Origin of the sequence: Microbulbifer sp. ARAS458-1, from assembly GCF_045348205.1 — a bacterium.
Taxonomy (GTDB): Bacteria; Pseudomonadota; Gammaproteobacteria; order Pseudomonadales; family Cellvibrionaceae; genus Microbulbifer.
Genome location: NZ_CP155838.1, coordinates 1,355,080 through 1,404,927, shown reverse-complemented (window position 1 = coordinate 1,404,927; position 49,848 = coordinate 1,355,080). Strand labels below are relative to the sequence as shown.

The 49,848-nt window shown below is 58.4% G+C and carries 38 protein-coding genes and 4 tRNA genes; 16 read left to right on the top strand and 26 right to left on the bottom strand.

What is annotated here, in order from left to right; genetic code table 11:
- The 12 genes from AAFH99_RS05615 to AAFH99_RS05560 form a co-directional block, all read right to left on the bottom strand.
- Positions 1-380 (bottom strand): GTP-binding protein (locus tag AAFH99_RS05615; protein WP_406828918.1); only part of this gene is annotated, 380 nt, incomplete at its 3' end.
- A gap of 187 nt (positions 381-567) precedes the next feature.
- Positions 568-642 (bottom strand) — tRNA-Thr (locus AAFH99_RS05610).
- Positions 643-766: 124 nt separating this feature from the next.
- Positions 767-840: transfer RNA gene (locus AAFH99_RS05605), tRNA-Gly, on the bottom strand.
- 81 nt (positions 841-921) lie between these two features.
- Positions 922-1,005 (bottom strand) — tRNA-Tyr (locus AAFH99_RS05600).
- 111 nt (positions 1,006-1,116) lie between these two features.
- Positions 1,117-1,192, bottom strand: a tRNA-Thr gene (locus AAFH99_RS05595).
- 152 nt (positions 1,193-1,344) lie between these two features.
- Complete coding sequence (locus AAFH99_RS05590) at positions 1,345-2,064, bottom strand: SPOR domain-containing protein (RefSeq protein ID WP_231492106.1); 720 nt, start codon at positions 2,062-2,064, stop codon at positions 1,345-1,347.
- Positions 2,065-2,144: 80 nt separating this feature from the next.
- Positions 2,145-2,963, bottom strand: a complete 819-nt coding sequence (locus AAFH99_RS05585; RefSeq protein WP_406828917.1) for a type III pantothenate kinase — start codon at positions 2,961-2,963, stop codon at positions 2,145-2,147.
- A gap of 5 nt (positions 2,964-2,968) precedes the next feature.
- Positions 2,969-3,985 (bottom strand): bifunctional biotin--[acetyl-CoA-carboxylase] ligase/biotin operon repressor BirA, encoded by a 1,017-nt coding sequence (gene birA, locus AAFH99_RS05580; RefSeq protein WP_406828916.1) that lies wholly within the window; start codon positions 3,983-3,985, stop codon positions 2,969-2,971.
- 86 nt (positions 3,986-4,071) lie between these two features.
- On the bottom strand, positions 4,072-5,214 hold the full coding sequence (gene alr, locus AAFH99_RS05575; RefSeq protein WP_406828915.1) for an alanine racemase: 1,143 nt from the start codon (positions 5,212-5,214) through the stop codon (positions 4,072-4,074).
- A gap of 10 nt (positions 5,215-5,224) precedes the next feature.
- A complete protein-coding gene (locus AAFH99_RS05570; RefSeq protein ID WP_406828914.1) occupies positions 5,225-6,427 on the bottom strand; it encodes an ABC transporter permease in 1,203 nt (400 codons plus the stop codon).
- The gene (locus tag AAFH99_RS05565) at positions 6,424-7,173 is read right to left on the bottom strand and encodes an ATP-binding cassette domain-containing protein (protein WP_043320770.1); all 750 of its coding nucleotides are present in this window, start codon (positions 7,171-7,173) and stop codon (positions 6,424-6,426) included. The genes AAFH99_RS05570 and AAFH99_RS05565 overlap by 4 nt, the downstream gene beginning before the upstream one ends.
- Complete coding sequence (locus AAFH99_RS05560) at positions 7,170-8,651, bottom strand: alpha/beta hydrolase (protein ID WP_406828913.1); 1,482 nt, start codon at positions 8,649-8,651, stop codon at positions 7,170-7,172. The genes AAFH99_RS05565 and AAFH99_RS05560 overlap by 4 nt, the downstream gene beginning before the upstream one ends.
- On the opposite strand from AAFH99_RS05560, the gene AAFH99_RS05555 reads away from it, so the two are divergent.
- Positions 8,638-9,801: a hypothetical protein gene (locus AAFH99_RS05555; RefSeq protein ID WP_231492098.1), complete on the top strand. Its 1,164-nt coding sequence runs from the start codon at positions 8,638-8,640 to the stop codon at positions 9,799-9,801. The genes AAFH99_RS05560 and AAFH99_RS05555 overlap by 14 nt on opposite strands.
- Positions 9,802-10,193: 392 nt before the next feature.
- Here AAFH99_RS05555 and AAFH99_RS05550 read toward each other — a convergent pair whose 3' ends face one another.
- The 3 genes from AAFH99_RS05550 to AAFH99_RS05540 form a co-directional block, all read right to left on the bottom strand.
- Positions 10,194-11,108: an aldo/keto reductase family oxidoreductase gene (locus tag AAFH99_RS05550; RefSeq protein WP_051687403.1), complete on the bottom strand. Its 915-nt coding sequence runs from the start codon at positions 11,106-11,108 to the stop codon at positions 10,194-10,196.
- Positions 11,109-11,185: 77 nt separating this feature from the next.
- A complete protein-coding gene (locus AAFH99_RS05545; protein ID WP_406828912.1) occupies positions 11,186-12,979 on the bottom strand; it encodes a phytase in 1,794 nt (597 codons plus the stop codon).
- Positions 12,980-13,293: 314 nt separating this feature from the next.
- The gene (locus AAFH99_RS05540) at positions 13,294-15,450 is read right to left on the bottom strand and encodes a TonB-dependent receptor plug domain-containing protein (RefSeq protein WP_406828911.1); all 2,157 of its coding nucleotides are present in this window, start codon (positions 15,448-15,450) and stop codon (positions 13,294-13,296) included.
- Positions 15,451-15,725: 275 nt separating this feature from the next.
- Here AAFH99_RS05540 and AAFH99_RS05535 point away from each other — a divergent pair, with 275 nt between their 5' ends.
- Entirely contained in the window at positions 15,726-17,681 is a 1,956-nt protein-coding gene (locus AAFH99_RS05535; RefSeq protein ID WP_406828910.1) for a PhoX family protein, read from the top strand.
- A 45-nt stretch (positions 17,682-17,726) separates the two neighbouring features.
- Here AAFH99_RS05535 and pstS (AAFH99_RS05530) read toward each other — a convergent pair whose 3' ends face one another.
- Entirely contained in the window at positions 17,727-18,854 is a 1,128-nt protein-coding gene (gene pstS / locus AAFH99_RS05530) for a phosphate ABC transporter substrate-binding protein PstS (RefSeq protein WP_406828909.1), read from the bottom strand.
- Positions 18,855-19,163: 309 nt separating this feature from the next.
- On the opposite strand from pstS (AAFH99_RS05530), the gene pstS (AAFH99_RS05525) reads away from it, so the two are divergent.
- The 4 genes from pstS (AAFH99_RS05525) (at position 19,164) to pstB (ending at position 23,117) form a co-directional block, all read left to right on the top strand.
- Entirely contained in the window at positions 19,164-20,303 is a 1,140-nt protein-coding gene (gene pstS, locus AAFH99_RS05525) for a phosphate ABC transporter substrate-binding protein PstS (protein WP_406828908.1), read from the top strand.
- Positions 20,304-20,419: 116 nt separating this feature from the next.
- The gene (pstC, locus tag AAFH99_RS05520) at positions 20,420-21,394 is read left to right on the top strand and encodes a phosphate ABC transporter permease subunit PstC (RefSeq protein WP_043320765.1); all 975 of its coding nucleotides are present in this window, start codon (positions 20,420-20,422) and stop codon (positions 21,392-21,394) included.
- A complete protein-coding gene (gene pstA / locus AAFH99_RS05515) occupies positions 21,391-22,296 on the top strand; it encodes a phosphate ABC transporter permease PstA (RefSeq protein WP_197023892.1) in 906 nt (301 codons plus the stop codon). The genes pstC and pstA overlap by 4 nt, the downstream gene beginning before the upstream one ends.
- Before the next feature lie 8 nt (positions 22,297-22,304).
- Positions 22,305-23,117: a phosphate ABC transporter ATP-binding protein PstB gene (gene pstB / locus AAFH99_RS05510; RefSeq protein WP_043320764.1), complete on the top strand. Its 813-nt coding sequence runs from the start codon at positions 22,305-22,307 to the stop codon at positions 23,115-23,117.
- A 7-nt stretch (positions 23,118-23,124) separates the two neighbouring features.
- On the opposite strand, the gene msrQ is transcribed toward pstB, so the two are convergent.
- The 4 genes from msrQ to AAFH99_RS05490 form a co-directional block, all read right to left on the bottom strand.
- On the bottom strand, positions 23,125-23,736 hold the full coding sequence (msrQ, locus tag AAFH99_RS05505) for a protein-methionine-sulfoxide reductase heme-binding subunit MsrQ (protein ID WP_406828906.1): 612 nt from the start codon (positions 23,734-23,736) through the stop codon (positions 23,125-23,127).
- The gene (gene msrP, locus AAFH99_RS05500) at positions 23,736-24,737 is read right to left on the bottom strand and encodes a protein-methionine-sulfoxide reductase catalytic subunit MsrP (RefSeq protein ID WP_406828905.1); all 1,002 of its coding nucleotides are present in this window, start codon (positions 24,735-24,737) and stop codon (positions 23,736-23,738) included. Before msrP ends, msrQ begins: the two co-directional genes overlap by 1 nt.
- A 100-nt stretch (positions 24,738-24,837) precedes the next feature.
- Positions 24,838-26,565 carry a YbaL family putative K(+) efflux transporter gene (ybaL, locus tag AAFH99_RS05495; RefSeq protein ID WP_043320761.1) on the bottom strand — a complete coding sequence of 576 codons (1,728 nt, stop codon included), beginning with the start codon at positions 26,563-26,565 and terminating at the stop codon, positions 24,838-24,840.
- Between the two features lie 98 nt (positions 26,566-26,663).
- Positions 26,664-27,272 carry a MarC family protein gene (locus AAFH99_RS05490; RefSeq protein ID WP_043320760.1) on the bottom strand — a complete coding sequence of 203 codons (609 nt, stop codon included), beginning with the start codon at positions 27,270-27,272 and terminating at the stop codon, positions 26,664-26,666.
- Positions 27,273-27,339: 67 nt separating this feature from the next.
- Between AAFH99_RS05490 and aceK the strand changes: the two genes are divergently transcribed.
- Both aceK and AAFH99_RS05480 read left to right on the top strand, forming a co-directional pair.
- Entirely contained in the window at positions 27,340-29,097 is a 1,758-nt protein-coding gene (gene aceK / locus AAFH99_RS05485) for a bifunctional isocitrate dehydrogenase kinase/phosphatase (protein WP_043320759.1), read from the top strand.
- A gap of 91 nt (positions 29,098-29,188) precedes the next feature.
- On the top strand, positions 29,189-29,698 hold the full coding sequence (locus tag AAFH99_RS05480; RefSeq protein WP_406828904.1) for a hypothetical protein: 510 nt from the start codon (positions 29,189-29,191) through the stop codon (positions 29,696-29,698).
- 20 nt (positions 29,699-29,718) lie between these two features.
- Here the strand turns inward: AAFH99_RS05480 and ppk1 are convergent, their stop codons facing one another.
- Entirely contained in the window at positions 29,719-31,767 is a 2,049-nt protein-coding gene (gene ppk1, locus AAFH99_RS05475) for a polyphosphate kinase 1 (RefSeq protein WP_043320963.1), read from the bottom strand.
- Positions 31,768-31,942: 175 nt separating this feature from the next.
- Between ppk1 and AAFH99_RS05470 the strand changes: the two genes are divergently transcribed.
- The 3 genes from AAFH99_RS05470 (at position 31,943) to AAFH99_RS05460 (ending at position 35,497) form a co-directional block, all read left to right on the top strand.
- Positions 31,943-33,445 carry a Ppx/GppA family phosphatase gene (locus tag AAFH99_RS05470; protein ID WP_406828903.1) on the top strand — a complete coding sequence of 501 codons (1,503 nt, stop codon included), beginning with the start codon at positions 31,943-31,945 and terminating at the stop codon, positions 33,443-33,445.
- The gene (locus tag AAFH99_RS05465) at positions 33,442-34,920 is read left to right on the top strand and encodes a YdiU family protein (protein WP_231492096.1); all 1,479 of its coding nucleotides are present in this window, start codon (positions 33,442-33,444) and stop codon (positions 34,918-34,920) included. The genes AAFH99_RS05470 and AAFH99_RS05465 overlap by 4 nt, the downstream gene beginning before the upstream one ends.
- Positions 34,921-35,083: 163 nt before the next feature.
- Positions 35,084-35,497, top strand: coding sequence for a DUF2147 domain-containing protein (locus AAFH99_RS05460; RefSeq protein WP_406828902.1), 414 nt, complete (start codon positions 35,084-35,086; stop codon positions 35,495-35,497).
- Between the two features lie 36 nt (positions 35,498-35,533).
- Here AAFH99_RS05460 and AAFH99_RS05455 read toward each other — a convergent pair whose 3' ends face one another.
- From AAFH99_RS05455 to AAFH99_RS05435, 5 genes are all read right to left on the bottom strand, one after another.
- A complete protein-coding gene (locus tag AAFH99_RS05455) occupies positions 35,534-36,895 on the bottom strand; it encodes a DUF1566 domain-containing protein (RefSeq protein WP_156035425.1) in 1,362 nt (453 codons plus the stop codon).
- Positions 36,895-38,142, bottom strand: a complete 1,248-nt coding sequence (locus tag AAFH99_RS05450) for a DUF1552 domain-containing protein (RefSeq protein WP_197023890.1) — start codon at positions 38,140-38,142, stop codon at positions 36,895-36,897. Before AAFH99_RS05450 ends, AAFH99_RS05455 begins: the two co-directional genes overlap by 1 nt.
- 99 nt (positions 38,143-38,241) lie before the next feature.
- Positions 38,242-42,216, bottom strand: coding sequence for a cellulose binding domain-containing protein (locus AAFH99_RS05445; protein WP_406828901.1), 3,975 nt, complete (start codon positions 42,214-42,216; stop codon positions 38,242-38,244).
- Positions 42,217-42,833: 617 nt separating this feature from the next.
- Positions 42,834-45,083, bottom strand: a complete 2,250-nt coding sequence (gene parC / locus AAFH99_RS05440; protein WP_406828900.1) for a DNA topoisomerase IV subunit A — start codon at positions 45,081-45,083, stop codon at positions 42,834-42,836.
- Positions 45,084-45,203: 120 nt separating this feature from the next.
- The gene (locus AAFH99_RS05435; protein ID WP_406828899.1) at positions 45,204-46,076 is read right to left on the bottom strand and encodes a LysR family transcriptional regulator; all 873 of its coding nucleotides are present in this window, start codon (positions 46,074-46,076) and stop codon (positions 45,204-45,206) included.
- A 122-nt stretch (positions 46,077-46,198) separates the two neighbouring features.
- Between AAFH99_RS05435 and AAFH99_RS05430 the strand changes: the two genes are divergently transcribed.
- From AAFH99_RS05430 to AAFH99_RS05410, 5 genes are all read left to right on the top strand, one after another.
- On the top strand, positions 46,199-46,909 hold the full coding sequence (locus AAFH99_RS05430; protein ID WP_406828898.1) for an FMN-dependent NADH-azoreductase: 711 nt from the start codon (positions 46,199-46,201) through the stop codon (positions 46,907-46,909).
- A 70-nt stretch (positions 46,910-46,979) separates the two neighbouring features.
- A complete protein-coding gene (locus AAFH99_RS05425; protein WP_043320753.1) occupies positions 46,980-47,432 on the top strand; it encodes a DUF2214 family protein in 453 nt (150 codons plus the stop codon).
- A gap of 14 nt (positions 47,433-47,446) precedes the next feature.
- Complete coding sequence (locus AAFH99_RS05420; RefSeq protein ID WP_406828897.1) at positions 47,447-48,055, top strand: ATP-binding cassette domain-containing protein; 609 nt, start codon at positions 47,447-47,449, stop codon at positions 48,053-48,055.
- Positions 48,052-48,846 (top strand): ABC transporter permease, encoded by a 795-nt coding sequence (locus tag AAFH99_RS05415; RefSeq protein WP_406828896.1) that lies wholly within the window; start codon positions 48,052-48,054, stop codon positions 48,844-48,846. The genes AAFH99_RS05420 and AAFH99_RS05415 overlap by 4 nt, the downstream gene beginning before the upstream one ends.
- Positions 48,847-48,963: 117 nt before the next feature.
- Positions 48,964-49,800, top strand: a complete 837-nt coding sequence (locus AAFH99_RS05410; protein WP_406828895.1) for a cryptochrome/photolyase family protein — start codon at positions 48,964-48,966, stop codon at positions 49,798-49,800.
- Positions 49,801-49,848: the final 48 nt, after the last annotated feature.

Genomic DNA, 49,848 nt, shown 5'->3' with positions numbered 1-49,848 from the left:
CCTACCTGACGAGACAGCAGGATGTGCTCACGGGTCTGCGGCATAGGACCGTCAGTCGCGCCACATACCAGGATAGCACCGTCCATCTGAGCAGCACCGGTGATCATGTTCTTAACGTAGTCGGCGTGTCCCGGGCAGTCTACGTGCGCGTAGTGGCGGGTCGGGGACTCGTATTCAACGTGAGAGGTGGCGATGGTGATACCACGCTCACGCTCTTCCGGAGCGTTGTCGATACCGTCGAAGGCAACGGCAGCGCCGCCCCACACTTCGGAACATACGCGAGTCAGCGCAGCGGTCAGGGTGGTTTTACCATGGTCAACGTGACCGATGGTGCCCACGTTTACGTGGGGCTTGGAACGTTCAAACTTTTCTTTTCCCATTGCGGGCCTCCCAATATAAGCGTGAGCCGAACTAGCGACTATTACCAAGAACGGCTCCCACGCAACTACAAACAAGAGTCACCACAGACAAGAGTCCGCTCGGGAGCCTACGCACCCGGGCCGCCTGACGACAAAAAACCCGGATACAAATAGCCGCGGAGACACAGGTCACCGCGGCTACGAATAATGGAGCTCATGGGCGGATTTGAACCGCCGACCTCACCCTTACCAAGGGTGTGCTCTACCCCTGAGCTACATGAGCCTACTCCAAATGCCAGCACCTCTGCCGGCGCAGGCGGGGCCGCCTGCAGCACCAGACCAACAAGGCCAGGCGACTTAAGAACCAAGCTTATTCAAGCTTGCCAACCAGGCTCCGCACAATGAAATGGAGCGGGCAGCGGGAATCGAACCCGCATCATCAGCTTGGAAGGCTGAGGTTCTACCATTGAACTATGCCCGCGCTATCGCGTGCGATAACCTCCAGGCAGAAGACAAAACAACCTCTTCTACCTTCGATGCCAGCACACAGGCATCTAAATAATGGTGCAGGGGGGTGGATTCGAACCACCGAAGCTTGCGCGTCAGATTTACAGTCTGATCCCTTTGGCCACTCGGGAACCCCTGCTCGAAAGCGGTGCGTATTTTCTACAGCGACCTTTTCGATGTCAACAAGTTTTTCCTTTAATTTCACACACTTAACTGATTTTTCTCAGCAGCCTGCAAACCGGAAAAGAGATGGAGCTGGCGAGAGGAGTCGAACCCCCGACCGGCTGATTACAAGTCAGCTGCTCTACCAACTGAGCTACGCCAGCATCTCTAAATTTGAAGCCCGAAAGCTCCATATACTTCAGCGGCGTTGACACCCCCTGAAGTGGAGGCGGGATTCTAGGGGAAGTGATCTCCACAAGCAACAGCCTGTTGTCGCTTTTCTTCACCCCGGCAGGCAAATTGCTTTCCCCACCTATTACTGCGGGGTATCGCCCTGCTGAATTTCACTGCACAGATTTTGGCGACGCCCGATATCCGGATAATCCAGCTGCAACTGCTGCCAGAAGGCTTCCCCGACCGCACTACCCGCGGTCGCGCCGGATACCGGCTCACTGCCACTCAACACTACCCAGCGCTCGAGGTATGTTTGCGGCTCCTCGCGATACTCCGCCGCAAACCCCCTGGCCTGCAGCTCCCGGGTTAAAGATTGCGCTCGCTCCAGTTCAGAGAAAATTCCAAAAGAGATGCCGTTTTCCAGCGACCCTTTCGGAATTACATAACTGTCGATGCCCGCCGCCTGCAACTCTCGCAACTTGCGAAATGCGTCCCGGGTAGAACTGAGCGGCGCCAGGTAAACCCAGTAACGCATCTGCCCCTGCATTTCCACATCTCGAAGCTCGGCATCCACCTGCAATGCCTGCAGGCGACGCACCACGTCTTCCCCCTGGAACGCCTCTTCGAATGGCCCGACCAGCGTGCATAGAGGCGCAACCACTTCATCGTTCCCAGCCGGCGCGCGCGGTCGGGGCCTCTCTTCGGGAGTTGCGCTCGCTTCGAGTTCAGCCGCATCCATTTCACTGACCAGCGAAATCGTGTTGACACCCGTATCCGGCGTCGCCACGACCACTTTCGCAGCGGGCGCGCGATCGGCGCTCAGAAGCCACCCGAGGAGACCCAGGTTTGCAATCAGCAGCAAAAAAAATATCCAACGCATAGAGTTTTATTGGCTTGTACTAGTTCTAGAGGAATTGCGGGGGCCCACGCCCGGCCACGACCTCAGGGCCGCACCCGCAGGGCAGCATGGGAAAGTCCGTCCATCACGAGATCTTCCACCACTTCCGACGGATACTGGTAAAGGGATGCGATCAGTGCGCCGTCGCCACCGGTAAATAGCGTTCGCAACGGTGAAGCCTCCCCACCGGAAAGCGCCATCTTCTGGCCCGACACCTGCCTCAACTGCTGCAGCAAGATTTCACGCACCCGCTCAACGGCACCCAGCACCATCAACGGCAGCCCGCGATTCACCGCATCCTCGGTACGACACCCCGGGGCCAGTGACATGCCCTCAGCGAACGACTCATCCACTTTCACCGCGTCAGTGTCACTGTACAGCGCTCGCCGCATTAACCCGAGCCCGGGCACAATGTACCCTCCCAGGTGTTGCCCACGCCCATCCAGCAGATCCAGCGTGACTGCACTGCCGCAATCCACAATCAGTGCGGGCGTTGTCGCCCGTGCGTGCGCGGCCAGCACTGCCAACCAGCGATCCACCCCGAGACGGGACACGTCGCCATAGGCGCATTGAACACCGGCACTTTCCGGAGTGACCCGCGCAAACGCCACAGGCAGCGCCAACTCGGCCCGCAAGCGCCGGTCAATGGCATCGGCCACCTGGGCGCCAGCCACATTAGCGCAGCGGATCTCAGCCGGTTTCTGCAACCGCCAGCTCTCCGGCAGCTTATCTTCCCGCCACCAGGGGCCCGGGGCGAAGACGCCGCGGGCAATAATATCCGCTCCCTGCACTTGGTTGCTGCGTACCAATCGCCACTTACCGCGGGTATTTCCCTGATCGAGCTCCAGCAAAATGTCACTCAAGGTTCTTACCTGCCGTTTCCGCTAGATGACAAAGGGCGCAGGGAAACCTCACCGCCATGGAACGCCTTTTTCTGGCCGTCTATTTCCAGCAACAGGGCGCCACCGGTGTCGACCCCGCGCGCCACCCCACACCAACGTTTGTGTGCAGACTGCACACACACTTCTGCATCGGCGAACTGGTCCAGCGCCATCCAGGGAGCGTGCCAGGGGCCAAACCCGCTGTCCGGGTAGGCGGCCAGCATTGGCACCAGCTCATCCAGCATCGCTGCCACCAGGCGATTACGGGATATGCCCGGGCGCACGGTTTCCAGATCTATCCAGGGCTGCCCAATGGCCCCCGAAACAGATTCCGGCAGACGCATATTCATACCAATCCCCACTACCACACCGCAGCAGTCGGTGAGATCTCCATTCAATTCCAGCAATACACCGGCAAGCTTGCGCCCGCGACACCACACATCATTGGGCCACTTGAGACGTACATCTGGCACGTCAAATCTGGACAACGCCCTCGCCAGAGCCACCCCCACCGCCAGACTCAACCCCTCCAACAGCTGCACTCCACCATTGAATTGCCAGCCGATTGAAAGGCTGATTCCGGCGGCAAACGGGCTGAGCCACTGGCGACCGCGCCGGCCGCGCCCGGCGGTTTGCTGCTCGGCGAGCACTACCAATCCGTGCCCCTGCCCACCAGCCAAGGCGGAAAGCACCTGTGCATTGGTAGAATCCAGCTGATCGAATACTTCTAAGCGCTCGAGTTGCGGTGCGATTTGCGGCGAAACTGCATCGAGAATCTGCGCAGTGCTCAATAAATCCAACCCACCCGGTAGGCGGTACCCCCGTCCCTTGACCGATTCCACCGGCAGACCCAGGGCTTCCAGTTTTTGCAGCTGCTTCCACACCGCTGCTCGACTCACGCCCAGCGTCTCACCGAGCGCCTCTCCAGAGTGGACCTCGCCATCCGCCAACTGATCCAACAGGGGACGCAATGTGCCAAGCACGCCATTTTGCTGCGAACTCAATGAAGTTACTCCTGACCTCAGAAATTGATACTGCATTATATCGACGAGACACAGCCACCCGCGCACTCTGCCCGCCACTACAGCTGCTACAAGTAGCGCCGGTAATACCGAGTCCCCAGGGAAGTCAGGATTTCATAACCGATAGTGTCCGCCGCCGCGCCCATATCATCGACCGTCAGTACGTCATTGAGCACCTCAATGATATCCAGCTGCGCTCGCTCCTCAGTACTCAGGGCGGAAATATCAAACACGGAGGTGTCCATGGATACACGTCCGATCATAGGCACCTCCACTCGCCGGTCCCCGATCACCGCACAGCCGCGCCCGCGACCACTTTGCGTGCGCAACATGCCATCGGCATAGCCCCCTCGCACCACGGCCAACCAGCTGCCCGCCTGGGCGACTTCGGTCGCCCCGTAGCCCACGGCGCACTCTTCCGTTACCGAGCGCTTCTGCAACACAGGTAAACGTAAATTGACCACCGCAGACATGGGGTTCGCAACACCCGGGGTTGGGTTGATTCCGTATAGCGAAGACCCGGGGCGCACCAGATCAAAATGATATTCCTCCCCCAGATAAATTGCGGAAGAATTGGCCAGGCTCGCGCGCACTTCCGGGCAGTGCGCACGCAGCCGCTGCAAGTAGCCATTAAAACGATCGAGCTGCAACCGGTTTTGCGGGTGATCCGCCTCGTCGGCACAGGCCAGATGACTCAGCAGCATCTGAATGTTGGAACGCGCCAGTAGCACCTCATCGCGCACCAGGCGATCAAATTCCACGGCGGTCATGCCCAATCGGGTCATCCCGGTGTCAATCTTCAACACACAGGGAGCCGCGCGCCCACCAGACTCTGTAGCCGCCAGCCAGCGGGTCAGCTGCTCAATGGTAACCAGTACCGGGATCAAGCCGGCTGACGCACAGGCCGCCTCGCACCCCGGGCGCACGCCGGACAACAGATAAATTCTTGGCGCGTCACTACCCGCCCAGTTCCGGAATATCTCCCGCAGTTCCTGTCCTTCGGCGAGGGTGGCGACAAAAAACTCCCGACACCCGGCGCGGTACAGAGGGGGGGCCACCTGGGCCATACCGAGGCCATAGGCATTTGCCTTGACCACCGCAGCACACTGGCAGCCTCGTGAGAGCACCGAATGCAGACGCTGGTAGTTCTCCAGCACCGCCCCCAGATCAATACTCAGCAATCCTTCGCGTTCCTGTTCCGTAATAGACACCTTTACCTCTTCAGCCGGCGGAAAGCAGAGATTCCCGGCGCAAGGCGCGGGCACCAGTAGCGACTGCCGCCGCAACAAACATCAGGGTGACAGCAGACCCGGCAAGCATCCACGGTAGTGAGACCGCCTCCCCGACCAGCAGCGCTTTCAGCCACTGCTGGTGGCCAATCAACGGCAATAACTGCCAGCTGTCCGCAAGGTTTACCTGCGCCATATCCAACCCCATCAGCAGCACCAGAGGGGCTATCTGCAGGATACTCAGTTGGGTCTGCGCATCCTTGAATGACTGCGAGCGCAACGCCAGCAGGATCTGCAACACCGCCACCAGCAGCGCCAGAGGCAACAGCAGCAACCCCATACTGATTACCCCAGACACGGTCGTGGCCTGCTGAATACCCAGCTCTGCCAGTGGCATCACCGGCATCAGAGCGACAAGCGCACCAATAGCCATCAGGGCGCCCAGCCAGCCGAGGCTCGCCACCGCAAGCATTTTCGCGGTGATGATCTGCCATGCCGGCATTGGCTGCAGCAGCAGAGTTTCGATACTGAGACGCTCGCGCTCTCCAGCAGAAGTATCCACCGAGGTGGCCAGGCTCGCCACGAACAGTGTCAGGATCAGCAACCCCGGCACCATCGCCAGCAACAGGGCACCGCGCGCGGAGGGTGTACTCACATCGCGGGTTTCCAGTTTCCAGGGTGCCAGCACCTGCTGGGCAACGCCTCGCGCCGCCAGTCGTTGCGTCACCACCAGTTGCTGCAGACCCGCCAGGCGCTCCTGCAGCTGTCGCTGGGCGCGACCCGCATCGGTGCTGGAGGTATCCACATAGAGGTACAGCGGCGGCGCGCGGAAGTCGCGGTAGCGTTGGGCAAAGTCATCCGTGAAAACCAGCACCAGATGATAGCCCTCCGCCAGCAGGGTACGAGGGTCGCCGCTGCCGAGGTTCTCGATCTCGACGCCGGGACCACGCAGCCGCTCCGCCATCAATGGCGCCTGCTCACTGCCAAGTATCGCGACGCGGGTACCCTCTTCGGCCTTTTTCTTGATCATAAACATTGAGCCACCGGCCATCATCGCCGGGAACATCAACGCAAAGCTCACTGCCATGATCAGCGCCCGCCGATCGCGCCACGCCTCCAGGAATTCCTTGCGCAGCAGTGGCAGCATCAATGCCAGTATCCCCGACCGAAACGCGGCCTTTCCCATCCTGCTCATACCAGCACCTCTTCGGTCTGGGCCCCTTTCTCACCGTACGCTAAGGCCACAAAGCTGTCTTCAAGACTTTCGCACCCGGTGAGCCCTCGCAGCTCTTCGGGGGTACCGCGGCCCACAATGCGCCCCTGGGACATCACCATCACACAGTCGGAAAGCTCCGCCACCTCCGGCATGACATGACTTGAAAACAGGATCGCCGTGCCGGCGGCCCGCAGGCGCAACAGGGTGCGGCGCAAAAGCCGCACCGCAAGCACATCCAATCCGCGAGTGGGCTCATCGAGAATCAAGTGCTGGGGGCGATGCACCAGGGCACGGGCCAGGGAAACTTTCATCCGCTCTCCCTGGGAAAAGCCCCCCATACGGCGCTTCCACAACGGGTGAAGCTCCAGCTCCTCGCAGGTAGATTCCAGTGCCCGTGTTAAATCGGCGCCGGACAATCCCTGCATGCGGGCAAAGATATCCAGGTATTCGGCGACGGTCAGGCGCTCGTATAGCCCCTCGCGATCCCCGACAACCCCAAGCTGCCGGCGAACGCCCTGCGGGTCCACCGCCGGATCCAGGCCACCAACCAGCACCTGGCCACCCTCGGCAGCCAACAATCCGCACACAATTCGCAGACAACTGGTTTTGCCCGCACCATTGGCACCAAGCAAAGCGGTAATGCGGCCATCGGGCACCTCAAAGCTGAGATCCCGCAACACCGGCTGACCGGCAAAAGACTTGCTAATTCCCTGAACACGGATCATGGCTGACCTCCTTCCTGCACACTGGCACCGGTCGCATCTTCCCGCGCCACGTCTGCCTCCTGTCTCGGCGTGAACTCCGGGCCAAACGCCGCCGCCATAAATGGCGGGCGCTTGATGTCGGCCACACAACCAAATTCCAGCTCGCTGCTTTCACCGCCGAGAAACTCCAGAATCAGATCGGGAATACAACCGCGGGCACTGTTGATATGCCCCCCACCCCGCACAACCAGGTGCTGGCTGTTTTCCAGGTAGCCCAGTGACCGCTCTGCATAGTCCGGTGGGGTAATCGGGTCGGCACTACCCGAGATCAGCAGCACCGGATGCGCGCGGGGCTCAGGAGGGGCGTATTCACGGGGGGGCACCGGCCAGTTGGCACAACCACGCACAAATGGCTGCAGGAAGGCGCGGCCAAGAAATGTACCAGCACTGTCGGCAGCAATTTCCGCTTCACTGATGCGCGACATTTCCTCGGCGCAGGCGACAGAAAATGTCAGCCCCATGGCCATACTGCCTTCCATTGCGGCGAACAGACCAACGATACCCGCCATCGGCATCAGATTGCCCTTGGCCGCCTGGTCAACGGCAAACGGCAGCTGCGCCGCGGCAGCGGGATCATAAAGCGCACTGCGCACGGCATTGGCGAGCACCCAACCTTCCACCGGTTCTTCCGAAGGGAAACCGGTAAATGGGTCCGGAAAGCTCACCGCTCGGGCTCGGTCCCAACTTGCGAGCATCTGGTCCAAAGCCGCGCGCCAGTCGCCAAATTCAGCGCACACAGGGTCGGCGGCACAGTCCCGCTGGAGCTGCTGCAGGGCGGACTCCGCCTCCTGAGCGGTCAGGAATACTTTGCTTTCAATGGGGGCCACCCCATCCAGCACCAGCCTCTCCAGGGACTCCGGGTACCACTGCTGGTACAGCAACGCAGTCCGCGTACCCCAGGAACCGCCCCACAGACTGATTTTTTCGTGCCCCAGGGCTTTGCGTACCTGTTCGAGATCCTCCACCGTCTGGCGGCTATTGAGGGTCACCGGGCGGTCGGAAGCACCCGCATAGCATTGCGCGATAATCTCGGCAAACCGCTGCAGATCCGAAGGTGGAGAGTCACTGACGCCACAATCGAATACATCCGAAAGGCCGGCGCCACGGCGGTCCACAAACACCACATCGCGCTCGCGATTGATCTTGTGCAGCGGGTTGAGCAGCCGCACCAAATCTGACGCCGCCTGGCCGGGGCCACCGGCCAACATATACAGAGGCTCCTGCTGGCCGCCGTTCAGCGCTGGCGCCACCAGCACCGCGAGTTCCGCCCCCTGCCCGGCCTGTGGGCCTGTGACCGGCACTTGGTAACAGCGCAACGCATCAGACCAGCCGCTGCCATAACAGGGTTCAGGCACCAGCGGGCCCGGTACGGCAGACGGACCGGATTGCTGCGCCACCGCGGCACCAGTTGCCAGCAGCCCCCAGATGACCGCTCCCAAAAGCGGCCTGCATCCACTTACTTTTCTCTTCTTCTTCGACATCAGTCACTCGCGCATAATTAGTCGCTTCCGCAGTCTACCGAAGTTTTCCCGCCATCGCTGTGCTCTACACGAGATTGCCGTGGCGTCAACCGGCGCCGAGTGGTATGGTTTGCCGTCGTTTGACTACAGAATAAGCAACGAACCCGCCGAGATGAGCTTTTCAGACAGAGAAAAACAATTGGTACGGGCAGCCTTTGCCTGGGGCCAGATTACCCAGAAAGAAGGCTACACCCTGTCTGACCTGGAAATCGAAAAATCCGTTCTTTTCCGCCGTCTACTTGCGGGCCGCCCACCACTGGCCTTTCCTCCCCCCCTGCGCCATGGCTTTCCCTGGTACGAGGTGATTGAGGGTCGCAGCGAGCATGTGGTCAACGCCTCTGAAGCCTCCCCCGAACACAGCATTATCGCCCCCGGCAGTAAACCCGGTGATACCTGCATTCTTATTGACGGTGCTTTCTGGCGCGTCGCGGAAACGCTGCGCGAGCGCGAGGAGTATCTGGTGGAGTGGGGCGAGTACCCCATGCAGTGGCGCCTGCAGAAACGCTGGGAAGTCAATTATGAGATGACCCAGCAGCTGCATACCTTCCGCAAACAAAATCCGGAGGCCAATGTAAGCCTGGCTCCGAGCAGTGGACAGCGGGAGTACAGCGAGTTCCGCGTGGATGATGACCAGACCGTGTGGCTGTCGGAATGGCACCTCACCCGTATCGGCTTGCCTGGATGGGTGTGGGTTGGCCAGGAGGCGGATGCGGAGCCTTCAACTTACGAGCTCGCCCCTATCTGTCAGGATCAACAGGGCCCGCTGGTTCTGGGCGTCGCCGGCGCCGAGCGCGGACCGGGCTGGCTGCGCATCGAGCTGGTGGATGGCGATGCGCGCTATATCAAGCTGGGCGACGAGCTGGAATACAAGATGGCGATTGCCTCTGCCGTTACCGAGTTCGATCGCCTGCTGCACAGCATTTCCGGTGAACAGCTGGAAGTGATGGATCGCCGCGGTGACGAACTGCTTCGCTGCTACCGCGTCCCCATGCACCTTGCTCCTCTTGAGCAGTTTGACCTCGGGGATGTGAATTACGATCTGGTGCCGGATAACGCTTACGCAGGGTAATTTAAACCTCTGTGGTTTTTGCTACGGTACTTCGTAGTACTTCCACTGGCGGCGCCGCCAGTGGTGAAAGTTCGCGAGACACGCCGTGAACCCATCCCTGGGGGCTCTGCAAAAACATCCTGTTTTTGAAGGTCTCGCGAACTTCCCCCACCGTCGGCACCTTCACATCTGGCTAAATTACCCCGAATAAACATTTGCTTACGAAGCACACTCGTTCAAATTGAAGCTGGAGTGCTGGGGTGTTGTATTTGGAAGCGTCGCAAACAGGGACGTTTGCGACGCAGCGTACAGGGATGTATTCACAGGGGGGCGCCTAGCTCGGTTCCAAATACAACACCCCAGTGCTCCGGCGCCACCAAAGGGCCGCAAGAAGAAATACCACCAAACTCAAACTAATCCACATCTCTGCCACGCCCAGCACGCAACAACTCAAACCACGCCTCTCGATCCAGCTCCATTTCCAACGCAGCCAGTGCCGCAACCAGCCGCTTCGGATTTCCACTACCGAGTACCGGAACCATGTGTGAGGGATGCTTCAGCAACCACGCCAGCGCCAATTGCATGGGGCCGTTTTCCGCATCCAGCCCCAGTGATTTACTCAGGCGAGCCAGCTCCTGCTGTACGCGCGTCGCGTCTGTGTCGTCGCCACTGAACAGGCGCCCGCCCGCAAACGGTGACCAGGCCATGGGGATCACTTTATGTTGCTGGCAGTGGTCCAACTGGCCGTCAAACATGGGCTGAGAATGCAGTAGCGAAACTTCGATCTGGTTGGCGACCAAGGGTAAAGAAAGGCGGGATTGCAACAGGTCAAACTGGTGCGGATGGAAATTGGAAACCCCGAGGTGTTTTACCTTGCCTTCCTGCACCAGGGTCTCGAGAACGCCGGCCAGCGCATCCGCATCCATCAGCGGATCCGGGCGGTGCAGCAGTAACAAGTCCATCTGCTCGATGCCCATATCCCGCAGGCTGGTTTCTACCGCCGAGCGGATATGCCCCGCACTGGTATCATAGTGATTGAGGCGCGCACCGGATGCCTCGCCCGCAAGGCGAATACTGCACTTGCTGACAATCTCCATACGCTCACGCAATTGTGGTTGCAGCTTCAGTGCCTCGCCAAAAAACTGCTCGCAGCGATAGTCCCCGTAGATATCCGCAAGATCAAAGGTTGTCACCCCCAGGTCCAGCATCTGCTCAAACAGCGACACACGCTCGGCCGGGGAATAGCCCCAGTCAGTCAGGCGCCAAAGACCAAAAGCGATGCGGGAAAAAGAAAGGTCAGACGTGAGAGAGGAAGAAATGCGCTGCATAAAAAATCCGCCGGATCAGAAGAGTCCGGCGGATTCTCGCACATATGGGAGAGGGCTTGTTCCTCCCCTGTACAGGCTTACTGCAGCTTCAGTGTTTCGGCGATATCCGCCCAGGAAACAAGCTTGAAGTTCTGGCTCTGGCTGGGCATACGATTGCGGCCATCCTGCACCACCAGCAGCCCCTGCGGGTACTGGCTGCCAAGCGCCGCACTGGAGACTTCCAGGCCGTCGGTTTCAGAGCTGCCGTCGAGATTTTTATCCAGGTTGATATCCACCTTGAAGTGGCCCACAAACTGGCTGCCGTCGCGCGAGAACAGTGCGTAGCTGTTATTACCCTGGCTGGACACCACCAGGTAGCTCTTGTCACTGGCGTGATAAAAGCCCATGCCTTCCACATCCGCCGCCAGACGTTCGCCATCGACCGGCGCGATCAGCTGGGGCTTGGCTTCGCCGGCAGCAAAGGCCGCGATGTCCAGGCGCCAGATACCGCCATCTTCCTCACCGAAGAACAGCATCTGCTGCTCATCGTCTACCACACAGCCTTCCACCTGACTGGCCACCGGTAGCGAGGCGATCTTTTTGAGGCTCCAGTCCACATCGCCGGTACCGGGAACGATCTGCAGAAGCTGCAAGGGGCCCTCTTTATCGGACACCCAGGTCATCAGGTCAGCCCCTTTGCGATACACACACAGCCCGTAGGGATCATCCATCTCCAGATTGCGCAGCCCCAGGTGCTCCACCACGCCGCCAGCGGTGATCCCGAACAGGCTGACACCAGGGTCGGTACGGTTACTGGCCGCGGCGATGGCGACGAATTTGCCGTGCTGCATCGGGCGAAGATCGACGTTGTTAACCCGCCCGACAGCAAAATGCTCCAGCAGCTTGCCATTCAGGTCGTACACACTGAGACCGCTCTTCTTATCGGTGCCCAGAATCAGACTGGCAGACGGGTTCACCGGATTAACCCAGATGGCCGGGTCATCTGCAGCGTCGCCACCGGAAGCCACCGGCGCGGTCTGCCCGCTGGCACGCACGCGCGGAATTTCCACTGGCCCGCGAAATGCCTGTATTTCTGCAGCCGGCTCTGGCAGCGTGATGGCAAAGCGATGCACCTGATCACTTTCTTCTGCCAGCGCAAGTAAAGCCCCCTGCTGAACCGCCGCAGAAACCGGCTCGATCTCCGCCAGGGTTTCCACAAAGTGCGGTGCCTGGCGCGGAGTATTGATATTGAACGCCAGTACCCGCTCGCCAGCGGTAAGCCAGAGGTTGCCACTGGCATCATCCAGCCACAGGCCGCCGAATGCATCCTGCGACAGGTCCGCGGCGGCGGCGAACACTTCGCGCTCTTCATCCATTTCCGCATCCGCATTCAGGCTCCAGATCCCCAGTGGCGGTTGCGCCACCAGTAGTTTTCCATTGCGGTCGTCCACGACACAGGAAGAAACCTGCTCACCAAAATACAGAGGGCGCACACCGGTAAATTCCCACGCCTGTTCCCGCGGGTGCACCACGTATTCATGTCCCAGCCCGTTCTCATCGATTGCAAACAGGTGGGTGCGGCCACCCTGGCGGGAGAAGCACATGGCCGCCTGGGGAGCGCTGGTTGCCATTGCCGCCAGATAGCGAATACGCGGGCTGCCCTCTTCCATATCCACAAGGCGCAGCTGCAACTCGGCACTGTCCTCGTTGTACATCGCAACCAGCCAGCTGTCCTCAGCCAATTTCTGTAAAGCAAAACGCTCCACGGTACCACCATCCAGTGCGAGCTTTTCTTCGCCACTCGCGCTCACCAGTACCAATCCGCGTTTTTCGCTGGCCAGCAGCAGGTAGTCCTCCCCCGCCAGAACGAGTGGTGCCAATTGGCTGGACACTACGTCGCTTAGCACAAGTGCCGATTGTGATTGAATGGGTTTTGGCGCCTTCGCGGGAGCCTCAGTTTGTGGGCCGCAAGCGCTGAGCAGACCGGCGACGGCCAGTAAGCCGGCAAATTTAAGGGTTTTTGATGACATGGTTTTATCGACTATCCGAGTTTCCCAGGCAGGGTGAATACCGTTGGCAGCAACTTACACTCACAGCATGACAGTAAAGTGGCAAACAGGTGACATATCCGTTCAACATATAAAAATAGCAAAAAGCCCGGTACCGACTTCCACCGGTACCGGGCTTTTGCGAAATAAATCCGACTTTAGAACGCAGAACGCCAAGTCAGACTGTAAGTCGGAGTACTGTCTTCGTACTGGATTTCGTTGACCGGCTCACCGTAGTCGCGAATGTACTCAACCTTTTCCTGGTCCAGCAGGTTGGTGCCACTGAAGCGCAGAACCGATTGCTCCGAAATATTCCACTCGACGAACATTTCCAGGTTGCCGTCGTATTCGGTGATAACGTATTCCTCAAATTCGGTTTCGAGGGATTCGCTGCGCTTCTGGTAAGAGATACCCGCGCCACCAAAGCCCGGCAGGTCCTGGGTCAGGCTGATGTTGTACACGGAATCCGGCTGGTTGCGGAAAGTGCGCATTTCGCCGGTAAACGGATCTTTGATTTCAGAATCGAGGTAAGCGTAGTTGGCATAGAAACCGGTGTTTTCCAGCCCAATGAACGCCAACGGCATGGAGATATCAAACTCGACGCCGCGGGAAGTACCGTTACCCACATTCATCGGCGTAAACAGCGCGCCACCGGCTTCAGTTTCGATACCGGTATCAGTCAACTCGATAACGTCGTCGATATCGCGGTAGAAGAAGTTCACACCGACGATACCACGACCGGGCAGGCGGTGCTCGAAGCCGAGGTCGAAGCCCCAGGCCAGCTCAGAGGCCAGATCCGGATTACCGATGGTTACGTCTTCATCGTCCGGAGTCTCGTCTTCTTCAAACGGAGAAACCAGATCGAACTCCGGGCGACGCAGGGTACGTGCAACAGAGGCCGTCACACGGTTATCATCATCCATGTCCCAACGCAGGCTCATGGATGGCAGTAGTTCATTACTGTCGCTTTTTGCGCTGCCGTCTTCGTTAGAGACTTCGCGCTCGTAGATGTCATAACGCAGACCGCCTTCCAGGCTGAGGTTTTCTGCCATATCAAAGGTCAGCTTGGCGTATGGAGCGACACGAGTTTCCTCGATGTCCGCATCCACGTCGAAGAAACCGGCCTGCAGACCAGAACGCTCGCTGGCGCCATAGGAAAGGCCGGTCTTCAGCTCGGTCGCACCCAGCGCGATTTTATAGCTGCCTTCTAGGGAGTAGTTCTTGTCCTCGATAAACAGAACCTCATCGCCCTCTTCCACACCTTCGGAAACACCGTCGTCAAACTCTTCCTCAGTTTCGAAGTTGACGGTGTCTTCCTTGAATTGGGAGAGAGCCGCAGAAAGCTCCAGCTCACCGGAACCCAACGCGGTAACGTACACACCGTCGATACCCCAGCTGGTCTGGTCAATCTGCTCTTCCTGAGTGGAGATCGCTACCAGGTCACCCTCGCTACGGCTGATCACATCACCTTCGTATTCGGTAACCAGCTCGTTTTCGGTGCGGTCGGTGAAGACGTAGTAGGCGTTAAATCGTACCTCGGAGGTGTCATCCAGCTGGAGACCGAGAGAACCGTTCAGAGAATTATCGTTGCCGTCACGGGTATCTTCTTCGAAGGCATAACCTTCCAGTGCTTCCTCATCGAAGTAGGCTTCGGTCTTACGCTTTGGGTTGAAGCGTTCCTGGATATTCGCACCCAGCCAGAAGTCATAACTCTCACCGGCGTGCGCGATGGCAGCGGAGCCAATGGTGCGGAAGTCTTCGGAGTCGGCGTAGTAGGTGCTGCCCAGGCGGGTAGTAATACCTTCCAGCTTGGCGCCATCTTTCAAGATCACGTTCAGAGAGCCAGCGACGCCCTGAGAAGTCATGTCCGCCGACGGAGAGCGGATAATTTCGATACGCTCAACCAGCTCGGACGGGATACGGTCAACAAAGAAGGTGCGGTCAGCGCCCTGGCCGGGGATCGGACGGCCATTGATCAGAACTTCAGTGTACTCGGCGTTCATACCACGCAGCTGTACGGCGTCGTACTCAAGAACGTCAGAAGTGAAGGCAACACCCGGGGTGCGCTTGAGCATCTCACCAACCGTCAGCGGCTCAAAGCGCTGAAAGAAATCCAGATCGAAAGACAGTGTCGGGTTGATATCGTCGGTACGATCGCGGTACACGTTTGTGCCGGTTACCACAATCTCCTCGACACCGGAGCTTGCGCTCATGGCTACAGATTCATTAGCTGCGCTCTGGGCAGCGGCGTTGACGCTGATGATAGCCGCGGCAAGAGGCGCCACCATCTTCAAATTAAATACAGGCTTAGTCATAGTTCCCCGTCCCCATTAAGGAATTGGATTTTTTGTACAAGAAGCAGTGGTCGACCGGTGTCATGACGTGCATTGCCAGGTCCGGCCTGTTGATTTGTGCGCGCAGGCTAGACTTGGCATGTGAAATTTGCGTTACCGTTTTTTTAAATTTGTCATATAGCGCCTGTAACCTTGCCTTCGAAATCGCGAACCATCTCCGATAATGCAGGTACGGCAGACGCTTCTGACCGATTACCCGGGCCTGCCGGGGAAGAGAACTGAATGGTGAATAATTTATGACAAGCCACAAAGAAGAAGTCATTTCCAAGGAGCAGCCCGCCAGCCTGACGCGTCGCACCCTGTTCAAGGCCCTTGGCGCCGCCACCGCGGCCACCACCGGCGCATCTCTGCTTCCCGGTTGCGGCACAGAAACCAATAACCGAGGCAGTGAAAACCTCAGTTTCAAAGAGATCCCTCACGCACTGGATTTCAAACATCACCTGCCGGAGGGCTACAGCGCCGATCTGCTGCTGCGCTGGGGCGATCCATTGGACGCGTTTGCAGAAGCTTTCACCCCGGACAAGCTCGACGCGAGAGAACAGTCGCGCCGTTTCGGATACAACAATGATTTCATCGCGTTTATGCCTCTGGCCGCGGACGCCGCACCCGGCGAAGGCGACAAGCACAGCCTGAGCAGCAACAGCGAGCGCGGCCTGCTGTGTGTCAACCACGAGTACACCCAGCCGCACCTGATGTTTGCTGGCTATACGGAAGACAGTTCGGTCCGAGGCACCAGTGATGCGCACATCGCCATCGAACAACAGGCCTGTGGACACAGCGTGGTCGAGATCGAGCTGACCGCGCAGGGCTGGCAGCCGGTACTGGGCAGCCCCTACAACCGACGCATTACCCTGACCACTGCGATGGATATCGTCGGTGCCGCCGCCGGCGATAAGCGCCTGCAAACCAGTGAAGACCCCAGCGGCACTCAGGTGTACGGCACTGTGGGTAACTGCGCTGGCGGAAAAACACCCTGGGGGACGGTGCTGATTGCCGAAGAAGGCTTTGGCGGCGCCTTTCAGGGCGACCCCGACAATGTGGCGGATGAGGTAGAAGCGCGTAATCACCACGGGTTCGGTATCGAGGAAGGTAACCGCAATTGGGGTGACTACGATCGCCGCTTTGATATCACAATGGAACCCAACGAGCCCAATCGCTTCGGCTGGATGGTGGAATACGACCCCTATGATCCGGAGTCCAAGCCCCGCAAGCTGACCGGTCTCGGTCGTTTTGAACACGAAGGCTTTACCGTGGTAAGCAAGCCCGGCGAGCCCATCGTGGCTTACGGCGGCGATGACGACGAACACCAGTTTGTGTACCGCTTCGTCTCCAGCGATGTTTACCGCCCTGGGGAAAACACCCACAACCGTAAACTGCTGACCGACGGCACGCTGTACGCTGGCCAGTTCAAGGAAGGTGGCGTCGGTACCTGGCTGCCGCTGGTTTTTGGGCAGGGCCCACTCACCCCGGAGAATGGCTTCCGCAATCAGGCGGATGTACTGATCGACTGCCGCCGCGCTGCCAGGCTGATGGGGGCCACCCCCATGGACCGCCCGGAAGATGTCGAAACCAACCCGGTGAATGACTGCACCTATGTCATGCTCACCAAAAACAAAAAGCGTAAGCCCGGAGATGAAAATCCGGCCAACCCGCGCGCGCGCAATACCGCCGGCCACGTGCTGGAAATCGTGCCGCCCGGGCGCAGCGGGTTGCGCGACCACGCCAGTGATACCTTTCAGTGGAACACCTTTCTACTGGGCGGTAACCCCAATGCGGAACACCCGGCAGAACGCGGCGCCTATGGTCAACAGCAAGCGGGCAATATCTCCGCCCATGGCTGGTTTGCCAACCCGGACAATGTCGCCTTTGATCAACGGGGAAACATGTGGATCGCGACAGACGGCTGCGAAGATTTCGGTTTTCACGATGGCCTCTGGGCCATGGCAACGGAAGGTGAGCTGCGCGCAGCGCCGAAGCACTTTTTCGGTTGCCCGGTAGGCGGTGAAATCTGCGGCCCCGAATTCACTCCAGACGGAAAAACCCTGTTCGTCGCGGTACAACACCCAGCGGATGCGGACAATTCCACCTTCGACAACCCCCTGCACCGCTGGCCGGACAACGATCCCAAACTGCCGCCGCGTCCATCGGTGCTTGCGATCCGCCGCAACGACGGGGGCAGCGTCGGCAGCTGACCGTCCATGCGCAGTCAGCTCACGGGCAGCGACCGCTGTGGTGCATTATTGCGGCTGGGGTAGCGGCCCGCTGGCGCCGCGGGAATCGAAATACTCGAGAAGTTTCCTGCGGCCACTTTCCGGGAAGGGGATGTAGCCCATCTCCTCCACGACTTCCTGGCCCTCACCCAGGCCGTAGTGAACCATCGCACTCATTACCGGGTACACATCCGGGTTGCGGTAGGATTTGCGCATAATCAGCCAGGAGAAGCTGATGATCGGATACCCGTTTACCCCTTCGGGGTCGGCAATGTTCTGCCTGGTAAGCCGCCCTTCGAAACTGACCAGTGCGGACTGGAAGCTCGCCGGCCCAGGCGCGACCATATTGCCAGCGCGATTTTCCAGCAATGCCATAGGGAGTTTGGAATTTTCCGCATAGGCGTACTGCACGTAGCCGATCGCACCGGGCACCGAACCCACCATTCTGGCGATACCGGCATTGCCTCGCGCGCGTATCAGGCTTCCGCTTTCTTTCAGCTCAGATGGCCACTGCGGATCTTTCGACGCGCCAATTCTTTCAGCAAAAGACTTACTATACGCCTCGATGTGCCTGCTCATATGCAGCGTCGTGCCACTGGCTTCGGCGCGTGCCACAAGCGTTATTTTCTGGTCCGGCAGGTCTGCTTCAGGGTTATTTTTTTGCACCTGTGGATCATTCCAGCGGCGAATCTCGCCAAGCAGTATTTTTGCCAGCACATCGCGGGAGAGCTTCAGCTCCGCCACTCCCTCCAGATTGTAGATAAATACAATTGCGCCGGCGGCCATGGGTAGCTGCAGCACACCGCCATCCACCCGCGCTGTGCTCGCATCTTCCAGCGGATAATCGGAGCCGGCGAAATCTACCCGACCCTGGAGGAAATTGGTGATACCAGCCGCGCTACCCACGCTCTGATAATCCACCTGATATTTCTGGTCTCTGCTGTAGAGTTCCTTGAACCAGCGCTCGTAAAGTGGCGCAGGAAAGCTTGCTCCGGCACCTACAACGCGGGCACGCCCATCCATATCGTCATCGTGCCTTCCCTGCGAGATATCCTTGAACAGCGAAATACCCGCCGCGATCAATACAGCGAGAAAAGCCATCAGTAATATCAGACGCAACGTACGATTGGGAGCCACCTTTCCACGCTCGTTCATCCGGGTACCATTTATATTTCTCTTTCGTCAGCACTCTGTATAGCAAAGGCCTGAGCCTGGACAGGCAAATCCAATCCGTATCACCAGCAAAATCAAATGCCCGCAATAAATCGGTCATACCGCGGTAACAATTGACGGTTAAATTGGCATCCCTGTACAAGTTCACAAACTTGCAACAATCTTTGTGCACCTTGCACGCTGGTTTAACTAGTATCTACGGGTGTGCGCTCTATTCCGTCTCATGTCGCACGAATCCACCTGACGTAGCTCTGTTCACGGATGCTATCCACATTCACCAAAAGGCCTAGCATGATGTTCACGCTATCATTCCTGAAACGCTTCAATCGCGCGCTGTGCGCTGGCACCGGAATACTTCTTACCGCGACGATGATTACTGCCTGCTCCGGTGGTTCCTCCGATGGTAAAAGCAGCTCGGATTCCACGGGTGGGGATAAATCTTCCAGTGGCGGTAATGTGCAACTCAACGGTTCCGGTGCCAGTTTCCCCTTCCCCATTTACTCCAAGTGGTTCAAGGACTTCTCGCGCAAAGAAGGTGGGATTCGCGTGGATTACCAGGCCAAGGGAAGTGGAGCGGGCATTCAGGACTTCATTAACGGCGTGGTGGATTTCGCCGCATCCGATGCCGCAATGAAAGAAGATGAAATAGCCAAGGTACAGAAGGGCGCGGTGCTACTGCCGATGACCGCGGGCGAAGTGGTACTGGCTTACAATCTTCAGGGTGTCAGTGAACTGAAACTGCCCCGGGATGTGTATCCGGATATATTCCTCGGCAAAATCGACCGCTGGAATGACCCGAAGATCGCTGCGGCCAACCCCGGCGTCGAACTTCCCGATACGAAGATCACCGTAGTTACCCGCTCGGACTCTTCCGGTACCTCCTACGTATTTACCGGTCACCTGAGTGCCGTCAATGCTGATTTCAAATCCGCCGTAGGACAGGCCAAGGCGCCCAACTGGCCGAACAGTGCCAACTTCGTCAAAGCACCGAAGAATGATGGTATTGCGGCGCAAATAAAACAGACCCCTGGAGCCATCGGCTATGTCGAGTATGGCTTTGCCAAGTTAACCGGCCTGCCGGTAGCCCAGTTGCAGAACAAGGCCGGTGCGTTCGTATCCCCTGGGCCGGAAGCTGGCGTCGCCGCATTGGCCAGCGCCAAATTCCCACAGGCTACGCTCCCGGGTACCGAGATTCCAAACCTGATTGTCTGGGTAAACGATCCCGAAGGTGCAAATGCGTACCCCATCGCCAGCTTTACCTGGTTACTGGTTTACGCCGATCAGGACGACGAGAAAGCCGCGGCGATGCAAAAACTGGTGGAATATATGCTGAGTGATGAGGCTCAGGACCAGGCCGATAGCCTCGGCTACATTCCGCTGCCGCAAAATGTACGCGCGAAAGTGCGCGAAGCCGCAAAGCACATCCAGTAATAGTGGCTACATAAACATCTGCCACAATGAGAAACAGCTAATGCCCCGTTCCGGACAGACCGGCCGGGGCATTCTATTTATTGAACCATTTAATATTCAGAGCTCCAGAATCCGGCATGTCCAGAGCGCTATTCAAAGAAAAAATCGGCAAGGGCATTACTCGCCCCCCGGGCAATAGTGAAATATACGGAGATGTGGGCTTTCGCTTTTTCTCCATTGCCTGCGCCTGGTCCATTATTCTACTGATCCTGTTTATCCTGTGGATGATCGGCAAACAGGCTATCCCCGCCATGGAAAAATATGGCTTCGGATTTCTTACCGGCACCACCTGGGATGTGAATAAACAGCAGTTTGCCGTCCTACCCGAAGTCTGGGGCACCCTGTACAGCTCCATCCTGGCATTGATCTGGGGCGGTATCCTCGGCGTGACCATTGCCATTTTTCTTACCCAGGATTTCATTCACGCCAAGATTGCCAGTGTCTTTCGCCTGACGGTGGAATTACTCGCGGCCATTCCCTCGGTGGTATACGGTCTATGGGGTATCTATGTGCTGATTCCCCTACTGCGCCCGGTGGCGCACTGGCTGCACGAACACTTTGGCTGGTTCCCGTTTTTCAGTACGGAACTGAGTGGCCCCGGTATGGCGCCGGCGGCACTGGTTCTGGCGGTGATGATTCTGCCTACCGTCGCCGCCATCTCTGTGGATGCGTTCCGCCAGATCCCGGCAAAAGTCAAAGAAGCGACTTACGGTATGGGCACTACCCGTGCAGAAGCGATCTTCAAGGTACTGCTGCCTACCGCGTCATCCGGGTTACTCGCTGCACTGGTGCTTGGCTTTGGCCGCGCTCTCGGCGAAACCATGGCCCTGGCCATGCTGATCGGCAACAGTAACCAGATCAGCCTGTCGTGGTTTTCTCCTGCCAACACCCTGGCATCGCTGATGGCTTCCAGTTTCCCCGAAGCGGGCGGCGTGGAAGTACAGGCACTGATGTACGCGGCGCTGGTGCTGCTGCTGATCACTTTCCTGGTCAACCTCGGAGGCCTGTATATCCAGCAGCTCACCATGCGTAAATTCGAGGGCAGCAAGTGAAGGACCTGAAGACGCCCAAACAGCTGCGCAAGGAAGGCTGGAAAGGCCTCAATCTCAAGCGCGAACCCTTCGAGAGCCGCTCCCTCGGCAACAGCGTGTTCAGCGGTATGGTGTGGCTGCTGGCCCTGATCGCTGCCATTCCGCTGCTGTCCATTATCTATATGCTGCTGAAACACGGCGGTGCGCGACTGTTCAGTGAGCTCCTACCGGTGCTTACCGAGTTGCCTCCGGCGGGGTTCGAAATGGGCGGCGGAATCGGCCCCGCAATTATCGGCACTCTGGTCATGGTAGCTATCGCCAGTACCATCGCGGTTCCCATGGGTATACTCACCGCCATCTCGATCAAAATACTGGGCAAAGAAAGCAAGCTTGCCCGTGGGGCCCACTTTACCGCCAAGGTACTCACCGGGTTCCCGTCGATACTTTCCGGTGTGTTTGTGTATGCGGTACTGGTCATCAAATTTGGCTACTCGGCACTGGCCGGTGGTGTCGCACTTGCGGTGCTGATGCTGCCCACCATTATCATCGCCGCCGAAGAAGCCCTCGGCCAGGTCCCCAAACGCATGACCGACGCCGCCTATGGTATGGGCTGCACCCCCACACAGGTGATGTGGAAAATTACCCTGCCCACGGCGCTGCCCGGCATCATGACCGGCGTCATGCTGGCAGTGGCCGGCGCAGCCGGCGAGTCAGCGCCGCTACTGTTTACCGCCCTGTTCAGCAACTATTACCTTTCCCATATGAATGAACCCACCGCCTCACTGTCGGTGCTGATCTACAACTTTTCGGGAATGCCCTTTGACAACCAGATCGAGCTGGCGTGGACCGCGTCACTGGTGCTGGTAATTATCGTATTGATCTTCAATTTGTTTGCCCGCGCAATCAGCCGCAAGAAAAACTGAGCACGGAAATGAGCCTACCTCGCAGTCAAGCCGCCGACACGGCGCCCTCGGAAACCGTTATCGATTGCCAGATCGACAAAATTCACTACGGTGACTTTCTCGCCGTGCGGGACAGCAAAATCCCCATTGAGCAAAAAAAGATTACCGGCTTTATCGGACCCTCTGGCTGCGGCAAAAGCACGGTGTTGCGCTGCCTGAACCGGATGAACGACCTGATTCAGACATTCCGCTTTGAAGGCCAGGTGCGCTATCACGGTCAGGATATCTATGCCAAGGATGTAGATCCGGTGGTGGTACGTCGCTATATCGGCATGGTGTTTCAGCAGCCGAACCCTTTCTCCATGAGTATTTACGAGAATGTGGCCTTCGGTCTCAAGCTGAACAAGTTCAAGGGGGACATGGACAAGAAGGTCGAGAAGGCACTGAAGCGCGCGGCCCTGTGGGATGAGGTGAAGGACAAACTGAAGGCCAGCGGTCTATCGCTGTCCGGTGGACAGCAACAGCGCCTGTGCATTGCCCGCGCCATTGCCTCGGAGCCGGAGGTGCTACTGATGGACGAGCCCTGCTCTGCTCTTGACCCCATCGCCACTCGCCAGATCGAAGAGCTGATGCTCGAACTGAAAAATCGCTACACCGTCGCCATCGTGACCCACAATATGCAGCAGGCCATGCGCGTGGCGGACAACACGGCATTCTTCTCTGTGGATATCTCCCAGGGCGGGCGCACCGGTTATCTGGTCGAGATGGGTAATACCGAGCAGGTATTTGAGAACCCGCAGCAGACCCTGACCAAGGAATATATCTCCGGCGAATTCAGCTGACGTGTGATTAGCGGAAGCTTTTCACCCACCGCACCACGGCCTGGCGTCGCCAGGCCATCAGCGCCAGTGCCACCGCCGCGTAGATGGCCGGCTCGATCCAGCCACTTTTTACCGACCACCAGAAATGCCAGCAGGCCAGAACCACCACAAGGTAGAGCAGGCCGTGCAGCTTCTTCCAGTTGCGCCCCATTTTTTTGAGCAGCGTGGGAACGGAGGTTACCGCCAGTGCCAGCAGAATCAGCCAGGCAAAAAAGCCCAGCAAAATATAGCTGCGCTTGATCAGCTCCGCACCGATCAGTGACCAGTCGAGACCAAGATCCAGTGCCAGCCAGGCGGTAAAGTGCAGGGTGGCCCAGGCAAAACACCAGAGCCCGAGAGGGCGGCGCAATCGATTCAGCTGGCCGAAGTGCAGCGTTTTTGCCAGTGGTGAAACCAGCAGGGTAAGCAGCAGCAGGCGAATGGTGCCCATACCCAGGTAGTGAATCAGCTCCTTGACCGGATCGCCGCCGAGTCGTCCCTGGTTGATGGCGACAAACAGCCACAGCAGCGGCAGCAAAGCGCCGATATGCACAGCGACCTGCAGGCCGGAGACAACGGGCTTTTTCCACTGCCCCGTCACTAGTAAAACTTCCTCAAATCCATATTGCTGTACAGGGATGCGACCTCTTCTGCGTAACCATTAAACGGCAGGGTCGGCTGTCGCTTCACCGCGAATAGACCGCCCGGGCCAATAAACCGCTCGCTGGCCTGGGACCAGCGCGGGTGATCCACCTTGGGATTCACATTGGCATAGAAACCATACTCCTGCGGCGCCAGCCTGTTCCAACTGGTGGGCGGCATCTGTTCAAGCAGTCTGATTTTGACGATGGACTTGATACCCTTGAAGCCGTATTTCCACGGAACCACAAGACGAATGGGGGCGCCGTTCTGGGGCGGCAGGGCTTTTCCATAAAGCCCCACCGAAAGAATAGTGAGCGGGTGCATGGCCTCATCAATCCGCAAGCCCTCCACATAGGGATAGTCCACGCCACCGCCGATGTAGCGATTGCGCTGCCCGGGCATTTGTTGCGGGTCGTACAGTGTTTCGAAGGCGACATACCTGGCGCGGCTTGTCGGCGCAAAACGCTTGAGGAACTTGCCAAGCTCAAAGCCCACCCAGGGAATGTTCATGGACCAGGCCTCCACGCAGCGCATGCGGTAAATGCGCTCTTCCAGGCCAATCTCCCCCATCAGCTTCCACACATCTACGGTGCCGGGCTTTTCCACTTCCCCTTCCACGGTAAGCGTCCAGGGTTCGGTTTTCAGCCCCTGACTGTTTTCCGCAGGATCGGTTTTGCCGGTCCCGAACTCGTAGAAGTTGTTGTGGCTGATGACCTTGGCCTGCGGGGTGAGGACCAGGTCCGGGGCGGGTTTCTGCGGCGTGAAGGCGAGCGGCTTGCGGGGGGCGGCCTTGTCCGGCTCGCCACCAAACAGGTCCAGTGCGCGGGCGTTACCGGCGAGCAGCAGGCTGCCGATGCCGGCGCCAAGCCCCGAAATCACACGGCGCCGGGAAACATAAGCGGATTCAGGAGTGACCTGCTGTTCAGACAGCTGATGGCGAGGGGGTGATTTGATCAGCACTGTGGTTCTCCTGAGATCTGACACGTCTGGGTGTTTGTCGTCATCGCAGGCCGGTTCTTACACTGTGCCGCGAGATTTTCACCCCTCGCGGGGTAAGCAATCAGGCTTCCGCCTCCGATGCCAGACGTTGGACCGCAAAATTGCCCATATTGCTCGCGAGCTCCCGCTCGCCAATAAATACTGCGGTAGCCCCCTCCTTGCGCAACAGCGGCTCTACCTCTTCGTTTTCCGCACACACCAGGATACTGATCTCCGGTCGCAACAACTTCGCCGTCGCCATCATCTTCTGGGTGCGCACCGTATCCGGTAGCGTAATGATCAGCATCCGTGCGCGCGCCACATGTGCCTGAATCAGAACCTCCTCATCCGCCGCGTCACCGCAGACCGCCGGGATCCCCTGCGCGCGCAGTTGTTCAACCCGCTCACGCTGGATATCCGCCACGACCACAGACATCCCGGTGTTGCGCAATTGCGTCCCGATATGACTGCCAAGTCCGCCATACCCCACTATCAGTGCGTGCCCGGTAAGGGAGCGAAGATCCGTGGTCATCGGCAACTCTGCCAGCGGATCGTCGGTGCGCTCCATAAACCGCGCGAGCCGGGAGCGGCTGCGTATCCAGCGCTGGGCGGGCTCAATCAGATTGAACAACAATGGATTGAGTGCAATTGAGATCAGCGCGCCGGCAACGATCAGGTTCTGTCCCTGGTCCGGCAGCAGGCCCAGAGAGGCGCCGAGGGCCGCGAGAATAAAAGAAAACTCACCGATCTGTGCCAGGCTCGCGGAAACGGTAAACGCCGTATTCAGCGGGTAGCGGAACAGCAGTACCAGCACGAAGGCCGCGAGGGTCTTACCGAAAACAATGATCGCCACCACGGTGAGCACCCGCAGAGGCTCCTCGACCAGCATGGCCGGGTCGAACAGCATTCCCACCGATACAAAGAACAGCACCGCAAAGGCATCGCGCAGGGGCAGCGACTCTTCCGCCGCGCGATGGCTGAGAGCGGACTCCCGCAATACCATGCCGGCAAAAAATGCACCCAGTGCAAAAGACACACCAAAGATAATCGAGGAGAAATAGGCGATCCCCATGGCAATGGCAATCACCCCAAGGGTAAACAGTTCACGGGAACCGGTGCGTGCCACCTGCCACAGCAACCAAGGGAAAAACCGCTTGCCACCGAGCAACATCAGCGCAATGAATATCGCCACCTTGCCCAGGGTCAGGGCAACGGTAACCAGCAGAGTTGCTTCGCTACCAGTCCCGGCGTGCGCGCCGGCGTCCTGAGCATCCACCGCCCCCCCGAGCCAGCCCGCCAGTGCCGGCAGCAGAACCAGGGCAAACACCATGACCAGGTCTTCTACGATCAACCAGCCCACCGCAATGCGTCCGTTCTGGCTATCGAGAAGGCCTCTCGATTCCAGCCCCCGCAACAGCACCACGGTACTCGCCACCGATAACGCCAGGCCAAATACCACGCTGGCCCCAATACTCCACCCCCACCACTGTGCGACAGCGGCACCGAGGGCGGTCGCCACCAAAATCTGAGCGACGGCGCCGAAGATGGCAATGCGGCGCACCGCCATCAGATCCTTGAGTGAAAAATGCAGGCCCACTCCGAACATCAGCAGAATGACACCAATTTCCGCCAGCTGCTGCGACAGTGTTACGTCCGCCACAAACCCCGGGGTCGCCGGGCCAATCAGGATACCGGCGATCATGTAGCCAAGCAGGGCTGGCATGCGCAGGCGTACGGCGATAAACCCAAGTACCAGGGCCAGGCCCAAGGCGACAGAAATGGTTGTGATCAGTGCAATATCGTGGTGCAAACCCCCTCCTGAGAACTCATTTTTTACGGGCACCACAAAGTGCACCGTCCGTTGTTCGGCGTTTTAGAATTGTGCGGCAGTTCAGCTGCCAAGGAAAATCAGGTCATAAAGAACTGTTGCAGCCCAACCAACACATTGGTTGTGGCGACAGAGGCGAGAATCAACCCCATTACGCGACTGACAATACTGGCTCCGGAGTCGCCGATCCAGCGATAGATCCAGTTTGCCGCCAACAGCAATACCAGGACGATACCCAAGACCGCAAGCATGGCGGTGGCGGATTTTACCTGGTGGATGGGGTCAAAACGGTGATTGTCCGTCAGCACTACCGCAGCCAGCATGGCCCCAGGTGAGGCAATGGAGGGCACGGCAAGGGGGAAAATAGCGGTTTCACGACCATCGCGAATGATCTCCACCTCACTTTCCGGCTTGCCCTCCCCGAAGATCATGGTCAGGGCGAAGAGGAACAGTACGATGCCGCCCGCCACCTGGAATGCGGACAGGGGCACCCCAACGGTTTCCAGCAGATACTGCCCGACCAACAGGAAAAACGTCAGGATACCCGTAGCCACGCCAACCGCCAGCAATGCGATTTTGCGCCGCTGCCACTCAGAATGGCGGGAAGTTACCGCGATAAACACCGGCAGTGTGCCCACCGGGTCAATGACGGCAAAGAAAAAGACAAAGCTGCTGATCCAATCGTTCAAGTGGTTGCCTGTTAGCCCGTGCTAGTATCGAAGAAATAGAGGACATGATTCCATAAGAGTCTAGTGCATGACAAACCATTCCCCGACAGCGCGCAGAATCGCCAAAACCATCCTCAATGGATTCGATGCGTATTTTGCGGATTTTCAGAACATGACACTAGGGGCAAAAGCGCGCTTTGAGACCGCTGCATGGCCTGCGGTGCACGAGACCAACAAGGAACGCATCGATCTCTACAAGATCAAGGTCAATCAGGTGCTGAAACTGGTGCACTCGGTGACCAGCAAGGACACCACCCAGCTGGAGCTCTGGGGGCAGGCCAAGTCTACCTACAGCCAGCTGATTGCCAATCACAACAACTACGAGATTGCTGAGACGTTTTTCAATTCAGTGTTCTGCAGCCAGTTCCAGCACGCGCACATTCACGACAACCACATCTTCGTAAAACCCTCCCGCGCCCCGGACGAGAAACCGCTGCGGGACTACTCCATTTATATCAGCTACAGCGGACGCGACGGGTTGCAGGCGATGATTGAAGATATCCTCGCCGACTACAGCTTCTCGATTCCCTGGGAAGACATGGCGCGGGATGTGGATAACATCTGCGAGGCCCTGCGCGCCGGCCCACTCGCCGGTAAACTGGAGGATGAGGAAGACGAGCAGCGGCTGCGGGTGGATATGCTGGAGTCGGTGTTCTACCGCAACAAGGCGGCCTACCTGGTGGGCCGCCTGATGTTTGCCGGCGAGGTTATCCCACTGATTCTGCCCTGTCTCAATAACGGCCGCGGCAATGTTTTTGTGGATACCCTGATCCACGACAACGACTCCACCAGTATCATTTTCAGTTTCACCCGCTCCTATTTTATGGTGGACGCGCCCATTCCCTCGCGGTTTGTGCGCTTTCTGTCCACCATCATGCCGCTCAAGGAAAAGTCCGAACTGTATAACTCCATCGGTTTCCACAAGCACGGAAAGACCGAGTTCTACCGCCATATCCTCGCGCATATGAAGGTGAGCAACGACAAGTTCGTAATCGCCCCAGGGATCAAGGGCATGGTGATGAGTGTATTTACCCTGCCGTCCTATCCAGTGGTGTTCAAGGTCATCAAGGACAAGTTTGATAACCCCAAGACAGTCACCGAGGAAATCGTCAAGGAAAAGTACAAGTTTGTATCCCGCGCCGATCGGGTGGGGCGCATGGCGGACACCCAGGAGTACACCAACTTCATCTTTTACCGCAACCGGTTCAGCGATGCGCTGCTGGACGAGCTGCAGACGCTGGCGCCATCCAAGCTGCATGTGGATGAAAAATGGGTGATCATCAAGCACCTGTATGTGGAGCGGCGCATGGAGCCCCTCAACCTGTACCTCGACCAGGCGGACGAACAGCAGACCATTGAGGCCATGGAAGAATACGGGAATGCGATCAAGCAATTGGCGGCGGCCAATATTTTCCCCGGAGATATGTTACTGAAAAACTTCGGCGTGACCCGTCACGGTCGCGTGGTGTTTTACGATTACGACGAACTCTGCCCGCTCACCGAGTGCAACTTCCGCAAGATTCCCGAGCCCCAGACCAGTGAGCAGGAGCTGGCTGACAGGCCCTGGTACACCGTGGACGAAGCCGATGTATTTCCGGAAGAATTCCGGCTGTTTTTTTCCGGCAACCCGGTGGCGCGCAAGGCGTTCGAAGACCAGCACAGCGATCTCTATGATTACCGCTACTGGCAAAAACTGCAGGAACGTATCCGCGCCGGGCGGGTGGAAAGTACCTTCCCCTACCGCCGCAAGGTACGCTTCAAACGCAACAAAACATCGCGCCAATGACGCCCGCCCATCAACCGGCAGGGTACGCGCCTGGACCGCGGCCAACTGCGGCTATAGTTAAGAGAACGGATTGATACCGAGGAGGTAGGACGTGCGGTATATCGGTGGTAGCACCCTGTGCACTGGCCTGGCGCTGTGGAGCCTGACAATGAGTGGCTGTGGATATCTCCCCAGTGAAATGGCACCGAAACCCAAAGCCACCGAGTCAAAAGCCCCCGAGGCTGCTGCGGGAGTGAATCTTCACGCCGCCAGTTGCGATACCCGCGCCAAGGGTTACGAAGTGGTCACCTTTGGCGATCTCTACGAAATCACCGGCGACACCAGGGACCCCTTTCGGCCCGCCGCAAATATTCCCGCCAAGTACGACGTGCGCGCCTTCGTGTGGGGGTACGATAACTGTATGGCGAAAGGTAACTGCGCCCACGGCGACCACTACTGGCTGATTGGCCGCGGTCCCGAAGGCGACTTTTCCACATGGGTTGTCACCCCCCAGTTTCCTCGTATCACCATCGAATCCCGGTGCAAGGCGCACCTTAAAGTGGGTGAACGCTATCGCTTTTCCTTTGATAACGGGAAACTGGTCGGCTTCAGCAAAAATTGAGCGCCCGGCCTCCCAGAGGGTTAAACCTCGCGTTTTTTAAGATACCGGTAAATCGCATCCTGTGACCGCACGTTGCGTTTGCTCTTGCGATTGGCGATACGGCTGTTGGTCTGCTCCGCATCCAGTATGCGCGCTTTCTGGTTGTCCTGCCATTGCAATTCCAGAATGTCCATTACTGTATCGCGATGCTCCTGCGCCAACAGCGGGAAAGTCACCTCTACCCGGTGGTCGAGGTTGCGCGTCATCAGATCCGCCGAAGAAAGGTACACCTGCTGATCACCTCCGTTGTGGAAGGCGTACACGCGCGCGTGCTCGAGAAACTTATCCACAAGACTGATTACCTTGATATTGTCGGACAGCCCCTTCTCCTGACACTGCAGCGCGCACATGCTGCGCACAATGATCCGCACCCGCACCCCAGCGACACTTGCCCGGTACAGATATTCGATGACTTCACGGTCCACCAGGTTGTTGCACTTGATGAACACTTCCGCAGGCTGCCCCGCCGCAGCTGCCGCGATTTCTCTGTCGATGGCCGCCAGGATGTTGGGCCGATTACTATGGGGCGAGCTCCAGATGTGGTTGTAATCCGGCTGCAGGTGGGGCTGCTTGATAAAGTCGAATACCCGGTAGGCATCCTGTCCGAGCCTGGTGTCGCTGGTAAGCAGGCTGAAGTCACAATAAAAGCGTGCGGTGCTCTCGTTAAAATTTCCGGTGCCGAAATGGCTGTAATAACGGTCGCGTCCACTCTCTTCACGCACGATGGATATCAGCTTGCAGTGCACCTTCAATCCTGGCACGCCGTAGATCACCTCTACGCCGGCATCGCTCAGCTCATTGGACCAGTGAATATTTGCCTGCTCGTCAAAGCGCGCCTGTAACTCCACCACAGCGGTAACCTGTTTCTGGTTCCGTACCGCATTGACCAGCGCCGCCACCACCCGGGAGTTTTTTGCTACCCGATACAGGTTGATACGGATTTCCCGCACCTTGGGGTCAATGGCAGCAGAGGCCAGCAGCTTCGTGATCACCCTAAAATCGTGGTACGGGTAGTAGCAAAGCCGGTCCTTTTCATCGAGCCAATCAAAGATATTGGCGCTGTCCGGCAAGGTGGGCAACGGCTTGATGGCGCGGTAGGTGTGCTGTCGGCTGTCCGCGGGGAAGCTCATAAAATCCTTGGAATTATGGTAGCGTCCTCCGGGGGTATAGCTGTCGTAGCGCCCCATCTTGAGCTTTTTCTTGATCAACTGCAGCAGCGCTTCCGGCATAGTGGAGTCGTACACCAGACGTACCGGCTCTGCCTGTTTACGCTTCTTGAGTGACTTTGCCACCCGGTCAACAATATTCTGTGTAACATGCTCGCCGAGCTCCAGCTCTGCATCGCGACTGATTTTAAAGGTGAACGCGGCCGCCCTGTCGATGGGCAGCACATAGCGAAATACATCCACCAGACAGGCGCGAATCACATTGTCGAGCACGATATAGACTTTTTCGTGCTTTTTTTCCCGATGGGGGATGGCAATAAAACGAGGCAGGATGTCGGTAGGAATTTCCAGAGCGGCAAATCGCAGGCTGCCATCCTCGAGCTCCAGATAAATACCGAAGTAAATACTCGCTTCATTCAGCAGTGGCATGGTATCGCGATCATCGATAAAGAAGGGCTCGAGCTCCGGCAGCACTTCCCGATGGAAATATTCCTCCACATACTCCCGCTGTCCGTCGGTAAGCTGGCGCTCATTGATCAGATGAATATTGTGCTTGCCCAGATCCTTCAAAACCTTGGTATAGGCATTACCGAAGCGCGCCTGCAGGCGTAACACTTTCTCGTTGATATTGCCGAGCAGCTCCGAAAAATCCTCTTTCTTCCGACTGCCCTTGGTAAATGTGGCCAGGCGGCGCACATCCGCTACGCGAACCCGGTAGAATTCATCCAGATTGTTGGAGAAGATGCCCAGAAAGCGTACCCGCTCAATCATCGGTACACTCTCGTCCTCCACCTCCTGCAGTACCCGGGCGTTGAAAGACAGCCAGCTGAGTTCTTTGGGATAGATCGGAATGTCGTTTGCCATACTCTCTACTGCTGTTTCGGTGGAGGATGTATCAGCGCTGCTGCGTGCAGCGGCATCCAAGCCTACCGGCAGCGTGTATTTATTCGGTTTCAAGTGAGTGAACTTCCATTGAAGCCATAGTTCAGTACCGCACATTTTGCTACATTTTTGTTACAGCGATTTGACAACGAAAACCATGACAACAGAGCCCACAACCGCCACGTCTCACGATGGTCCCCACGAACGCTACGCGGCCCTGGACCTAGGCTCCAACAGCTTCCACCTGCTGCTGGCAGAGTTTCGCGATCAGCGCATGGTGCGTCTGCACACCGATCGTTCCATGGTCCGCCTGGCGGAGGGCCTGGATGCCGAGCGCAATCTTGACCCGTTGGTGGCGGAGCGGGCTCTGGAAGCCCTGCGTCGCTTTGCGCCAGTTATTCAGGACCTGCCACTGGATAATGTCCGTGTAGTGGGAACCAACACCCTGCGCGCTGCCAGCACGCGCGCCGACGGTTTTCTCGAGTCCGCGGAGGCGATCCTTGGCGCACCCATCGAGATCATCTCCGGTATCGAGGAAGCGCGCCTGATTTATTCCGGCGTTATGGCTGCCGCAGAAGGGCCGACACGACTGCGCTGCGTGGTGGATATTGGCGGCGGCTCCACTGAACTGGTGCGCGGAATGGAAGCCCCGCGTCAGCTCCAGAGTATCGGTATGGGCTGTGTGGCCTTTAACCGGCGCTTTTTCGACAGCGGCAAAATCGATAACGGAAAACACAACAACTTTGTCCGCGCCAGGCGCGCCGCCCAGGCTGAACTGCAGGAATTGCAACATATGGCGGACGACGCGCTGGTGATGGGTGCATCGGGTACGGTCAAGTCGGTCGCCCGGGTACTCAACGATGGCGAGTTACTGCCCATCCTGCGCGAGGATATCGATGCGCTCGCAGACAAGGTCGCCCGGTTCAAGACCGTTGACGCGATCGAGCTGCCTCATCTCGACCCGGAGCGCCGCCCGGTGTTTGCCGCCGGCCTCGCCATCCTGCACGGCATTTTTCGCGAGCTGAATATCCAGGAAATGCACGTCTCACCCTACGCCATTCGCGAGGGAATAGTGCACGATCTCGCGGGCCGCGCATCCGGCGGTGACCGCCGCGCGGATACCATCGCCAATCTGATAGAACGCGGTGAAATCGACCGTGAGCAGGCAAGGCGCGTTGCCCATACCGCGTTGCAATTTTTTGGCCAGCTCAACCCACACGCATTACTCAGCCAGCGTCGCCTGCTGCAGTGGGCCGCAGATCTGCACGAGATCGGACTGTCGCTGTCCCACAGTAGCTTCCGCAAACTGGGTGCCTACATGATTGAGCACGCGGACATGGCGGGCTTCAGCAGATGCGAGCAGGAAAATCTCGCCTATCTGGTGCGCAACCAGCGCGGCGACATAAAATCCGTACAGGAACATTACGGGTTTCACCCCAACAACGATCTACTGCTGTGTCTGCGGCTTGCCTGTATCGTACACCGGGATCACGTGGACCGGGCCATTGATGGCCTTCACCTGTCTGCGGACGGGCCCGGCTACCGGCTGCAGGCACCAGCCGAGTGGCTATATCAGTTTCCCGCGATAGAAGACCTGTTGTACATGGAAGTCGACTGCTGGGATAGCAAAAACATCAAACTGGCCCTGAGTTCCCCGTGACGACTGGCACCCCGCTGAGCAGATTGCACCTGCACCAGCACTACGCTGACCTCGGCCCGGAATTCGGAACCCCCACGCCGCCGGCCCCGCTTCAGCAGCCCCACATCATCCACGTCAATCCGGCGGTGATGGCATTACTGGGGCTGGAAGCCACGGATATAGGCCATCCGGACTGGGCCCAGTTGACCACTGGCGCAAAACTTTTTCCCGACAGTATGCCTTTCGCGATGAAATACACCGGTCACCAGTTCGGCAGTTACAACCCCGAGCTGGGAGATGGCCGCGCCCTGCTGCTGGGGGAGGTCGAGCACCAGGGAAAACGCTGGGACCTGCATCTCAAAGGTGCAGGTAAAACCCCCTACTCCCGTTTTGGTGACGGTCGCGCCGTGCTGCGTTCCACCATCCGTGAATACCTGGCCGGGGAGGCACTGACGGCACTGGGTATCCGCAGCACCCGAGCACTCAGTATCGCTGGCAGCCGTGAAGCGGTTGCCAGGGAGAAAATGGAAGCCGGCGCGGCGCTGATTCGCGTGGCCCAGAGCCATATCCGCTTCGGGCATTTTGAATACCTTTTCTATACCCGCCAGCTGGAAGCGCAGAAAAAACTGGTGGAGTTTGTATGCGCACAATTCCTGCCACAAATCGTCGACGAACCCATACAGGCCCAAGCGGAAGCGCTGTTACGCTTTACCGTCAAACGCAGCGCCGAGCTGGTGGCGGGCTGGCAGTCCGTTGGCTTCGCCCATGGCGTGTTGAACACCGACAATATGTCGATCATCGGCGATACCTTTGACTTTGGCCCCTACGGCTTTCTCGATGACTACGAGCCCGGATTTATCTGCAACCACTCGGATCACACTGGCCGCTACGCCTTTGATGCCCAGCCCGGCGTGGTCCTGTGGAACCTCAACGCCCTGGCCCACGCCTTTTCCAGCCTGCTGGATACCGAAACCCTGAAAGACTGTCTGGGTCAGTACCAGCCGCTGCTAATCGATTTTTACGCCGCCCGCATGCGACAGAAACTCGGCCTTGCGATTGAAGACGAAGGCGACCAGCAACTGTGTGCCGACCTCCTGCAGATACTGGACGCGGGCAAGGTGGACTACACACTGTTTTTCCGGGCACTGTCCCGCTACCGTGGCGAACGGCCCGCTGCGTCGCTGGAGGCACTGGTTTCGCCCACACAGCAGAGCGCTCTGAAAAACTGGCTTTCCCACTATGATCTGCGACTGCAGAAAGAAAGCTGCTCCGCAGAAGCCCGCAGCCAGCAAATGCTGCAGACCAACCCCAAGTTCATCCTGCGCAATTACCTGGCACAACAGGTGATCGAAGCCGCCGAGAAAGGAGACTATCAGCCTCTGGCGACGCTGTTCGATTTACTGCAGTCGCCGTTCGACGAGCACCGGCACCATGAACAGTGGGCCGCGGCGCCACCAGAAGCCGGTAAACACCTGCCGATCAGCTGCTCATCATGACGCCAAAGGCCGTGTACTTTTCCGCTGTGTGGTGCGCTGTCGGGAAGAAGTACTCATCACCCATGGCAAGCCGGAACATCTACACTAAAGTTGAAGTCCCAATGCTGTTGTGACCATAAAAAATGGTATGGTCACACTCCGACCAATAGCGATGGATCTCCCAATGAAGACACTGATTACTGCTGTTAGCGCCCTGCTTCTCTCCACCCAGCTGGCCTTTGCCGATGTGGTCGGTCGCTGGACCACCATTGACGACGAAACCGGCCAGAAAAAGTCGGTGGTGGAAATCTACGAACAGGGTGGCAAATACTACGGCAAGGTGGTGGACCTGCTGATGAAGCCGGACGACACTGTCTGCGAAGCCTGCCCTGGCCCCAACAAGGGCAAGAAAATTGTCGGCATGAATGTGATCACCGATATGGTGAAAAAAGGCAACGTGTACGAAGGCGGTCAGATTCTCGATCCGGTCAAGGGCAAAGTCTATGACTGCAAGATGTGGGAAGAAAACGGCAACCTGAAGGTGCGCGGTTACCTGGGCTTCTTCTACCGTACCCAGACCTGGTATCCGGCAAAGTAAGCTCCGGATTTTCCGAACCACGCACCTTTGTGATTTTTACCGAGCGTCGCGCACCAGACGGATCGCTTTGGGTTTTTCCCGCTCGCCGTAAGTAAGCGCACCCGTGGCGAAATCCACATACCAGGAATAATGGGTATGGAAGTTCGACGGCGATGACGACCAGACGTCCTGCGAGGCGTTCGGGAAAAGCCCGCGGTTGATCGCGGGGCCGGCGCATTGCAGTTCGAGCAGGCTGCCCAGCTCGCGGATATTCGGCAGACGCCAATCGTCGTCCCCGGAGGCCGCGCCCTTCTTGTCGAGTGCCGTTGCATAAGTCAGGGCTTCGGCCCAATTGAGCGCCAGGGGTTCGCCCTGGTCGCAGGCTTCTCCCGCAACACCTTCCATACAGGCGCGCCAGATCAGGCCGGTTTCAGTGTCGGCCACGGAACCGTCTTCCTCTAGCCGATAACGGGAAGTGGGGGCCGAGGAGGGAATCTGTTCGCTGTTACAGCCCTGAGCCGCCGACAGCGCCGGTACCGGAGCTGGATTGATTGCGTTTTCCCCAGGCTTCTCCGCCCAATCCCTGACCAGTCTGAGATGGTGGCCGTTGTTCCGCGGCATGGGCGCGGAGTAGCCGAACTGAAAATTCACCGCCCAGGCCCTCTGTTGCAATTCGGCGTCGGGCGAATGGCTCCAGTAGAAACCGACTTTGGTGTTGGGGAAATAGGTGGTGTCGATGGCGGGAGCACTGCGCCCGAAGTGCACCAGGCCGGAGAGTTCATCCATGGTCGGCACGCGCCAGTCATTGAAGCCACACAGGCCGCGCCGGTTGGTGCGGCTGACGTATTCCTCAATATTGCAATAGGTGGCTGGCTGGCCTGCCACATAGCCGGTGCACTGGGCGTAGCGGCTGTTCCAGTCGCCGATGGCGCCGCCGTTGGCGCTTTTGTCCGGGTTGTACCAGGTAAACACATCGTCGGCGTCGTGGCGTCCGCGGTTACCGTAAACGCCGTCGCCCGGCTGCTTGACTTCCCACGCCAGCCCGGTGATTTCGTCCACGACACAGTGCCAGTTCTGCGCGTCCGCGGGCAACGGTTCGCCCCCGGCGCCAATCTTGCGATAGACAAAACCGGCCGCGCCGTCGGCTCTCCCCTCACCGGCGGTATCCCGGCCCTGACTGCAATCCTGCTGACTGAGGATATCGCCCACCAGGGATTCCCCATCGGGTAATCGCGCGAGGTCGACGCTTGCGCTGCAGTCATCGTTGACGCCCCTGGGATAATTGGCACCCCAGGTGATGCCGGTATCGTTGAGCCGCACCTGTGGCGGAGATTCCTGACCGGATTCCGTACAACTATTCAGGCCGGTGATCGCCAAAGCCAGCGCAAGGATCTGCGCAGTTTTATTCCGGCAAATCATCAAGTCAAAACACCCGGAATCACTTCACTCTCATAACCCTGGTACAACGGGTGCTGATGGGCCTGCAGGGCCACCGCCGCCGTGTGTATCTGATGCAGGGGCGTATAGGAAGCGCCACCGGCATTGGATACACCACGCTGTATGGCACCACCGCCGCCAGCCATGATCAATGGAACGTCGGTGTTGCTGTGGGCGTCACCGTTACCCATATCGGTAACCTCACAGACAATGGTGCTGTCGAGGATGCCGCGGTCCCGCAGGCGGCCGATCAGTGAAGCCGACAGGCTGCTCAGGTGGGCCCGGGTCTCCCGGTAGTGCGGATACGTGGGATCGCCGCCGTTGCCACCATGAATGGAAGAGTGGTAGGTGTTCTGAAAATTCAGGTAGGGCAGAGTGAACTCGGCACCGTCGTTGCCCAGTGCCAGAGAACAGGAAGCGGTGAAGTTGCACTCTAGCGCCAGGGCGATGATATCCGCCTGCAATTCCGCCTGTTGCTGAAAGGTGGAAAATTCGATCGGAAACTCCGCCGGTGGGCTGGCGGCCGCGCAGGACATTCCGCCACCGCCCAGATCCAGCAGGCGTCGCTGGGTTTCCTCGATCGCCGTCAAATGCGAATCGAGGCGCTGTTGTTCGTAGGAGCCCAGTTTTGTTTTCAGGGCCCTGACCGCATCCAGATGTGCGTCCACCGCGTTAAGTTTGGGATTGCCGCCACCGCCGCCGGACTGCAGATTGCCGAACAGCCGGTTGAAGGCGTTGAAGGGGTTGTCCTCAAACGGCACTTTCGAACCGTTGTCCTTGGTCAGAACGCCCTTGCCATTGCTGTGCACGCCCAGGTTGACATAGGTGAACGGCAGATTCTCACCGAGGATTCTGCCCATGTTCACGTCGAAACTGTCGCCGCCCCAACTGTTGTTGATAATGGTGGGCATGACGCCGTGGCCGCCGCGGTGGTGGCCCATGCTTTTCAGAAAGTTGCACTCGCTGGCGACGGTACTGTAGGGCTGGGACATGGCCCCGAAACTGGTCAGGTCCTCATTGGGGTACCAGTGTTCCGGCAGGGCGCCGTCGGGCACGTAGATCACCACCGATTTGTTGGGCCCCGTCTGCGCCTCGGCCAATCGTGAGGCCATCATGCCCCCGACCAGCGGCGAGGCCCGCAGCAGTCCCTTGCCGATACCTGCGGCGGCAAAAATTTTCAGTAAATCCCTGCGTCTTTTATCAAACACATTCTTGTATGGCTTTTTCATAACTTGCGCCCTTGTTCTGTTTATATGGCTGATCCACTGGGTTCGGGTGGCGCAATGGGCCGGTGTGATGGATGACACCGGCCCGTCACACCTGCTGCCTCAGCGCTGCCACTCTTTGCGGTAACGCACCGCATCCAGAGTACTCATGTTTTCGAGCATCGCCCGGGGGCTCTGCTGCACCAGGGTGTCGGTCATATCGTTTACCGTGCAGGCGTAACCCTCCTCCTCGACCGGATCCAGTGCCCGTCCTTCCGGGTTGGAGTTGTCGATGCTGTCGTGCCCCACTCCGAGCATAAAGCGGAACATATTCTGGGATACGCAGGACTGCGCAGCGGGCAGGGTCGCCAGTAACTGCCCCAGGCCGCGCGACCCCTCGAACGGGATCGACTCACCGCGGTTGCTCAATACATCCGGTGCGTACAGGGCGCCGCTGGCGTCTATCGGGTTGCCGTTGTGGTCGACACTGCGCGGGTTGCCCACCGCATCAAAGTCTTCCATGCCGCCGCCGAGGGGGTTGATCCACTCCTGGTGACAGTTCAGACAGGGCGCCACGGAAGTGAGCGCTTCGTACTTCATGCGATTGGTGGTGGCCGGATCGGCGATCAGATCCGCCAGTTCCTCCAGACGCTCGGCGCGGCTTTCCGTGATGCCGGCGGGCGGGTCCGGTTGGTCCTGGCACAGCATACGGCGGCGCACGCGCACCGAGCGCCGGATCGGCGAGGTTTCGGTCAGCTCCGCCCAGCGCGCCATGAACGCACCGCTGGTGAGGATGCCACCGCGGTCGCTGGTGGTGACCTGCTGGAAGTCGTCGCCGGAAACGCCGCTGATACCGTAGTGCTGCGCCAGGGGTCCGTTGACGAAGGTCCAGTTGGCATCATAGAGAGAGGCGAAAGACTCGTTGCCGTTCAGCATCACCTCGGCGAAGACTTCGCGGATTTCCCGCTCCATATGCGGCGCCACATCCTCGAAACCGGGCCAGGCCGCCGGATCCTTGGGCGCGTTTTCCAGACTGTCGGTGCCCAGCCAGCTTCCGACAAAATCACCCATGGTGTCCCGGGCCTCGGCCAGGTCCAGCAGCCGCTGTGCCTCCTGGGTGATCTCCACCGGGTCGCGCAACTGGTCGTTGGCCGCCTTCTGCAGGGCGACGTCATCCGGGGTGGAGCCGGTGAATGAGTAACTCAGCCAGGTGGCCATTTCGTACGAGGTCAACTCGAAAGCGTTCATGTCGATTGCACTGTTCGCCGGATTCGCTTCACCCAACTCGTGGCGATACAGGAACTGTGGTGACGACAGCATGGTCATCAGCGCGAGTTGCATGCCCGCCTGTACATCGCCTTCGGTAACGGTGCCGTTGGCCAGTTCTGAGTAGGTGGTCACTTCCTGGGTATCCAGTGGGCGCCGGAAGAGTTTCGGCGCAAAGTCGCCGATAAACTGGTCCACACAATCCTGATTGAACGAACTGCAGTTCAGCGCCGGCGAGAAGTCCCGCGCCGCCGACCAGGCCGCTATTTCCTCGGCCGCCGTCAAGAAGCGATCGTAGGTGCTGGTCACCATCGAAGCGTGTGTGTTGTTGATGAAGTAGCCCACCTGATTGTCGTCAGCCAGGCTCTCGGCAACGGCGAAATCCACACCCAGCAGATCCGCGACCGTATTCTGGTACTCGGCACGGGTCAGGAGTTTTAACTGGCGCGCACCGTAGCGGACCATCTCGCAATTCAGTGGTTCCTGGTCTTCCCAGAAGGTATCGGCGATATAGTTGCCGACCCTTTCCGCGCATTCAGCCCCACATTCTTCCGCTCGGCCCATGGGCATGTTGTTCTCGATAAACCCGATCATGAAATCCAGGTCCTGAGGCGTCGTCAGCGGGACGCCGACGCGACCGCCATCGCCAGCGAAGCCGTGACAACCGGCGCAACTGGCCGCATAGATCTCGCCGCCGTTCATGTTGCCGGTGCCACCGCTGCTGGAGCTGCCGGATGACGAACCAGAACCACTTGACGAAGAACTGGAGCCTCCGGACGAGCTCGAGCTGCTACTGGACGAGCCACCGGAACCCTGGCAAACGGGTAGGTCGAAGCTGCCGTCATGATCGCCCTGGAAGCCAAACTCGACGCTGTCCCCGGGAGCGAGCGCACCATTCCAGCCCACGTCGCTGGCACTGACGGTGTTGCCGGAAACGGCCAGGTCCACGTTCCAGTAGTTCGTGACCTGCGGTGCTTCACTGAACTGAAGCGCAATCTCCCAGCTGCTCACCGCACTGGTGCCAGCATTACTCACGGTGACATCAAATTGGTAGCCGTCGCCCCAGACATTCTCGTAGGTGATTGCGCAGGCAACGCCATTCCCGCTGCCACCGCCGCTGGACGAGGAACCGCTTGAACTGCTTGAACTGGACGAACCGCCCGAGCTGGAAGAACCACCTGAACTGGAGGAACTACCTGAACTGGAGGAACCGCCTGAGCTGCTGGAGCTGGAGCCACCGTCGCCGACAATCCGGTACAGTGCGCCGCCAATGATATCCACCAGGTAGATTTCGCCGCTGTTGGATTCTCCGAATGAGGTGATCCCAAGATCCGTGTCCGCCAGTTGGTACATGGCATCGGTATAGGCCCAGACCCGGCCACTGACGTAGTCACCGAAAATATAGGCGCCGTTCATGCCAGCGATCTGCGAGCCGCGATAGACGTAACCGCCGGTGACCGACTGCCCCTGGCCGTGATCGTATTCGAATATGGGATCGTCATAGGGGCCGCTGGTGTTGCAGCTGTTGGAGGTGGTGTGGAAACCCTCCCGACAGCGCCAGCCGTAGTTGCCGCCGCGTTCGATCACATTGATTTCCTCGTACCCGGACTGGCCCACATCCGCCAGCCACAGGTCGCCGCTGACCCGGTCAAAGCTCCAGCGCCAGGGATTCCTGAGGCCGTAGGCGTAGATCTCCGGCAGGCCACCGCCACTCACGAACGGGTTGTCCGCAGGAACGGTGTAAGGAGAACCATTGTCCACATCGATCCTGAGCATGGCGCCGTGCCAGTTACTGGTGTCCTGACTGTTGGCCTCGGGGTCATTGGCGGAACCACCGTCGCCGAAGCCGATATACAGGTAGCCATCGTGCCCGAAGGCGATGTGGCCGCCGTTGTGATTGGCGTAGGGCTGCGGCAGGCTGAGGATATCCTGGCGCGAGCCAGCGTCCAGGCTGGCGCCGCCCGTGGTTTCCGTGAAACGCGCGATCACTGAGGTCATCGGCTCCGAAGCCGGCGTGGTGAACGACAGGAACACCTGGCCATTGCTCTGGTAGTCCGGGTGGAAGGCCATCCCCAGCACACCGCCCTCCACCGCGGTATCCACCAGGCCGGACAGGTCCAAGTAGGTGTTCTTGGTGGTCGTGGTGTTGTCGCTGGCATCGATCCAGTAGACGGTGCCGGTTTTCTCCAGCACGTACCAGCGGGAATCGTCCCCCGGTGCCTGCATCAGGCCCAGGGGCTGGTTGAAGGTCAGGTTCGGGAAGGCCCGCTCCAGCACCACCGCCGGGGGTGGCCCGCTGGGCCCGCCGCCACTGGAGGAACCGGAACTGCTGGAAGAGCCGGAGCCGCTGGAAGAACTGGAGCTACTGGAAGAGCCGGAGCCGCCGGAAGAGCTGGAGCTCGATGAACTCGAGCCCGAACCGCTACTGGAGGAGCTCGAACTGGAACTGCTCCCCCCATCACAGACGGAGCCGGTGATGGCGGGCACCGAAGCGCTGTCGGCACCGTTGCTGACCTGCAGGCCGACTTCGGCGAACTGATCCGGCTGGAGATTACCATTCCATGAAAGGTTGTTCGCGGTATAGGGGTTATCACCAGAGATTTCGGCATTCCAGCTATCGGTCACCACTGTGCCGTCGCTGTATTCCCAATTCACTTCCCAGCCGTTGATGGGGCCGGCGCCGTTATTGGTGATTCGGATACTGGCCTGTGCGCCGGAGCCCCAGTCGTTGACCACGACGTACTCGCAGCTCGCAGCAATCGCCGCTGAGGAGGAACACCATGCGCACAAGAGCAGCAATAATGATGAGATTTTCTGGATGGGACTGTTCATTATTATTTCCTGCACCGTTGCAGTGAAAACGGATGCCACCGCAGTGCGGCGGCGATTCAGCCCCCGGTGCTTACCGACGGCCTGATGTGAAACGCAGAAACGGCGGCACTCGGCTTTGATTCCGGGTTCGCCATTTTTCGGTCCGGTTGGTAACCCATTTAATGTCCGGCCGACTTTTCCTGTCTTTCGCACCAGTTGACGTTCCAGAAAGAACTTCCCAAACCGATTGCGCATAAATCTTCGCAAATTCCGCTACGGTTTCACGAAAACCGACTCGAGCAGTTTGCAGAAAGGTGTTCGCTCGGCCGACGAAGCCAGATGACACGGTATGCGATACGCGCCCAGATGAGAGAGCAGGCGAGAGAAAAGAACAGAAAATTCTCGGTGTGAATCTCATCACCAATAGGGAGAGAAAAGGCGATAGTTACGAAGGCGGTTAGATGTTCGATCCGGTAACGAGCAAGTGACGGCAAGATGTGGGAAGACAATGGCAGGCTGAAGATGTCTGGCCAGTTCGGGCGCATTCAGGGAACCTCTGATTGAGCGTGGATATCCGGCAAAGCAAAACGAAAAAGAGGGCTAATTAGCCCTCTTTTTCTTTGCTGTCGACACCCAACCTATTTGCGTTCAACCTCGACTTTATCCACTTTCTGGAAGCCTCGCGGCAGCTTGTTACCGCGCCGGCCGCGCTCTCCTTCGTAGTGTTCCAGCTCCGAGATCTTGATCTTGGTGTGACGCTTGCCGGCATGAATGATCAACTGGTCCTTGCCTTCCAGCACCGCGATACCCACCACAATTTCCTCGCGGCTCGCAGCGCGGGCGGCGGGGATATTGATGATCTTGTTGCCCTTACCCTTGGAAAGTTCCGGCAGTTCGGTTACCGGGAACACCAGCATACGGCCTTCACTGGTTACCGCTGCCAGCAGTGCAGATTCCGGGTTTTCGATTTCCTGAGGCGGCAGCACCTGTGCGCCTTTCGGCAGGCTCAGCATCGCTTTACCGGCCTTGTTGCGAGACTGCAGGTCGGCGTATTTGGCGATAAAGCCGTAGCCCGCATCACTGGCCAGCAATACCTTCTGATCATCCCCCCCCATCAACAGACCTTCAAAGGTGGCACCGGAAGGTGGATTGATACGGCCGGACAATGGCTCGCCCTGGCCCCGCGCGGAAGGCAGAGTATGTGCCGCAATGGCGTAGCTGCGCCCGGTGCTGTCCAGTAACAGCGCCGGTTGATTACTCTTGCCCCGGGCGGCGTACTTGAAGCCGTCGCCGGCTTTGTAACTGAGCGATTCCGGATCGATATCGTGGCCCTTGGCCTGGCGGATCCAGCCCTTGGCAGAGAGTACGACGGTGATCGGATCGCTGCTCAGCAGTTCGGTTTCGCTGAAGGCTCGAGCCTCCTCACGCTGCACCAGAGGTGAACGACGCTCATCTCCGAATTCTTCCGCTGCGGCCAGCAGTTCTTTCTTGATCAGGGTCTTGAGACGGCGCTCGCTGCCCAGGGTTTTGGTCAGAGTATCCCGCTCTTTTTCCAGTTCCGCCTGTTCGCCGCGGATCTTCATTTCCTCGAGGCGGGCCAACTGACGCAACTTGGTATCGAGAACGTATTCCGCCTGTACTTCCGACAGCGCAAAGCGGCGCATCAGCTCCTGCTTGGCCTCATCATGGGTGCGGATGATCTCGATCACTTCATCGATATTCAGGAATGCGATCAGCAAGCCATCCAATAGGTGCAGGCGCTTCTCGACCTTGTCCAGACGGAATTGCAGGCGACGTCTTGTGGTAACGGTACGGAAGCTCAGCCACTCGGAAAGGATCATGTCCAGGGACTTCACCTGCGGGCGACCGTCCACACCGATCATGTTCAGGTTGACCCGGTAGCTCTTTTCCAGATCGGTGGTGGCGAACAGATGATTCATCACCTGCTCCAGATCCACACGATTGGACTTGGGCACAATCACCAGACGGGTAGGGTTCTCGTGGTCCGACTCGTCGCGCAGGTCGCTGACCATGGGCAGTTTCTTCGCCTGCATCTGCGCGGCAATCTGCTCCAGTACTTTGGAGCCACTGGCCTGATACGGCAGTGCGGTGATGATGATGTCGCCATCCTCTTTATTCCATACCGCACGCATTTTCACCGAGCCCTTGCCGGTCTCGTACATTTTCTGCAGGTCCGCCCGGGGCGAGATGATCTCCGCCTCCGTGGGCATATCCGGGCCCTGGATAAATTCGCACAGCTCGCTGACCGTAGCCTTGGGGTTTTCCAGCATATGTACAGTGGCATCCACCACCTCGCGCAGGTTGTGCGGAGGAATATCGGTCGCCATACCCACGGCGATGCCGGTGGTGCCATTCAGCAGGATGTTGGGAACCCGCGCCGGCAGTACCGCCGGTTCGTCCATGGTGCCGTCAAAGTTCGGCTGCCAGTCCACGGTGCCCTGGCCCAGCTCGGACAGCAATACCTCGGAGTACTTGCCCATACGGGATTCGGTGTAACGCATGGCGGCGAAGGACTTGGGATCATCCGGGGAGCCCCAGTTGCCCTGACCATCCACCAGCGGGTAGCGGTAGCTGAATGGCTGCGCCATCAACACCATGGCCTCGTACACGGCGCTGTCGCCGTGCGGGTGGTACTTACCAATCACGTCGCCCACGGTACGCGCGGACTTCTTGTACTTGGCGCTGGCCTTCAGGCCAAGCTCGCTCATGGCGTAGACAATACGGCGCTGCACCGGCTTCAGGCCATCGCCGATATTGGGCAGGGCGCGGTCGAGAATCACGTACATGGAATAGTCCAGGTACGCCTTCTCGGTGTAGTCCGCCAGGTGCTGGCGTTCGGAGGCTTCAAACACGGAGGGCTCGGTCATACTGCGAGAGTCTCGTTATTTTGATCGAAATTTGGACAAGTAAGATGCCTGTCAGACGGGGATTATGGCGGCGAACGACTACAGGTTCAAAGTGCCCTTGGCCCCTCGCCCACATCTTATTCAATCCGGCGCTTTGGAAAGCGCATTTTTCAGCCAATCCTGAAACTGCGTTATTTTCGCCTTGCCCGATGAATCCTCGGTCACGCAGTAATACGCGAACCCGGGAAGCAGGCAGTCAGCCCGCAGCGGCTCCAACCACCCTTGCGCGACTGCCGACTCCACCAGCACGTTGCTCACAAACGCCACCCCCTGCCCCGCCAATGCGGCCTGGATCACATGAATCTCTTGGTCGAACAGAGTGGGCGACGGCATACCCAGCTCTGGCAAGAAACGTTCCCACCACAACGTTGACGACACGGTCGGCAAATTTGGGCTCTGCCAGCGGGTTTCGAACACCGGTACTGACTCGCCTTTCCGAAGCTTCTGCAAAACGCCCGGTATCCCGTAAATTGCGAATGCATCTGTGCACAAGACGTCTGCTTCCTGGGTTTTCAGTGGCAACCCGTAGCGAATGGCTAAATCAACGGTTCGGTTCCGACGCAGATCAACCGGGACTTCGCTTGCCTGTATAACCACCTCTACGTCCGGGCGCAGGAGTCTGAAACCCGGCAGTTGTGGCACCAGCCACAAGGCCGCAAATGCATTCGTGGTACTCACGGTGATACGTTTCGGCGACTCGGAAATCTGCTCGATCGCTTCCGCCAGGGTTCGCAGTGACAAGCGTGCGGCGTCCAGCAACACGCGCCCGTCATCCGTCAATGAAACTGCCCGGGTATGCCGTTCAAACAGCGGTACACCCAACTGCTCCTCAAGCTTTCGGATCTGATGAGAAACCGCTGTCGGCGTCAGGTGCAACTCTTCCGCAGCGCGCTTAAAGCTCAAATGCCTCGCTGCGGCCTCAAAAATACGTATCCCGTTCAAGTTTCCGAGCACAGTTTGCACAAGCCTCTATAGGTGAACCAACCTCATCTATAGGTGATAACACATCCTTTGTCACAAGTCTCCATAGACCCGATAGTTGTGCAATATCACTCTATCACTCATCAGGAGACACAGTGAAAACTCTACTGAAAATTGACGCCAGTGCTCGCAACCTGCACAACGCAAAAGCCTCGTACCGATCTCTATCCCGACAGCTGAGCGATTACTTTACCGCGCAGTGGATGGATCAACCCCACAAATACTCCATTATCCACCGCGATGTTGGCCTCGCCCCACCCACCTTTATGAGTGAAGCGTGGATCGGCGCAGTATTCACTCCCGAAGAAAAGCGCAGTCAACCGCAGCAAACGGAGCTTGCTCTTTCGGATCAGCTGATTAATGAAGTAGTCGCTGCAGACCTGATCGTGATATCCACGCCGATGTACAACTACGGCATGCCCGCCAGCCTTAAGGCCTGGTTCGACCAGGTGGTAAGAGTGAACAAAACCTTTAGCTTTGACCTCAACCGAGGGGATTTTCCGCTGCAGCCAGTCCTCTCAGGAAAAACCCTTGTGCTACTGACCTCCTGCGGCGAATTTGGCTTCGGCCCAGGCGGGGTGCGTGAGTCGATGAATCACCTGGGTCCCCATATTCGTACATTGAGCCACTACTTAGGGGTCGAGCACTTTCACGAAATCGGAATCGAATACCAGGAGTTCAACGATGAGCGTCACCGGGCCTCAATCGACGCGGCCTACACGGCCGCCCGACAATTGGTGGGTCAATTGACAGGCAATCGTAATGTATCTAGTGAGGTGAGAGCTCCTGCACCGAACGATCACTGAGGATCATATGGCAATACGCCCGACCAGCAGGCATTATTCAACGCGGTGTACATAAACAGGGAATTGACATATGCCTGCACTGATTGCCTTTCTCCACCACCTGCTGTTCCTCTCGATGACCGCCGTGCTCACCATGCAACTGGTGCTGCTGAATCAGGCATTCACCCTGCAGAATGCGCGCAAGATTCGTATTGTCGACCGCATTCTCGGCGGGTCCGCGGTACTGCTTCTGGTGGTGGGTTTTTTACGGGTTTTCCATTTCGAAAAGGGCGCCAGTTACTATTTTCAGAATGGTGCCTTCCACGCAAAACTGACCCTGTTTGTGATCGCGGCACTGCTTTCCATTTACCCCACCATCCAGTTTCTGCGCTGGGGGAAGTCCCTCAAGCAGGGCACAGTGCCGGTGGTCAGTGACCGTCAGCGCCGCTGGATGCGCATTATTGTGCACACCGAGTTGACCGCCATCGTCGCCATGGCCCTGTGCGCCGCACTGATGGCCAAAGGCATCGGCTACTTTGGCTGAGTGAGACAAAATTCTTGAGCGAAGCATACCGCCTTGTATTGAAACAGGTCGCCATTGGCGACCTGCAGCCCGTCGACCTCAGTATTCGCCCCGGCGAAATCGTCTGCCTCTCCGGACAGTCGGGAATTGGTAAAAGCCGCCTGCTGCGCGCCATTGTCGATCTGGAACCCCACCGGGGAGAAGTCACCCTTGGCGACACCGCCAGTGAAAAACTGCCCGCCCACCAGTGGCGCCAACGGGTGATGCTGGTACCGGCGGAAAGTGCCTGGTGGGAAGAGACCGTAGGGGCGCACTTTCCGGAAGATTCGGCCATTCCCGAGGCGCTGGGCCTGCCGGCGGACTGCATAAATTGGCCTGTAACCCGCCTGTCGTCCGGGGAAAAGCAACGCCTCGCCCTGGTACGAGCCCTCGCCCGCGATCCCCGGGCCCTGCTGCTGGACGAACCCACCGCAAACCTGGACGAAGAAACCACCGAGCAGGTGGAGCTCTGGCTGCACAAGGAAATCCAGCACCGGCAGATGCCCGTATTGTGGATCGCCCACACCCAGGGACAGATTCAGCGGGTGGCACAACGTCACTTCCATATCGACGACGCCGGTCAGCTCAGGGAGCAACCCCTGTGAATGTGATCGAACTCAGTTGGTGGCACCTGGGGATTGCCGCAGGTCTGGTGATCGCGCTGGCTCTGTGCACCTGGCTCGCGCAACTCAGGATCGGCAAATCCCTGCTGATTGCCGCCGCGCGCACCGCCGTGCAACTGGCGTTGATCGGGATGGTGCTGGAAGCACTGTTCGCCGTGGGCAGCCTGCTGTGGGTGGCGCTGATGGGTGGTGCCATGTTGCTGCTCGCCGGGCGCGAAGTAGTGGCGCGGCAGAAGCACCGTTTACGGGGCGGCTGGAGTTTTGCGATTGGCACCCTGTCCATGTTTATCTCCGCCTTCGCCGTTACCGTGCTGACCCTTGCGGTGATTATCGGCCCGGATCCCTGGTACACACCGCAGTACGCCATCCCCCTACTTGGCATGTTGCTCGGCAATACCATGACCGGCGTGGCGCTGGGGCTGGAACGGCTGACGGAAGGCGCGCGGCGCGGGCGCAATGAAATTGAAAACCGCCTGATGCTGGGAGAAACCTGGCAACAGGCCAGCGCGCACCTGCGCCGGGACGCCATGCGCGCCGGACTGATGCCAACCATCAATGCCATGGCTGCGGCGGGCATCGTATCGCTGCCGGGGATGATGACCGGACAGATACTGGCCGGCAGTTCCCCAGCACTGGCGGTGAAATATCAGATCCTGATCATGTTCACCATCGCCGCCGGCACCGGTTTTGGTACTTTTGCCGCGGTGGCACTCTGTGCGCGGCGCCTGTTTGACGGGCGCGAGCGGCTGCGCCTGGATCGACTGCATTCCTGAGCCGTTGAATCACTGGCCGCGCGCGTTTCTCGCCGGTGACTCATCCAGACTCCAAACCCGCCGTACCAGATACGGCAGCAGGCTATTCTGTTGTCAGATACCTACAGTGGGGCCGGTGTGAAAACTCTGCGACTAATACTGGGCGACCAGCTCAATCACAAGCATTCCTGGTACAGCAATGACGATGAAGATACCTGGTATTTCATTGCGGAAATGCGCCAGGAAACGGATTACGTCAAACACCATATTCAGAAAGTGGTGGCCTTTTTCGAGGCCATGGCCGAATTTGCACAGTGGCTGGAAGACCGGGGCAAAAACGTCATTTACTACACCCTGGATACCCCGGAAAACACCCAGAAACTGGGCAGCAATATCGCCCGGCTTGTTTCTGAACACCAGTTCGAACGATTCCAGTATCAGCTGCCAGACGAATACCGGCTGGATCAACAACTGAAGTTGCTCGCAGATGACCTCAGCATTCCGAGCGAACCTTTCGACAGCGAGCACTTCCTCACCGACCGACAGTCACTCAGTACATTTTTTGACGGTAAGAAGTCGCTGTTGATGGAGAACTTCTACCGGCATATGCGAAAGCATCACCAGATACTGCTCAATAAAGACGGCAGCCCGGTGGGAGGCCAATGGAATTACGATCAAAACAATCGCAACAAGTGGAAGGGGGAGCCAAAGATCCCGCCGCAACGTGGCTTTCGCAAACAGGTTGTGGAAACCCTCAAGCGAATAGAGCGCGCCGGAGTGAACACGTTTGGCGCTATCTCCCCCGAGCAGTTCAACTGGCCGACCACCCGCACCGACGCGCTGGCCATGCTCCGGCATTTCTGTGAGGTACTGCTACCGCACTTCGGCACCAAGCCCTATATCAGCAGCGGCAGCTACATTCACAAAATGAGCAACTACTGCGACGCCCTATGTGTCAGGGTAGTTGTCGCCTGAACTTTTCAGAGGACAACCATGCCCCACTATTCACCTGAACGTAAAGAG

Coding starts and splice junctions, on each gene's coding strand:
- AAFH99_RS05570 (WP_406828914.1), bottom strand. CDS start 6,427: ATGAGCAGGATGGGAAAGGCCGCGTTTCGGTCGGGGATACTGGCATTG.
- AAFH99_RS05565 (WP_043320770.1), bottom strand. CDS start 7,173: ATGATCCGTGTTCAGGGAATTAGCAAGTCTTTTGCCGGTCAGCCGGTG.
- AAFH99_RS05555 (WP_231492098.1), top strand. CDS start 8,638: ATGACCGCTCCCAAAAGCGGCCTGCATCCACTTACTTTTCTCTTCTTC.
- AAFH99_RS05550 (WP_051687403.1), bottom strand. CDS start 11,108: ATGCAGCGCATTTCTTCCTCTCTCACGTCTGACCTTTCTTTTTCCCGC.
- AAFH99_RS05540 (WP_406828911.1), bottom strand. CDS start 15,450: ATGACTAAGCCTGTATTTAATTTGAAGATGGTGGCGCCTCTTGCCGCG.
- AAFH99_RS05535 (WP_406828910.1), top strand. CDS start 15,726: ATGACAAGCCACAAAGAAGAAGTCATTTCCAAGGAGCAGCCCGCCAGC.
- pstS (WP_406828909.1), bottom strand. CDS start 18,854: ATGAACGAGCGTGGAAAGGTGGCTCCCAATCGTACGTTGCGTCTGATA.
- pstS (WP_406828908.1), top strand. CDS start 19,164: ATGATGTTCACGCTATCATTCCTGAAACGCTTCAATCGCGCGCTGTGC.
- pstC (WP_043320765.1), top strand. CDS start 20,420: ATGTCCAGAGCGCTATTCAAAGAAAAAATCGGCAAGGGCATTACTCGC.
- pstB (WP_043320764.1), top strand. CDS start 22,305: ATGAGCCTACCTCGCAGTCAAGCCGCCGACACGGCGCCCTCGGAAACC.
- aceK (WP_043320759.1), top strand. CDS start 27,340: ATGACAAACCATTCCCCGACAGCGCGCAGAATCGCCAAAACCATCCTC.
- ppk1 (WP_043320963.1), bottom strand. CDS start 31,767: ATGGCAAACGACATTCCGATCTATCCCAAAGAACTCAGCTGGCTGTCT.
- AAFH99_RS05470 (WP_406828903.1), top strand. CDS start 31,943: ATGACAACAGAGCCCACAACCGCCACGTCTCACGATGGTCCCCACGAA.
- AAFH99_RS05460 (WP_406828902.1), top strand. CDS start 35,084: ATGAAGACACTGATTACTGCTGTTAGCGCCCTGCTTCTCTCCACCCAG.
- AAFH99_RS05455 (WP_156035425.1), bottom strand. CDS start 36,895: ATGATTTGCCGGAATAAAACTGCGCAGATCCTTGCGCTGGCTTTGGCG.
- AAFH99_RS05450 (WP_197023890.1), bottom strand. CDS start 38,142: ATGAAAAAGCCATACAAGAATGTGTTTGATAAAAGACGCAGGGATTTA.
- AAFH99_RS05445 (WP_406828901.1), bottom strand. CDS start 42,216: ATGAACAGTCCCATCCAGAAAATCTCATCATTATTGCTGCTCTTGTGC.
- parC (WP_406828900.1), bottom strand. CDS start 45,083: ATGACCGAGCCCTCCGTGTTTGAAGCCTCCGAACGCCAGCACCTGGCG.
- AAFH99_RS05425 (WP_043320753.1), top strand. CDS start 46,980: ATGCCTGCACTGATTGCCTTTCTCCACCACCTGCTGTTCCTCTCGATG.